We start from the raw sequence: 57,671 nt of genomic DNA, 5'->3' as shown, positions 1-57,671 counted from the left end.
ATACGCAAAAAAAGAATGTCACCTCAATGGCAGACCTTAAAGGGCTTAAAATAAGATCCACCGGTTCCATTGCCGGGATGATAAAGGCCCTGGGGGCCATTCCGGTGTCCATGCCCATGCCAGAAGTATATCAAGCTCTTCAAAAGGGCGTTGTTCAGGGAGCCATCTATCCTGAAGAAACCAATAAGGGCTGGAAAATGGGAGAGGTCATTGATTACTCAGTGGTTTCCTATCCCACTGCATATTCTGTGGGATTTTTTGCAGTGATGAACAAAGATAAATGGAATGCTCTTTCCCAGGAAGCCAGGGATGCCATTGATGCAATTAACATGGAGTGGGCCATAAAACATGGTGATGCCTGGGATACCAGTGATTATGAAGGCATTCGATTCTCCCTGGCCCAGGGTAACTCCATGACCGGCATTGATCCTGATGAAGCTGCCAAGTGGAAAGCAGCTCTTGAGCCTGTGTTTGATGATTATATTGAAAAAACAGAAAAAAGAGCTGTTCCGGGTAAAGATGCCCTGGATTTTTTAAACAAACAATTAAAATTGTATCATAATGGAGAGTTCCAGAGCCAATATTATTGATATATGATGATACCGGCTGTTTAGCTCGTTGAGCATGGAGGCGTGTGAACTGCTGTGGATGGGTTGATTTTGTCGTAATTTACGACTTGACAACCCATCTTTTTTCTTTAAAATTCCGGGAATTTTTTGGAGAATGCATGATAAAACAGCGGTTGCAGAGCTTTTAAACCACTCCATTAAAGTTTGGGTTTAAATGGAACCTGAAAAATGCGTTTTTTGGGTGGAATTAGATAAGGAACAAGACTGACAATGAACAAGGTGGCTGTTTTCATGAAGAAAGTTTCCGGTGTGATGCTGGTGGCCATGATGCTGGTGACATGCCTGGATGTGGGGGGAAATATTTTTGGGCATCCACTTTTGGGCTCAGAAGAGATTGTCTCTTTGCTTGCCGCTCTTTTGATTGCCTTTACCCTTCCGGCGGCACATCAGGAAAGGGCACATATTGGTGTTGACATGCTCTATTTGAGATTTTCTCCCAGAACTAAAAAAATCAATGATAGTATTTTATGTGTCATCACCGCCATTTTTTTTAGTCTGGTTTCATGGGAATGTTTTAAATATGCCGGAGACCTGAAACGCATCGGACAGGTGACTGCGGTTCTGGAACTACCCATATACTATATTCTTTATGCTGTTTCCGCAGGTTGCGGGTTTCTTTCACTGGTGGTTGTGTCGCAATTGCTAAAAATAATTAGAGAAGGTTCCCATGAATGAGTTCGTCATGGCTGGATTTGTCGGCATTACAGTACTGATTCTTTTTTTCTTCACACGGATTGCCGTGGCCTATGCCATGGCAATTGTCGGTTTTTTGGGGTATTGGTACCTGACAAATTTGACAGCAGCACTTGCGTTGCTTTCCAGAGATATGTTTGATGTATTTTCCTCCTATGGCCTTGCCCTGGTTCCACTTTTTGTTTTCATGGGGTTTATTGCCTTTTATTCCGGAATCAGTGCCAAACTTTATGATATGGCCTATAAATTCATGGGCAGGGTCCGGGGAGGGCTTGCCATGGCCACGGTGGCCGCTTGCACTGCCTTTGGTGCCATTTGCGGTTCAACCACTGCCACTGCTGCCACCATGGGAACCATTGGGTTGCCTGAAATGAGGCGATACAAATACGGTAATCGTCTGGCAGCAGGATGTGTGGCTTCGGGGGGAGGTATTGGTGCTTTGATGCCCCCCAGTGTTATTTTAATTATCTACGGTATCTTAACCCAGATATCCATTGGTAAATTGTTTATGGCCGGTATTGTTCCTGCTTTTCTCATTGCCGGGCTTTTTATTGTGGCCATTTTTATCTATTGCACCATCTACCCGGAACAGGGTGCCAGGGGGGAAGAGTTTTCAGTCATGGAACGGTTGAAGGCCCTGGCTGATATTTGGGAAACGATTCTGGTCTTTATGGTGGTCATGGGGGGGATGTTCTTTGGTGTTTTTACCCCCACAAAAGCTGGTGCAGTGGGGGCTTTTGCCCTGCTGGTCATTGCCGTGATCCAGAAAAAAATTTCCTGGGAAAATTTTCAACGGGCTGTTTTTGACACCCTTAAGACCTCCTGCATGGTGATCATGCTGGTGGCAGGGGCCACCATTTTTGGCCATTTTCTGGCTTTGACACGTATCCCCATGGAGGGGGCCAATCTTGTTGCAACCCTGGACTGGCCCAGCTGGGCCGTTATTTTTATCATCTGCTTTATCTATCTGGTGGGTGGATGTTTCATTGATGCCCTGGCCCTGATTACATTGACCATTCCCATTTTTTACCCCATTGTTTCTTCGTTGGGATATGACTTGGTCTGGTTTGGGGTTATCATCGTTCTGATCACGCAATTGGGGATTATCACACCCCCTGTGGGGGTGAATGTTTACATTGTTAAAGGTATTGAGCCGGATATTCCCCTGGAAGAGATTTTCATCGGCGTTATTCCCTTTGTCATCGCTTTGATAGTCGGCATTATGATAATGGTGGCGTTCCCTTCAATTGCCACATTTTTGCCCGATTTGGTACGATGATCCTTCTGTGATCATGCCGTGTGTTGTCTATGTCGTGTACGGTCAAAGTTTAAGCTTATAATTGGTGATTCCAAAAGATGCCATGGTGAAATATACTTGGTCATTTATCCCTTTGAATCTCAGCTTTGACCATGCAATCGTATGAAAGTAAAGGATAAAAACAAACCATGAATGATAATAAAGATGAACGCTGGAGCGTTCGGTTAAAGATATGGTTGGAAATTGACGGGCTGCCCCTCATGGGTGAGGGGCGCATGGCCATGTTAAATGCCATTGATGAGAACGGCTCCATCATTGAGGCCGCCAGGAGCCTGGGAATCCCTTATCGTAAAATCCGCGGGGCCATATCTGCCATGGAAAAGTCCGTGGGAAAAGCCCTGGTTAAAACCCATCGGGGCGGCGGACATGGCGGTGGTGCTCATTTAACTGCCAAGGCCCATGAGCTTGTAAAAGAGTATCTTGAAGTGACAAGAAGCTTTCATCAAGAGGCCTCTGTGCCGCTGCAATCCATGGGAGTAAAAAATTTACCACCGAATGGCAGAATTTGTCATTCGGTGAAAATGGGAGAACAATAGGGTAATATGAAATCTTTTAAATCCTTATTAGACGCATCTGTCATTGCCCATGGCCATTTGTGTGCCGGCCAGGTGATCGGGGTGCGCATGGCCATGCTGGGGTGTCGTCTTGTGGGCATTGATGACCCCACCTCACCCCAATTTAAGAAAAAGTTGATTGTGTATGTGGAGATGGATCGATGCGCCAGCGATGCCATTGGCAGTGTCACGGGTTGTCGGCTGGGAAAACGCACTTTGAAATTTAAAGATTACGGTATTAATGCAGCCACCTTTGTTAATCTGGAAACCCGGAAAGCGGTGCGTATTGTTTCAACCGAGGCATCAAGGGAACTTGTAAAACGCTATGCCCCTGAAGAGGAGTTTCATTATCAGCAGCAGATCAAGGGGTATCGCATAATGCCGGAAAATGAGCTGTTTGAGGCCCAGTGGGTGAGTGTGGATCTGCCGGGGCAGGAAATGCCCGGCCCCCCACGGACTCATACCACGTGCACCCAATGCGGTCAGGTGGTCAGGGATGCCAGAGAAGTCATTGTGGAGGGAAAACCCCTGTGTCGCATTTGTGCCGGTGAAGGCTATTTTAAACCTGAAGACCCGGTGATACTTTGATGTTTTATTGTGAATGTTTTTGAAATCAGGGGGGAAGAATATTGTTCAAGATATTTGATTTCATCCAATTTTATAATGGATAATTTTGAATCATCTCCCGGAAGCATGGAGATCCGGTTTAAATAGGCATCAATTGCCACTGAAAAGATTGCCGCTGAAGGGGGAACAATCATTCTGCCACAAGGAGGAAAAAGATGATTAAGGTTGTTAACATAGAAGATGCCGTGGGGCAGCCCTTGGCCCATGACATTACGGAAATCAGGGCAGGAGAATTCAAAGGGCCGGCATTTCAACGGGGAGATATATTGACCTGTCGAGATTTAGATCATTTGAGACGTTTGGGAAAGGATCACCTTTATGTCATCAAGCCGGAAGCAAGTGAAATGCATGAGGATGATGCTGCCATGGCCATGGCAGACGCCCTTTGCGGGGATGGTGTCTCCTGGGATGAAGCCCCCCGGGAGGGTAAGATTGCATTAAGGGCCACCCGGGACGGATTGCTCAAAGTAAATGTGGAGGTACTGGAGCAGTTCAATGAAATGGGCATTGTCATGTGTGCCACACGCCATACCAATACTGTGGTTAGAAAAAAAGATCAAGTGGCAGCAACCCGGGCCATTCCCCTTTTAATTGCCAAAGAGTATGTGGACGGTGCCGTTGCCATTGCAAAGAGTGCACCGGATTCTATTTTACAGGTACGGCCCATGATGACCGCCAATGCCGGTGTGATGATCACAGGCAGTGAGGTGTATAATGGCCGCATAGAAGATAAATTTGAGTCCATTATCCGTAAAAAAGTGGCCGCCTTTGGGGGAGGTGTGCTGGATGTTGTTTTTCTTCCTGATGATGATAAGATGATTGCGTCTGCCGCACGGGAGTTGCTGGCAAAAGGGGCAAATATTTTGATTACCACAGGGGGGATGTCCGTGGACCCCGATGATAGAACCCGATTTGCCTTAAAAGAGGCCGGGGCCCGTAATATGGTTTACGGCACCCCGGTGCTGCCCGGTGCCATGTTTATGGTGGCATATATTAATGAAATTCCTGTGTTGGGGATACCGGCCTGTGGCTTGTTTTCTGCCACCACCATGTTTGATCTCATTTATCCCCGGGTCCTGGCAGGGGATAAGATCTCACGGTCGGATATTGCTGCAAAAGGCCATGGCGGACTGTGCCTTGGGTGTAAAACCTGCACCTATCCCCGGTGTGCATTTGGAAAATAGCTGCCCGGACAGACCGGAATCACAATGCGGTCTTTATAAAAAGGAGATTTAAATGATTTCATGGCTGCCCATGGGGTTTGAAGAGGCCTTGCATATCACCCTTGATACCATTGCACCGCTGGGAACGGAAAATATCGATTTATCAGAAGCCACAGGTAGAATTCTGGCACAAACCTTGATTTCAACCATTGATTCACCATCCATTGATGCATCCCTTAAAGATGGGTATGCTGTTTTGTCACAAGACCTGGCTGCTGTCTCCGGTGAAACACCTGTCCACTTAACCGTCACAGGGGATGTGGCAGCTGCCGGGGGGGATAAAGTTGGGGAATTGATTTCAGGCACCGCCATGCGAATTCTAACAGGGGCTGAAATCCCCCGGGGTGCAGATGCTGTGCTGGCCGAGGAATTTGCTGAAATTAGAGGCACGACCCTTGTGGCCGGAAACAGTGCCGGACCGGGGCGTAACATTATGCCAAGGGGAACCGATGTTAAGAAGGGGCAGACCATTGCCCGGAAAGGGGATCGTATTATTCCCGGGCTTGCCGGTATCATTGCTGCATCAGGGTTCAGTGGGATTTCTGTTTTTAAGCAACCCCGGGTGGCCATCATTGCCACAGGGGATGAGGTGGTGGCACCGGGGAGACCCCTTCCCCGGGGAAAACTCTATGCCAGTAACATGGTGACTTTGAATGCCTTTTGCCGACAATGGGGTATGGAGACTGTTCTGCTCATTGCCGGGGATGATCCCCGGGAGATACGTAATGTGCTGGAAAAGGCCATGGCAGATGCTGATGCCGTCATCACCAGTGGAGGGGCCTGGACCGGGGACCGGGATCTTGTTGCAAAGATACTTCTGGAATTGGGATGGAAAAAATCCTTTCACCGTATCCGCATGGGGCCCGGTAAGGCTGTGGGGTTTGGTATGCTGGATCAGATGCCGGTTTTTATTTTACCCGGTGGCCCACCGTCCAATCTCATGGGGTTTCTTCAAATTGCCTTTCCGGGCATCAGGGCCCTGGCCGGATATAAACATCCTTGTCTGCCCACCATGCGGGCAGCTTTGACATCTGATTTGCAGGGCCGTGACAGGGAATGGACTCAATTTGTTTTTGGAACCATTAACCTGCAAGGTGATACCCCGCAATTTCATTCCTTGGGACAAAAGGGAAGACTCCAATCCATGGCCAGGGCCACGGCCATTGCTGCAATCCCCGAAGGGGTGACAGATGTTTCCCAGGGAGCGATGGTGGATGTGCAGATTTTATCTTTTTAAACCGGGCATAGGTCATTGTTGCTTTGTGTTTTCCAGAGTAATTGTCCCATTTTGGGGATACGCTTTCAAAAAAGTGTAAACTACTTTTGGGGTCAGATGATGGATGTCTTAAATCGGCTTTAAAGGGTAAATCGGCAATGAAAGATGCCAAAAAATAATTAAAAATAGATATCTACCTTGACAGGTATTCATTTAAACACGTACAATTCCGTCCTACAAATTAGACTGTGAATCCATACTGATTCTAATAATTTTTTCAGCGGCTGTGATCTGTGTGGAGCTATATGCCGTGACCGTCTTATTGGGTGTGTTGTGGATCAATGATCTGTTTCATGATGGGGTGGGGGGATTGGATATTTATTGTTTTCGAAAATCAAAGCGAATTACCCGGGAAATATTGTGCCGAAGGTGTTTGTTTCGCCGTAGATGCAGGCCTTTTCAATTGTGGCTGCAACCGGAATTACCCTTTGTATTTAAATCCAATGGAGACGTTAATGCCATTTTTGATTTGCAAAACAATGTCCAAAATACCTTGGATGCCCTTTTCCCTTCAGAGTATCGGCTGTTGGAAAAAAAGGCTCTAAAAGCCCTGACCTGTGATGGAGAGACAAGTCAGACACTGATTCGATTGAAAATGTTTGAGTTATTCAACAATATCGGCAGCTAAGTGTGCACATTATGCTGATCCTGATACAATTGATTTTTGTATGATGTGTGTATTTCAAGCTTTTTTGTGGTCAGGTCTGCCCGTGCAGTTTTTATATACAATGCAGCCTCCAAGGCAAGCTAAGGCAGAGCTGCCTCCCGATGGGTAATAGGAACCGGACAATTGAGCTGTCTACAGTTCCGGTCCGGGCACATTGCCCATCGGGGGGCGGCGGTATAATACCATTTTCCATATTCGTTTTGTCCGGCAGGACATGTGGGTTATTGGAATAATTTCAGGGAGGAGTTAATATGGCGTCAAAGGGATATATCCATGTATACACCGGAGATGGAAAGGGTAAAACCACAGCCGCTCTGGGGCTTGCACTGAGAAGTGCCGGACATGGCATGGGGGTTTTCATCGGGCAGTTCATGAAGGGAATTCGTTATGGGGAGCTTAACGCCCTTGAGCTTATCCCTTCCATAGAAGTGGCCCAGTTCGGAGATGAGGTGTGCATTCGAAAAGAAGAGGTCACAGATCTCCATAGAGCCCATGCCCGGGAAGGCCTTGCCGTCATTAAAGAGGTGATGCGCAGAGGAGATCATCCGGTGGTCATCATGGACGAGATTTGTGTTACCCTGTGGTTTGAGATTCTTTCCCTGGAGGAAGTAATGGCGCTGGTCAAGGCAAAGCCTGCCGGTATTGAATTGATTTTAACGGGTAGAAAAGCCCCACAGGAACTCATTGAGATTGCAGATTTGGTAACAGAGATGAAAGAGATAAAACATTATTATACCCAGGGCGTTCTGGCCCGGGACGGTGTTGAGCGATAGCTTTCCCATGGTATGCAAATCTTATCTTGATAGCCCGGAATCAGAATGTGTTTTTGATTTTCTGACTCAAAAGCGCAAAACTCAAACATAAGAATTAAAACAATATATAACCGGGGCGGACCGTATTTTGATCCCGCTTCGCCCACAACAAAATTTGAAATACACTCCTGATTTGCGGAGTATTTCATATAAAAAGGGCAGATGCGGTTTCGCATCTGCCCTTTGTTGTTTATGGGTGATATTAATTGAGGAAGAACTTATTGCTTGACAACATTTCTGGCAGCAGGACCTCTGTCACTGTCTTCGATGTCAAAGGTAACCCGTTCTCCTTCGGAAAGAGTTTTAAATCCGGGCATATCGATGGCCGTATGGTGTACGAATACATCACTTCCCTCATCCTGCTCAATGAATCCAAACCCCTTTTTGTCGCTAAACCACTTTACTGTTCCTTGTGCCAAACCGTCTTCCTCCTTAAAAAATATCAAATGTGGCAGTTACGCCGCTTGCTCTGTGAATTTTAACGCCAGAGCGCTTCCTGTGGATTTTTCATCTTTGTGCCATTAACCTGGGCGATTTTAATTCATTCCATGGGTAATGTGACCGATGATTATAAAATCCTCTTACGATAGAATTATCCATAGTAGCAAAAAAAATCAAGTAAAAAAAAAGGTCTGCTTTAAATAAAAGCAGACCTTTCTAAAATTTACATTGTACTATTTGTACACTGCTGAAATCAATTACTTACGGTTACCGTATTCAGCATAGGACATGGCTGTAAATCGGTAAACCAGATGGGCCATTTTAGAAAACGGCAGAAAGGCAAACAGATTGAAAATGGCAATGAGATGCAGGTAGTAAATGAAGTAGGAAATGTACTCGGAACCGGCCAGACGGCTCATCTCCGTGAGAAGACCTGTAACACCCAGGGCCAGAACCAGACCCAGAATGTACCAGTCTTTGTAAGAGGAAACCTGATCTTTTTTATCCATGCGGTTTTTGATCATGAGCACGCTGCCGATGACCAGGGCCGCACCACTGATATTGGCCAGCCATTTAACCGGATTGAGCTGGGAATAGGGTCCGGGCAGATGGAACACATAAAGCACCACAAAAAAGATGTTGGTGACAACGAACAGGCCGATAAAGGAGTAAAGCACCATCATATGCGGGGTGGCACGATCCTGGTTGGTGGTACATTCATTAAATTTGTCATGTTTTAGAACCGTGGGCAGCACCTTGATAATGGCTTGGAAAAAGCCTTTTAAATCCAGTGTTTTTTTATCTGTTTTTCCCTCTGCCACGGCATTGGCGTGGATATCTGCCACAAAACGTTTCAGACCCAGGCCAAAGACAATGACCACAAATGCGGCCAGGGGCACAAAGGTGAGATCCACAAACCAGGTGGAGATAAAATTGGCATGGGCAATGACGTCATGTCCGCCATGGGACCATTCCAGGCCAAAATTGTGAAACAGTTTGGTCATTGCATCACCACCGGTCATGGTGATGTAGGCCAGGATGGCAAACCAGATGGCAGGAATACCCAGGAGGAAAGGCAGTTTTTTCGGATCTTTTACGGCATTGGCCAGAAATTTGGGCTGGGCATATTCGTTGATGGCAGCATATCGAACCGCAGCCAGTACATCACCCGGTTTAGCATCCCTTGGACATAGATCTGAACAGTCACCACACTGGTGGCACAGCCAGATATCGCCATTGGAGATCAATTTGTCTTTAAGACCCCAGGAAGCAGCAATCATCTCTTTTCTGGGGAAAGGGCTGTTATCTGGTGCAATGGGGCATGCCACGGAACAAGTGGCGCATTGATAGCATTTTTTCAGATCCTCTGCGCCAAAACCCACAACCTCGTCGATGAACGCAAGATCTGGTTGGGCAAGGTATTTTTCACTCATGCTGCGATACCTCCTAAATTTTCGGTATATGGTGGAAATTCTTCTTAAAAACCGTGGAGGCGTATAACCTGCCGGGGCCGGATGAAAATATCTCCGGCCCATGGCTTTTTAGAAAAACGTCCTTTGTTGTATGAATAATGAACGTCGACGCCGTATGGTGGGAGGTTCCTTCAAGCTTTTTAAAAATAGTAGGCAGGCTTTATAAGGCAGACTCCCCGGCGTTTGTTATAAATTTAAAACAAATTTCCGGGTGCCCGCCATTATAAACAGTGACGGGCAGTGACCATTGAAAATTAGAATCCCTTGAAGGGGTTTGGACCCAGGTCTTCAATTTCTTCCACAAAATCACTCAGGAGTCCGGGCAGTTTGTCATATTCATCAATGGCAATCTCTTCAAATCTCACCCGCTCTTCTTCCAGGGCCAGACTTGAAAGGGCATCACCAATCTTTTTAACCCGGACTTCGGCAAGCTCGCTGCCTTTCACAAAGTGACATTGATAGTCATCACCGTGCTTACAACCGATGAGGATAACACCGTCCATACCCTGGGCCAGGGCATCTTTGATCCAGATGGTATTCACAGATCCCAGACACCGCACAGGAATTACCCGGACATCAGGGGAGTAATCCACCCGGTTCATGCCCACCATGTCAAGGGCGGGATAGGCATCGTTTTCACACACCAAGGCAAGGATACGGAAGGGAGGTTCATCATAATCATCTTCAGAGGGAACACCGATGGCCTTGATCTGGGAACCGATACTGTCAATGGTGTAATCTGCAAAGCTGATGATTCGTTCCGGACATGCACCCATGCAGGTACCGCATCGTCTACAACGGGTGGGATTGATTTTGGGGGTACCCTTTTCATCATCATCCAAAGCACCAAAGGGACATTCCACAGTACAGCGTTTACATTGGGTACATCTCTGGAAAAAGAACTCCGGATAGGTCTGATCACCGGATCTTGGATGAACGGCAACACCGCGATCGGCCGATGAGATACACTGAATAGCCTTAAGGGCTGCACCGGTGGCATCTTCCATGGACTCTTCAATGGTCATGCTGCGACGGATGGCACCGGCAGCATAAATACCGGTTCTCTGGGTTTCATAGGGGAAGCAGATATAGTTTGAGTCTGCATAGCCGCCAAAGATATCATTGTCACGGAAGCCGGGACCCTGACGATAGGCCAGGTTGACAACGGGATCATCCACTGTGACCGGCACCATACCAGAGGCCAGAACCACCAGATCTGCCTTGAGGTTCAAGTTGTCCCCCAGCAGGGTGTTGGTGGCTTCCACAATGAGATTATCGCCGCTTTTGCTCACCTCAGTGACAGCGCCTTTACTCATGAAAATACCACGGTCCTGCTGGATGCCTTTGTAAAAGTTTTCCTGAAGACCCGGGGTTCTCATGTGCTGGTAGATAATGTATGCCTTGCCGTCGGGATAGTCGTCACGTACATATTTGGCCTGTTTCAGGGCCACCTGGCTTGTGACTGCACCACAATAGGGAAAGTCTGCATCATCCTCGTCTTTTCCTGGGGACTGGATAAAGACAACGGACTTTGCCTCTTTGCCGTCTGACGGTCTTACAATTTTACCCTTGGCTGCAATTTTTTCAAATTCATCATTGGTGATGACATCGGGAAGATCAATGCCAAGGTGGGCATAGGCATCTCCCTCAATTTTGTCCGGACGCCATCCGGCAGCCAGAATAACAGCGCCATAAAGTTCGCCATCGGGGTCCAGCTGAAGAATGTCTTCACGGCCTTCATTGTACTCAAGATACTTGGCATGCTGGGTTTCTGCATCCAGTTCATTGCCCTTTTCATCCAGGGTCATCTCTTCGGGCAGCGGGAAGGGAACGTCAAAGGGAATTTTTTCACCGGGTTTTTTAAAGGTTACGGTGAATTCACCGGGCTGTCCGGCAATACGGGCAACTTCAGTTCCGGTTTTTACTTCAATATTGGGATATTGTTCCAACTCAGCCAGTTTATCCTGGATTACAGTGGGGATAAGGGCATCAAAGGGTTCCACCACAGGCATCTGGCTGCGCATCCGGGCGGCATATCCACCCAGTGCATTGGTTTTTTCCACAATGGTGACCTCATAACCTGCCTTGGCAGCATCCAGAGCTGAGGAGATACCGGTGATTCCGCCACCCAGTACAAGAATTTTTTTGGAGAAAGTCTCTGTTTTAAAAGGTTCAGGTAATTTAACCTTTTCAACACGGATCATACCCATTTTGATATGATCTTCGGCTTTCATCTGGATTTGATCAAAGTGCTCTTCATCATCCTTTTGATCTTCGGTGAGGGCTGGATATTTTTCCCGGGAGTGGGGCCATACAACACCCTCCCTGAGATTTACACGCTCCACAATGCAGTTGTCAAAATCAAATACATCAAAATTGACCCGCCGTGAACACGCCCCGATGACCATGGCGTTTACCTTGCCGTCATCCACATCCTTCTGGATCATGGCAACGCCTTCTTTGCTGCACAGAAACGGGTGGGTTGTACAGTTGACGCCCTCTTCATCGGGAACATCAACCAGGTCTTCCATGTCAAGGACATCGCCAATGCTGCAACCTGTGCAGATATATACTCCGTATTTCTTATCCATGGTTATCCCTTACCTCCTCACCAGCGTCTGAATGGCTTTTAAAGCCATGCCGGTTGCATTCTGATTGGATGTTACAACATCAGCGGGTTTATTGGCACACCCGGCACCGAACATGCCGCCTTTTTTGAAGTCATTTACGATAAAACCGTCTGCATTGAATTGCAGGTCTGCATTGGGTTTATCCACAGATGTGTTGGGCTGCATACCCGTGGCAAGCACAAGCATGTCCACGGTCTGGTGGATTTTTTCACCGGAAATGGTGTCTTCGGCAATAAGAGTTACATTGCCTGTGGCACTTTCTTCACCCACTTCGGCAACTTTTCCCTTTACAAAGAAAATGTTCTCATCTTCTTTAAGTTTCTTGTAGAAATTTTCGTATTTTCTGCCCGGGGTTCTCAGATCAATGTAGTAGATGTAGATCTTGGCATCGGGGTACTGGGCCCTCAGGTAAGTAGCATGCTTTAAGGAGGCCATGCAGCAGATGTAAGAACAGTAGGGAAGGTGATTTTCATCCCTGGAACCGGCACATTGAACAAAGCCGATGGTCTCAGGGGCTTTGTCATCTGATGGACGGAGAATTTTTCCCTGGGTGGGACCGTTGGTGGATGCAAGACGTTCCAGCATCATGTTGGTGATGACGTTCTGATATCTGCCAAATCCCAGGTTGTCAATGCGGGCGGCATCATAGGGTTTCCAGCCGGTGGCCCAGACAATGGCACCTACTTTGAAATCCAGTGTTTTTTCCTGCATGTCAAAGTCAATGGCATCAAATTTACAGGCTTCTTTACATTTCTCACGGTCATCTGCGCTCATGGAGGGTGCCATCACATAGCGTGACGGAAAGGCCATGTTATGGGGAAGATAGGCAGCTTTACGACGATCCATGCCAAAGTTGAACTCATTGGAGATCTCAGACTCGCACACCTTGGCACATTCACCACAGGCGGTGCAGTTCTCATTGACATATCTTGGGCTGATTTTTACCTTTACGGTGTAGTCTCCGGGGGCACCATCCACCTTTTCAACCTCGGCCATGGTGATGACCTTGATTCTGGGGTTGTCTTTAATTCTCCGGTAGTTGATTTCAAGTCCGCAGGTGGGGGGGCAGAGTTTGGGAAAGTACTGTTTCAGCTGTGAAACCCTGCCGCCCAGGGAAGGTTCCTTTTCAACCAGAAATACCTCATACCCCACTTCCGCAGCTTCCAGAGCCGTTGTCAGGCCACTGATACCGCCGCCAACAACCATGATGCTTCCGCCGGCCGGGGCTGATTTGTCTGTTGTCATGCTATTCCTCCGTGCATATGTAAAAATAATATGATTTGACTGGGAATTCCGGAAATCAAGGCAGATTCTCCGGAATCCTGTGCCCTTTGGAAATTAAATCGTAAAAAGGAGCCCGCCGTTGCCGGTTCCCTTTCACCAGTTCTTTTCACAAAAGGACACAGGGGTGAAATTCCCTTGTATCAAAATCTGAAAAAACCCCCAGGCACATACAGAATGCACCTGGAGGTTATGGTGTTACTTAAAGAAACTTACTACAACAAGCATCCTGGATTAATCAGCGATGATTTTGTGGTAGGGTTCTTTTTTCAGAGTCCATTCATTGGTCTCTTTATTATATGTAGAGTTGACAAAGCAGAACCACTCTTCATCATTCTGACCCATGAAGTCGCCTCTGTAGTAGAAACCGGGGAAGCGGGTTTCTTCACGGAACTGGATGTGACGGGTATGTGCCTGTACTGTGAACAGACGATGGTAAATTTCCCATGCTCTGAGCAGTTCATGCAGATCACCGGCAGCGATCTTCTCAAGGTCTTCACGGAACATTTCAAAAAGATCCATGAGAACTTCAAGGCTCTTGCCGGAAGTCATGTAGAAAGTACCTGTACCTGCGCCGTACTCACTGGTCATCTTCATCAGACGCATGGCCATACCGGCAGGTTTGCAGTAATTGGGGTTAACTGTCTCATCTGTGGAGTATTCACAGTGATCAAGGTAATTTCTTACAGGTTTGTAAACAAGGTCTACCAACTCTTCATCAGTTTCTTTGAAACCAGTTACCTTGTCACCTTCTTTGGCCAGGTACTGCAGCATGGACTTGGCAATAATACGACCTTCTGCATGGGAACCTGAAGAAAATTTATGACCGGAACAACCAACACCGTCACCGGCAGTAAACAGACCGTTGACTGTGGTCATTCTGTTGTAGCCCCATTTGTAGCTTTCAGGGACCCAGTCTTCTTCAGGACCTGAACACCAGATACCGCAGCAACCGGAATGGGAACCAAGCAGGTATGGTTCGGTGGGCATAACCTCAGAGTCTTTTTTCTCAGGCTCTGTGTTAGTTGCGCACCAGAGACCGGCCTGGCCAACAGACATGTCAAGGAAATCTTCCCATGCTTCTGACTCAAGATGCTTAAGTTCTTTTTTGCTCATGGTTTCACCAAGAGCAGCCAGAGCTTTAGAAGTTTCCATGATGATGGGACCACGGCCTTCTTTGTACTCTTTCATCATCAGATGGTTACGCAGACAAGTCGGTGTAACAGCAGCAGTTCCATAGGGAGCATATTTTTCAAGCTCAGCCTTGGCATCATCACTGGCAGCATAGTTTTCGCCCAGACCATTCACGGTTTTAGCCTTGAACAGGAGGAACCATGCACCAACAGGACCGTATCCGTCTTTAAAACGGGCAGGGGTGAAACGGTTTTCCATCATGGAAAGCTCAGCACCGGCACGAAGGGCCATGGTGTAAGTGGAACCAGCATTCCATACGGGGTACCATGCACGACCTTTACCCTCACCAACTGAACGGGGTTGATAAATATTTACCGCGCCACCGCAGGCAACCATCATTACCTTGGCATTGATGATGTATACTTTATTTTCACGCAGGGAGAAACCAACAGCACCGGCAACTCTCTTGGGATCATCTTTATCATTGAGAATTTCAACGATGAAGCATCTTTCAATGATGTTGTCTTCGCCCAGAGCCAGCTTGCCAGCTTCTGCAACGATTCTCTTGTAGGACTCACCATTGATCATGATCTGCCATTTACCGGTACGTACAGGAGTAGCTCCGCCTTTCAGAGTTCCGGCTTTCTGGCCTTTTTTACCGTCAAGGTTTTTTCCGTCATCGGTTTTTTTCCAGATGGGAAGTCCCCATTCTTCAAACAGATGAACAGAATCATCAACATGACGACCCAGGTCGTAGATCAAGTCTTCTCGGACAATACCCATAAGGTCATTTCTGACCATGCGGACATAATCTTCAACTTTATTTTCGCCAATGTAAGTGTTGATTGCGGAAAGACCCTGGGCCACAGCACCACTTCTTTCCAGAGCTGCTTTGTCACACAACAGGATGGATGTGTCATCGCTGGCCCATTTTTTAATCTCAAATGCCGTTCCACATGCAGCCATACCGCCGCCGATAATCAGAACGTCAACATCTCTTTTGTCAACTTCCGGATCCCTTACTGCCTTGAGCTCTCCAACAGGCTTATTAGGTAATGCCATTTATATATTCCTCCGAATTAATCTTGAAATGAAATAAAAATCAAATAAGTGCCTGATGATTATGCCAGCTCCTGGGGAGTGGTAAGAACATAACCGTCAGCTTCCTGAGTAGAAAGAAGACCGCTGTTGAGGTCTTTACCCTTGAGATCAAGGTAGGCATTGGCCTCGCCTTCCGGAGTAGTTCTGATGGGGAATTTGAAACGTTTTACAACGCCGTTTCTGAACTTGCAGGTCCACATGATGTCTTCTGTACCCATCATGGGAACTACGCTTGCTCCCATGGGTACGAAGTCAGAGTAACCTCTTACTTCGATGGCCTGGGAAGGACAAATTTTAACGCAGGAATAACATTCCCAGCACTGATCGGGCTCCTGGTTGTAAGCTTTCATTGCGTTGGGATCAAGAACCATCAGGTCATTGGGGCAGATGTACATACATGCTGTTTTATCCCCGCCCTTGCAGCCGTCGCATTTCTCAGCGATTACAAAAGATGGCATTAAAAATACCTCCGTCACACTTTGGTGCAGCGCCCATATAGGGCCCATGCACTGCTGTTAATCATATTGCGACAATCAAACACGTTGTGTCGCTCTTCAATATAAAAGTAGGTCTCACTTGTCAGGACCTATTCATCCAGATTTGAAAAAGTATATAACGGCGTGTTGAATAAGAGGTTAAAATATCTTATTCCATCAAAACGATTGAAAACGTAGCACCAGCCAATATCCTTGTCAAGGATTTTTGGAAGGTGGCAGTTAAATTCATTGGAAGCCTGATTGCTTGATTGTCAGAGTAGATATATCTCATGGAAGATGGTGGGTTCTTTAATTTTAAAAGATGTGATAATGTGACTGGGTCAGTGCTGAAAATTAGAATTGTAGATTAACGTGTTCATGTTCCCGGCCGGGCATCCCAATGGCAGGAGTCGGGGAATTGATTTTTAAAAAAGGTAGAGATAGAAATGAGTGATGAGATGGTGCCGGTTTCCCTGGAAGATGATTTTTCCTTTGTGTGTTCCCCTGATGTGTCTTGCTTTAATCAATGCTGCCGAGACCTGAATCAGTTTTTAACTCCCTATGATGTGCTTCGTTTGAAAAACGCTTTGGGGATCTCTTCCCATGAGTTCTTAAAAAAATATACCCTGCGCCATAACGGGCCGGAATCGGGGCTGCCTGTGGTAACCTTTAAAATGGACCCCGCCAACGGGTATGCCTGTCCCTTTGTGACTCCGGAGGGCTGCAGTGTCTACAATGACCGACCTGCTTCCTGTAGAATGTATCCCCTTGCAAGGGCCGTTGTGAGGTCCCGGGAGACTGGGAAGACGGAGGAATATTTTGCTTTGATTGAGGAACCCCATTGCCACGGTTTCGGCGGGAAGTCAGGGCAGACAGTGGCCCAGTGGCTGGCCGGTCAGGACGTGGTAGAGCACAATGCCATGAATGATAAGCTGGTGGAGGTCATCGGTCTTAAAAACCGCATTATGCCGGGACCCCTGGACGGCGTTGACGGGGATCGTTTTTACATGGCCAGTTATGATCTTGATACCTTTCGGGAACAAATTTGTGATAAGGGGCTTTTGTCCGGTTTGCCCGTGTCTGCCGGTGATATAAAACGGGCACAGGGTGATGATGTGGCATTGCTGGAGCTGGGTCTGGTATGGATTAAATACGTTTTGTTCGGGGTTCCCATTAAAGCGGAATAAGGCAGGGGGTGAAAGTGAAGCTGCAAGGAAAAGTGGCCCTTGTGCTTGGTGCTGTAAAGGGTATCGGACGCGGTATCGGTCTGGCCCTGGCCCATGAAGGCGTCTCTCTGGCATTGACCCGGCACGACTGGTCTGAAAGTTTTGGGCAGATGGAAATCGCCTTTGGGCACACCGGGGCGGATCATGAAATTTTTGATGTCAATCTTTTGGAAATCGATGCCATTGAAAGGTTGATTGTCCGTGTCAAAGAACGTTTCGGCCGATTGGATATATTGATTAACAATATTGAACGGGGAGGGTGGCCCGTGGTTCACGGTGCCTACGTTCAAGATCAGTGGGATCTTGAGATGGCAACCACTTTAAGGGCTAAGCGGTGGGTGTTTGATCTGGCTTTGCCCTTGTTGCAATCCTCCGGGGACGGGGCTGTTATTAATTTTTCTTCCATTGCCGGTGTGTGTGGACGTTCCGGACCTGCCGCAGCACTGTTTAATGACGGCTACGCCGCTGCCAGTCGGGGGATTTCCATGCTCACAGAGACCTGGGCACGCATGGGAGCGCCCCATGTCAGGGTAAATGAAATTATGCTGGGTGTAATGGAGACCCGTCACGCACAGGGCACCCGGGGATGGGAAACGGTGTTGACCGGGAAAGAGAAGGCCGCCATTGTGGATCATACCCTTCTGGGAAGAACCGGCACTGTTGAGGATGTGGTGAAAGCTGTGCTGTTCATGCTCAGGGATGCGCCATACATGACCGGATCTGTACTTCGGCTGGATGGTGGATATACCCTGGGGGGGGAAGGTGTGCCACCCATGCCCCCCGGTATTCTATGATATGGTTCAGGTCTCGGGTTGATCTATGATGCTTTTGGGACTCTGAAATCACTAAATGAGCATCTGTGCTATGGTTTGCTTGATTCGTGCGGTCTTTCCATGTGCATTGCAGTATTGCATTTCAAGAAGGCTCATTTCCCGGTAAAATGGGGTGCGGTCAAAGGGGTGATACCGGCCGCTGAATCTGGACTCTCCGGCAAGGCACCCCGGACCTTTTGTGACCTGTCCACCCGGGCGTTTTAATTCATGGGGGATGCCGTGGAGTCGGCATATCATGGGCCGGAATCCATAAAGGGTGCATCGGCCTTTTTCGTTGGCCGGGCACATGATGCGCAACGCTTCTTTTTTTTCTTCTGCCCCTGCCATGGTCTGGATGACGTGTCGTGCTTTTTTTTTCATCTCTTTTCTTCTGGATAGCGGCAGACGTTTAAAACCCTGGCGCAGGTAAGCCTTTTCCAGGTGGGTGTGGTGGAAAAAAAGGGTTTCACAGCAATTGTCGCTACAGCCATTGCATGTAAATCCGTATTTTTCTGCGGTTTCGTTCCAGGCTGCATCCATTTTTTCATATAAAAGGATCAGGCTGGAAAACGGAGACGGCTTTTTCATTGATATCTCGCTTGTTGGTTTTTTGGGTATGATACCATTTTTTATATTTGTTGTGTCCCACAGGAAATGCCCATTTATATGAAATATTCCGTAAACCGGGGCGTATTTTAAGTTTTGGTATGGGTGGACCGAGGTCAGAAAGCGGTTCGCCCATGGCGGTTGTTTGGAATTTATTTCTAAACATGGGGCTGGGGGAAAAACAGCTTGGAATAAAGCTCCAGGGCATATCGGTCGGTCATGCTGGCAATAATATCACAGGCTGTGCGCTCCAGGGTGGTGTTTTGGCCGTCCCAAGCCGCCATTTCCATTTTTTCCAGCTCCTTTTGCATGGAATCAAGATTTTCGATGAAGTGCTGATACAATTCCTTAAGGACCTTTTTGGCTTTGATGAACTCCTTGTGAACCGAGGGGGATCGGTATACCTCTTCATAGAGGAAGCGTCTCAGCGTGGTCATGGCTGTGTAAACTTTTTCCCCCATGCACAATTGAAATTCATTGTCATGGGGGACACTGCAATATACAAGGGACTGAATCATGGATCTTGCCCTTTGGGGATGATTTTCTCCCAGCTCTCTGGTGCAAATGGCAGGAATCTCGCTTCTTTTGATGACTCCGCTTCTTAATGCGTCATCAAGGTCGTGGTTTAAATAAGCAATGATATCAGCGATGCGAACAATTTTGCCTTCAAGTGTGGTGGCTGTGGCACCGGGGGTGGACGGCATGATATCCCCAAATCCCTTGGAGTGTTTGAGGATGCCGTCTTTAACCTCCGGAGTGAGATTCAGACCTGCGCCCTTGTTTTCAAGAACCTCCACCACCCGGAGACTTTGCTCGTTGTGGGAGAATCCGGGGTGGTAAATTTCTTTTAATGCGGTTTCTCCGCCATGGCCAAAGGGGGTGTGTCCCAGGTCGTGACCCAGGGCAATGGCTTCTGCCAGGTCTTCGTTAAGTCGCATGGCTCTGGCAATGTTTCTTGCTGTTTCTGACACTTCCAGGGTGTGGGTCATTCGGGTTCTATAGTGGTCCCCAAGCGGGGAGAGGAAAACCTGGGTTTTATACTTCAGTCTCCGGAATGCATTGGAGTATACAATTCTGTCTCGATCCAGCTGGAACGGGGTGCGTATGCTACAGGGTGTTTCCGGTCTGGACCGCTCTCCGGCCAGGGCGCTGGGGCACCCAAAGGGGGAGATGAATTTGTTTTCCCTTGTCTGATATATTTCCCTTATGGACAGTCCCGGGGGAGGTTCGTTCCCGTGGTTGTTTTTTATGGGGGACGGTCTTTGATCAATGAGTTGTTTTTTTAGTTTTTTCATGTTTGTTTCTGGTCAATACCGGTGTCGTTGTTTATGGGTGCCCACTATCTGTCATCAAGCGGTGGCTTTTTTTGACAAGATATTTTAAGAGTTGCACATATTGTGAGTGGTTTGTAAAGGGAAAAGTTGTCATTTGATATTGGCGGGCAGAAAAACAAAATATATGAAAAAATATTTAAAAGATCCGGGGTATGTCCCGGAGCAGGGAGTATCTATGGATGAACAGTGCATGTCCCTGGCGCTGGAAGCGGCTGAGGCGGCTCTGGCCCGGGGGGACTTTCCCGTGGGATGCGTTATTATGCGGGGGGCTGATGTGGTGGCCACCGGTGCCAGGCAAGGTACTGCTGATGATAAAAAAAGAGCCAGCGAGCTTGATCACGCTGAAATTTTGGCGTTGCGCCACCTGGAGTCGCTGGATGTTGACCGGGAGGGCCTGGTCCTGTACTGCACCATGGAACCCTGTCTTATGTGTTTTGCCGCCATTATGCTGTCTGGTATAAAAAAGGTGGTGTTTGCCTATGAGGATGTCATGGGAGGAGGGACCGGTTGTGATCGCAACGGGTTGTCCCCCCTGTATCGGGATTGCGGCATCCGGGTGATCCCCGGTGTGCTGCGCAGGGAGAGCCTGTCTCTTTTTTATCGTTTTTTTCGTTCCCCCCAGAATGTGTACTGGAAGGACAGTTTGCTGGAAAAGTATACCCTGGAGCAGGGTGAAAATTCCTTGGGTATAGGAATATAAATAAATAGTGCTTGCAATTTTCAATAAAGTTTATATAATTACCCGTTGATTAATATAGAGTTTTGTGATGTTCTGGATACGACAAAAAAACACAAGGAGGTGTGGGATAGCTAGGCAGAGCAACCGGGACAGGATAAATATAAACAGGGGTATCAGGGCTGAAGAGGTGCGGGTTATCGGCGCTGATGGAGAGCAGATAGGTGTTATGCCCATACGGAATGCCCTTGAAAAGGCTGCTGAGCATTCACTGGATCTCGTGGAAGTTTCACCCAATGCAAAGCCGCCTGTCTGCAAGATAATGGATTATGGTCGGTATAAGTATGAATTGACCAAAAAGCTGCAGGAGGCCAGGAAAAAGCAGAAAACATCTCAGATCAAAGAGATTAAAGTCCGGCCCAAGACAGATACCCATGACCTTGAGACAAAGGTTAAACATATTGCAAAGTTCATAGGCAATAATGATAAGGTTAAAGTGACCCTGGTATTCAGGGGACGGGAAATTACCCTTGCCAAGCAAGCCAGGCTTGTTCTTGAAAAGGTGGCCCAGATGACCGAAGAATTTGCCCAGATTGAACAGCATGCAAAGTTTGAAGGTCGGACCATGACCATGATTCTGTCACCCAAATGATTTGATATCAGCGGGAATTACTCTGATTTTCTATTTTTGTCGGGATATCCAGGATATCTGCAGAAAGAAATAAAATCCTTTCTGAAGCCTCGATGGGCTTTTTTGCGTCATCGACCTGGCTTTCAGTGCGGGATCAAAATGTGTTTGAATCCGTATGGTGGCGCGGTGTGCCCGGAGGGCATCCTTTGCTGCCATATCTTTTTTTGAGTTAAATGAGTACCAGGGAGATATGAAATGCCTAAGATAAAAACCAACAGGGCGGCTGCAAAGCGGTTTAAAAAGACAGGATCCGGAAAATATAAGTTCAGGAAATCACATGCCAGCCATATCCTGACCAAAAAAACAACAAAGCGGAAACGGTCCCTTCGATTGGACCAGATTATTGGCAAAAGTGACATGAAAGAGGTTAAACGCCTGTTGCCCAATGGCTGATCAGGATATAAGGAGCATATGACATGAGAGTAAAAAGAGGATTTAAGGCAAGAAGGCGCAGGAATAAGGTTTTAAAACTTGCAAAGGGATTTCGGGGCGGTCGCAGTAAATTGTACCGCACCGCGGCAGATGCTGTTGATAAGGCGTTGATGTATTCCTACCGTGACCGCAGAGCCCGCAAAAGAGATTATCGAAAACTGTGGATTGTAAGAATTAATGCTGCGGCACGAATGAATGATCTTTCCTACAGCAAATTCATGCATGGGCTTCAGCTGGCAGGAATCGAGCTGGATCGAAAAGTTCTGGCTGAACTTGCCGTATGTGATCCCAAGGGATTTACGCAGGTTGCTGCAGCAGCTGCGGCTCAACTTTAGTCTGCCTCTGGCCGGCCTCTATTAAAAGGTGGAGATTGCTGTGGAAAAAAATTTGCAAACAATTGAGCAGGATGCCCTGGCTGAACTTGAGAAGGCCGTGTCCCGGGATGATGTTGACGCCCTTGTGACAAGGTATCTGGGTAGAAAGGGCGCTCTGACCGCATTTTTGAGGAATATTTCAAAGCTCCCTGTTGGGGATCGACCCGGTGCGGGTAAAGATGCAAATGCCTTGAAAATCAAACTTGAAGAGGCCTTTGAAGAAGCCGGCACGCGATTTCAGGATCAGGATACCGGCGGGGGAATTGATGTTACTTTGCCCGGCCGGCCTGTGGTAAGGGGTGCACTTCATCCTGTGACAAAAATTTCCAGGGAAATTGTCGCTATCTTTTCCCGGCTGGGATTTGATGTGGTGGAAGGTCCCGAAATTGAGACAGATTATTATAATTTCGAAGCACTGAATATCCCCAAATACCATCCTGCCAGGGATATGCAGGATACCTTTTATGTGTCTGAAAATATCGTGTTGAGGACCCATACTTCCCCCACCCAGCCAAGGGTGATGGAAAAAACCGATCCCCCTGTGAGAATTCTTGCACCGGGCAAGGTGTATCGATGTGATTCAGATCTCACCCATACGCCCATGTTTCATCAGGCAGAGGGGTTGGTGGTGGATAAGGATGTCTCCTTTGGGGATCTTAAGGGGATCATTACAACCTTTATCCATCAATTATTTGATCCTGATATCAGTGTGCGGTTCCGCCCCAGTTTTTTCCCTTTTACCGAGCCCAGCGCTGAAGTGGATATTCAGTGTGTCATGTGCCGGGGGAAGGGGTGTAGAATCTGTTCCAGAACAGGATGGCTTGAAGTTCTGGGAAGCGGCATGGTGCATCCGGCTGTGTTTGAAAATGTGGGCTATGACACGGAAAAATATTCCGGTTTTGCCTTTGGCATGGGGATTGAGCGCCTTGCGATGCTCAAATATGGGATCGATGATCTCAGGAAATTTTTTGAAAATGATATGCGCTTTTTAAGGCAGTTTTAATATGAAAGTCAGTTTAAGCTGGTTAAAAGAATATACTTCGGTAACAGGTGATCCGGCAGAAATTGCAGCACAACTCACCATGGCTGGGCTTGAAGTTGAAGCTGTGGAAGATCGCTATGCCTTTTTAGACAAGGTGGTGGTGGGCAGGGTTGAAACTGCTGAAAAGCATCCCGATGCGGACAGGTTGAGCTGTTGCCGGGTGGATGTCGGTGAAGAGGTGTTAAGCATTGTTTGTGGCGCGCCCAATGTCAAAGCGGGTCTCATGGTGGCCTGTGCCTGTGTGGGGGCCGAGCTCCCCGGTGGTTTTGAAATTAAAAAAAGCAAGCTCCGGGGTGCCACATCCCAGGGAATGCTTTGCAGCAGCACAGAGTTAAGACTGGGCATTGACGGTTCAGGTATCATGGAATTGTCCCCGGACTTGATTCCGGGAACACCCCTGGCTAATGCTCTGGATTTATCTGATGTGATGTTTGACATAGATCTGACACCCAATCGTCCAGACTGTCTCAGCATCATTGGGGTGGCAAGGGAAGTTGCTGCAGTGCAGTGTATTGACTTTAACCCCAGACTTCCCATCCCGCTTGCGGCAAGTTCGGAAAAAGAAAATGTTTCTGAGCTGATTGATGTGGAGATCCATGATCCCAATCTATGCCCACGATACATGGCGGGCATGGTAATGGATGTTAAAGTGGGTCCCTCACCGTACTGGCTCCGGGATCGTCTGGAATCCGTGGGCTTGACCCCCATTAACAATATTGTGGATGTGACCAATTTTGTGATGATGGAAACAGGTCAGCCGCTCCATGCCTTTGATTATGACTTTTTAACCCAAAAACGCATTGAGGTGCGGCGGGCCGGTACAAAACAGGATTTTGTCACCCTGGACGGCAAGACCCATACCCTTGACCCGGACATGCTGGTGATTTGTGATGGAAAGCGCCCTGTGGCCCTTGCCGGGGTTATGGGGGGGGAGAATTCTGAGATTATACCGGAAACCACCCGTGTCCTTGTTGAAAGCGCTTATTTTGATCCTGTTTCCGTTCGTCGAACGGCAAAGCTGTGCGGTATTAACAGCGACGCTTCCCACCGGTTCGAACGGGGTGTGGATCCTGAAGGATGTGCCAGGGCCTTGAGTCGGGCCGTTTCTTTGATGGTCGAGGTCTCCGGTGCCACATTGGTTCCCGGTGTTGTGGATGCCCATCCCACACGGTTTGATCCTGTTGTGATTGAGTTGAATACCGGTGCCTTGAATCGACGCCTGGGTACAGATCTTGATGATGGAAAGATCGCTGGGATACTTGAATCTGTCGGGTTTGTTGCAAAATCATCTGCAAAGGGGATGTTGACAGTGGATGTGCCGTCCTTCCGCGTGGATGTTGCCCGTCCGGAAGACTTGTCCGAAGAAGTGGCTCGCCTCTGGGGATATGATAACATTAAAACCAGTTTTCCCATGGTGCCTTCCCTGAGACAACATCCTGTTCCGGCCATTGAGTTCCGGGAATCTGTGAAAGACATGATGAACGGATTTGGTTTTTTTGAAGCTGTGAACTACAGCTTCACCGATGCGGGTATGTGCGGGAAACTACAGCTGGCACCGGAAGACCAACGCTGGGCCATGGAGAAAATCCTTAATCCCATTTCAGAAGAGATGTCCGTGCTTCGTTCGTCCCTTTTGCCGGGATTACTGGAGACCATGGGACGCAATGTGGCAAAGCAGACAGATACCCTCAGGATATTTGAGGTGGGTAAAATGTTTCTGGCCACAAGCCCGGGAACCCAACCCCGGGAACAAGAGATGCTGGCAGCTCTCTGGACAGGAAATCGTTTTCCTTCTGTTTCCTGGCATGGAAAGGCCCAGCCCTGTGATTTCTTTGACCTCAAAGGGATTGTTCAAGGGCTTTTGGATGCCTTGGATATTCCTGCATCGGATCTGGCTTTTACACCGGCTTCTGAAAATGCATATCCCTATTTTAAAAAGGGGTGTGGCGCTGTTGTGAAAAAGGGCGAAGCTTGTCTGGGTGCCCTGGGTGAAGTGGCTCCGACTGTATGTTCCGCCTTTGGTCTTAAACAGAGCGCGTTTGTCTTTGAGCTGGATATGACTGCCCTGCTTCTGGCAACACCCCAGGCCATTGTGGCACAGCCGTTACCCCGATTCCCCTCCGTGGAGAGGGATATTACCATGATTGTGGATGAAGGTGTGGCTGCCGGGGATGTGTGTGATGATCTTCTGGGATACACCCGGAATAATTCCCTGGTGGAAGATCTGTTTTTGTTTGATGTGTACCAGGGTGCTCCCTTGGCTGAAGGGCAAAAATCACTTTCTTTTCGCATTGTGTATCGATCGGCTGAAAAAACCTTGAAAGAGAAAAAAATCAAGGGGCTCCACGCCAATATTTCCGGTTGGCTCATTAAAAGATATGATGCAGCTCTGCCTGCATAAGGGCATCAGCCATTTTCAATTTGCTGTTTATTTGAGACCCCCATCCATGTAAAATAATAACCTGAGATTGTTAAATGGTAAATCAGTTAAGATTTGGGCACCCAATGCCTTGTTGGAAGGACGCGTTGGGCTGACCTCCCAACGAGAAGTTGTAACAGACAGACTTTGTATGCTGATGAACTTTTGGTCCTCGGTATCACTGTCATGGGCAGATTTTAATTGTGATTTCGATCGGCTCACAACGAACAATGAAAAAGTAGTTGCTTTGAACACCCAGTATCTGCTTTTTCATATAACTGCCATGGGTAGACCTTATTTTGATCCGGTTCTGCCCACAACAAAGTTAGAAATACTCCACAGATTTGCGGAGTATTTCTTATAAAAAAAGGATCGAAAACGGTTTTTGCGCAAACTGCATTTGCTTTTTTCCGAGGTGTGGGCCGAAATTAGACTGTGCGTTGCCGCAGTTCTGGTTGACAGTCTCGTTTTTTTGCTTTATAGTTGCACATCGTTAGCGGGCATAGCTCAGTTGGTAGAGTACAAGCTTCCCAAGCTTGGTGTCGCGAGTTCGAATCTCGTTGCCCGCTCCAGATTATAAATGTCTTGATTTTTTGAGATGTTTGAACGCCATGGATCATGACCTTGCTTTGGGTCATAAAAATCCAGATTTATGAGCTTGAAATAAGAGTATGCTTCAGCATTTTTTTACTTGGCTGAATTGCCTTGGCCGGCACGGTGTTGTAATGGTGGAGAAACTTTTTTTCTCCTGTTGAACGGATGGCATTATTAATGTCATGGACATTTTGTCCCCTTCAATGAAGCAGAAATATCAATTGCGATATCCTTAAGGATAGTTCACAATGGATGCTTTGTAAAAATACAGGGTACCAGGGAACGGGCGTTTGCCCGTTTTTTTTTTGGCTGAGGTTGGGCAGAATGTGTCCGGGGTGGATGGCGTAATATTTTTCAGGTGAACGTGGGCCCTGCCGGGGAGTATGTCTGCAAAACAGCAGGTGTTCATGTCCATCAGCGGTGTCATAATCAAAGGCAGTCTATAGGGTGTGGGTTTGAAAAAAGAACAGAAAATACAATCTGTTGCCGGAAGGATTGAGGCGTTGCTGGATCCTCTGTGCACAGCGGAAAACTTTGAGTTTGTCAGCGTGGAATTTTTGTCCGACAGGGGGGGCGCCATTGTGAGGATATGCATTGACAAACCCGGTGGTGTAAATATTGATGATTGTGCCCATATGAACAGACAGATCGGAGACTTGATGGATGTGCATTTTGATGAAATGGGTGCCTATCGTCTTGAAGTCTCTTCCCCCGGGCCCAACAGAATTTTAAGCAAATCGGCTGACTATGACCGGTTTTCAGGAAATCGGATTAAGCTTGAAGTCAGGGTGCCCATTCAGGGCAGGCGGAAATTCACAGGACTGCTCCAGGGTATCAGTGATGATGTTGTCACTATTTTGGTAGATCAGGAAGCGGTGAAGATTCCATATGAACAGATCGGCAAGGCAAGACTGGCTGGTTCACACGGAGAGTCATAATGTTAATTACAGATATTAAGCGTGTCATAGATCAGGTTAGCCGGGAAAAGGGCATCAGCAGGGAAGTGCTTGTTGCCACCCTGAAGGAAGCCATTGAATCCGCTGCCAGAAAAAAACTGGGTCCCCGGGTTGATGTTGAAGTGCATTACGATGAAAAAACTGGTGAAGTGGATGTGTTTCAGTTCAAAGAGGTGGTGGAAGAGGTTCAGGATCCTGAAATTGAGCTGACATATGAAGAAGGCCTTGGGTATGATGCCGAGTGTGAACTGGGGGACAGCCTGGGGATCAAGGTGGATACGTCTTCCTTTGGACGCATTGCGGCCCAGTCAGCCAAACAGGTGATTATTCAAAAAATGAAAGAGGCTGAAAAAAGCGCTGTGTATGAAAATTTTATCCATAAAAAGGGTGAAATTATCAATGGCATTGTTCAACGGGTGGACCGGGGTAACATCATTGTAAACCTTGGCCAGGCCGAAGCCATACTGACATCAAGGGAGCAGATTCCCAGGGAAAACTATCGACGGGGAGACCGCATCCGGGCCTATGTTCTGGATGTGCTGGAGGACGCCAGGGGCTCCCAGATTATTTTGTCCCGGACCCATCCTGAGTTTCTGGTGAAATTGTTTGCCACTGAAGTTCCTGAGATAACCGAGGGCATTGTCTCCATCCGGGGCGCTGCCAGAGAAGCCGGGGTTCGTTCTAAAATTGCGGTGAGCTCTTCGGATTCCGATGTGGATCCCGTGGGCGCATGTGTGGGAATGAAGGGCAATCGTGTACAGAGCATTGTCCAGGAACTCCGGGGGGAAAAAATTGATATTGTTCAATGGAACCCGGATGTGGCTAAATTTGTGTGCAACGCCTTGGCCCCGGCTGAAATTGCCCGGGTAATCATTGATGAAGACAATAAGAACATGGAGATCATTGTTGTGGATGATTTCCTTTCCATTGCCATTGGAAAAAATGGCCAAAATGTCCGTCTTGCCTGTCGTCTCACCGGCTGGCATCTTGAAGTGATGAGTGAGGATGAATACAGTCGTAGCCTTAAGAAAGGATATGATTCTTTGATGGATATTCCCCACGTCACCCTGGCCATGGCTGAGGCATTGTATAAAAATGGTTTTTGCGCGTCTGCGGATGTTGCATCAGCTCAAAAAGAGGCGCTGCTGTCGGTTACTGACATGACTGAAGAAGAAGTGGCGTTGCTGATTGAGAATGCACAAAAGATTGTTGCTCAAAGCAAGGAATCTGTTCAGGAACCGCCTTTGACGGATGACGGTGAATCTGCTGCCCATCCGGAAGAGATTTTACCGGATGAGGGCAACCGGGAACAGATAGTGGAGGATGAAGTTCCTTCCCCGCTGTCCGATGCACAAGAAGATGATGATGCAGATGGCGTGGAATAACTCAACTTTTCGGATTGACATAAACGGGGTCGGGTCAGGCTTGTACCATGGTGCTTTTTACGCATCAGGCATTTGCTGCCGGCAAAAAGAATCATTGTACAAGCCTGACCCCGTGGTCTCAACCACTTGAAGGTAAACCCGAAAGTTGCGTTGTATCAAGACCTTATAAACAGAATTAAAAGAGATAATATTTGGGGGAACGGATGGCAAAAATCAGGGTATATGAGCTGGCCAAAAAGCTTAATTTGACGAATAGGGCCCTCCTTACAAAGCTCAAGGCATTGGATATTGAAGTAAAAAGCCATATGAGTTCTCTGGAAGATGAGGACGTCAACAAAGTAAAGAAAAGTATGTTCGGGCAAAAGAACAAACGGGCAGAGACAAGGGTGAAACCATCTGTCATTAGAAGACGTAAGCCAGTTAAACAAAAAAAACCGGCAGAATCACCTTCCAAAAAACAGGATTTAGACCCTGTTCCCTCCAGGAAACCGTCTTCCCAGAAAGATGATGATCAAAAATCTGCGGCTGCCAAGGATTCATCTCTGGAGAAAAACACCGTGGGTACCGGTGTGGATGACATTGCAGCTGACAATGGATCCCCAAAGGATCTTCCCGGAGAAACCGTGGCGCCTGTGGATGAAAAAAAGGACGAAAAAACTGATAACCATGCCCAGGAATCGATGAAAACGGATGTATCCCCCAAAAAAGCCGATGCTTTGTTAAAACCGGCTAAACCAAAGAAGAAAGGCAATGCTGCCAGGATTATTTCCATCCCTACCAAGGAAAAACCTGCCAAGATAGTAGAGCCCGTTGCTCCAGAAAAAGAGACACCTTCAGAACCTCCGGTTCCAGAAAAAGAGATTGCCCCTGAATCTCCTGTTTCTGAAACCGTTGCGGATGCATCTGCCAAAGGGGAGGAACCTGTACAAACCGATTCAAAGGAGGCTTCCTTGACCAAGGATACTCCCCCCGTTCCAAAAGATGCATCGTCTGTGAAAAAAGAGATGGACGATGAAAATGAGAAATTAAAAAATGATATTAAAGAGGAGGACGGTGCCCTGGATAAAGTTGACACCGACAATGACACCGTGGGGGAGGCACCGGTGGATGATTCCGATGCAGCCGGTAAAAAAAGACCTCGGAAGAAAAAAGTAAAAAAGTCAGAACCTGCAAAAATAATCAAACTTGCCGTGCCGCCGGTGATTCCCCCTGCCAGGAAAAAAGCGGGGACCCCGTCAGGTGCGGATCTGCCCAGGCATCGCAGAAAACCCGGTAAGCCTTCAGCCCCAAGACCTTCTGCACCCCCCAGAAATGTAAAAGTTCAGGCACCCCCTGTGAGCCCGAGAGAAATGCCGGGGGGGGATCTTTCCGGAAAGGCCAGATCCAAAAAAGATAAACGGAAAAAATGGGAACAGACCGATGGGAGCCCTGGAACTCCAGGCAAAGGGAACACGCGGAAAAAACGCTCTGTGGTTGAGGGCAAAGACCTCTATGACGGAAGACGCGGTGGTAAAAAAGGACGTCGAAAAGACAATCGAAACAAGCAGAGGGGGAAAGTCCAGAAGACCCAGATCACCACACCCAAAGCCATTAAGCGTCGTGTTAAAATTGATGATACCATTGAATTGGCGGAACTTGCCAAACGAATGGGTATCAAAGCCAATGAGATGATTGTCAAGCTCATGGGCATGGGGGTCATGGCAACGGTGAATCAGACCATTGACTATGATACCGCAACCCTGGTGGCTGCAGAGTTTGATTATGAGGTTGAAAAGGCATCCTTTGAAGAGGACCTGCTCATGGATACCCATGTGGAAGAAAATCCTGAGGATCTCATCAGCCGTTCACCGGTGGTGACCATCATGGGGCATGTGGATCATGGTAAAACCTCATTACTGGATGTCATCCGAAAATCCAAAATCACCACGGGTGAGGCCGGTGGCATCACCCAGCACATCGGTGCTTACAGTGTGGAAACCCCCAAGGGCGTGATTACTTTTCTGGATACTCCGGGTCATGCTGCTTTTACAGCCATGCGATCCAGGGGTGCCCAGGTAACTGACCTTGTTGTTCTGGTGGTGGCGGCAGATGATGGGGTGATGCCCCAAACCATAGAAGCCATTAACCATTCCAAGGCAGCCAATGTGCCGGTGATTGTGGCCGTTAACAAGATGGATAAACCCGATGCCGATCCTGACCGGGTCATGCGGGAATTGTCCGAACACGGACTGGTGTCCGAGGACTGGGGTGGAGATGTGATTTTTGCCAGGGTGTCTGCCAAGGCAGAAACAGGCATTGATGAACTTCTGGAAATGATATTGCTCCAGGCCGAGGTGCTTGAATTAAAAGCCAATCCCACAAGGCATGCCATGGGCCATGTGGTGGAAGCCAGGCTGGATGCCGGTCGGGGACCTGTGGCCACTGTACTGGTGGAACAGGGAACCCTTAGGGCGGGAGAACCCCTGGTGTGTGGTCTCCATTCCGGAAAGATTCGTATCATGATCGGAGACATCGGCCAGACCGTGACCGAGGCCGGCCCCAGTACTCCGGTGGAGATTGTGGGTCTAAGCGGGGTCCCCGAAGCCGGTGATGAGTTTGTGGCATTGTCATCAGAAAAGGATGCCAAGCAGATCAGTGAACACCGCATGCAAAAAGAGCGGGCCAAGGAGCTTGCTAAGAAGAGCCGGGCAAATCTTGAAAAACTTTTTGCCAACATGGGTTCCGATGAGATCAAGGAACTCAAGCTCATCATTAAGGCTGATGTTCATGGATCTCTGGAAGCCTTGAACGATTCAGTGATGAAGCTTGCCCAGGAAGAAGTGGATATCAAAATCGTTCACTCCGGCACAGGTGCCATCAATGAATCTGATGTTTCCCTGGCAGCGGTTTCCGATGCCATCATCATCGGGTTTAATGTACGGCCCACCCCCAAGGTGAGAGAGCTTGCCAAGGAAGAGAACATTGATATGCGGTTCTATGATATTATTTACAATGTTATTAATGATATCAAAGCCGCCCTCACAGGACTGATGCCCTCCACTTTCCATGAAAATATTCTGGGTCGTGCCGAGGTTCGGGATACTTTTGTCATTCCCAACAAAGGCACTGTTGCCGGTTCCTTTGTACTGGACGGCAAGGTCAGCCGGGGGGATAAGATCAGACTGCTGCGGGATGGGGTTGTGAAGTGCAAGTCCACTGTGGCCTCCCTGCGACGGTTTAAGGATGACGTAAAAGAAGTGGCCCAGGGCTATGAATGCGGTATCGGCCTTGAAAAATTCAATGATATCAAAACGGGTGACATCTTTGAATGTTATGACATTGAAGAGCGCAAGGCCACCCTGGAGCAGATTAAATAATGAAGCCATATCCAAGGGGAGACCGGGTGGGAATAAAAATCCAGGCCTCCCTCACCGAGCTCATGACCAAAAAAATACAGGATCCCAGAATTGAGATGGCCACCATCAGCGGGGTCAAGATGACACCGGATCTGCGCATAGCCTATGTTTACTTTTCTGTGTTTGGCGATGAAAAGCGGGTCCAGGAAGCCCAGGAGGGATTTAAAAGCTCTCTGGGTTTCATTAAAAAAAGCATTGCCCCCAAGCTGGGCCTTCGTTATATGCCGGATTTAAAATTTATCCATGACACCTCCTTTGACCGGGGCAGTCGCATTGACAGCCTGCTCAAAGATACTTTTTCCGAAGGTGACCATTGACACCTCTGACAGATGGCATCATTGCCGTTGATAAACCTGCCGGAATTTCCTCTGCCAGGGTGGTTGCCAGGCTGAAAAGACGACTGGGTGTTAAAAAAGTGGGACACACAGGCACCCTGGACCCATTTGCCACCGGGGTGCTTTTATGCGGCATCAATAAAGGCACCCGCATTTCCCGTTTTTTAATCGGTGGAGAAAAATCCTACGTTGCCGGGGTGCACCTTGGGGTGGACACCGACACCCTTGATGCCGAGGGAGAAATCACAGCATCGGCCGGGAACGACTTTTTAAATGATCTTACAGAAGAGCAGGTGGCCACGGCTGTGGCGCAATTTAAGGGTCCCCAGAAACAGATTCCCCCGGTGTACTCTGCCTTGAAACACAATGGTGTCCCCTTGTATCGTCTGGCCCGTCAGGGCACCCCTGTGGAAAAGCCTCCCAGGGACATTGAAATCTATGACATCCATGTGACATCCATGGAACTTCCCTTGGTGGAGATGGATGTTCGCTGTTCATCCGGTACCTATATCCGAAGCCTTGCCCGGGACATCGGTTCCCGGCTGGGGTGCGGGGCGCATCTGGCCTCTTTGTGTCGAACCGCCTGCTGCGGCATATCTCTTAAAGAGACCGTTCCTCTTTCCAATCTTGAGCAAATGGATGACTCCCAATTCAATGGACAGATTATTCCCATGGCCCGGGCACTTTCCTTTCTGCCCGCTGTTTCTGCGGATGAATCGATGTTGGGGAAAATACGTTTTGGCCAGCCCCTGGGTGCGCTTTTGCCCCCCGCTTCTTTCTGGCTGGATGCCGGACAGAATACATTTCTTCGTATTCTTGATCCCCGGGGCAGCCTTGCTGCGGTGGTTGAATATGATGAAACCGTTCAAACCTATAATTATTGTTGTGTTTTTGTTGATTAATCGTTAATATACCTTGTTTTTGTCCCTGGGAAATCATTCTGGGGCCAGAATTAAATGGCAGGGGCATTCCAGTGGTGTCTTTAAACCTGTTTTTCTGAATGGAATATTGGATGACAGGCAGATAAAAGGCATTGTATTGGATTTTGAAATGCCCCGTATTAATTTATTCCAAATTAAGGAGTTGTAAAGTGGTTTTACTGGCAGAAAATAAAGAAGAGATGATAGAAAAATTTAAGCTCCATGAATCCGATACCGGTTCTCCAGAGGTGCAGGTGGCCCTTTTGACACACCGCATCAGCTATTTGACGGAGCATCTTAAAATGCACAAAAAAGATCATCACTCAAGAAGGGGCCTGCTGATTCTGGTAGGTCGCAGACGTCGTCTTTTGGACTATGTCAAGCATAAAGACATTGCAAGATATCGAAGTCTCATCGAAAGACTGGGACTGAGAAGATAAAAAGAAAGATACCGACATCTAATCTTAGATGTCGGTATTGTTATTTTTAATTTTAATTTATTTAATGAATTAAAATTGAGTTTTTAAATGAACGGGCGGTAATTCTTTGGCAGATGCCTGAATAAGTTCGCACATGCACCATGCAGGAATTATCCTGATGGTGGATGTGCGGGTTTATTCTGTATAAAGATGCTTTTAGAACCGCCCTTTTTTACAGGAGAAATTATGGAACACGTTTTTACAACCCAGTTAAATGGTCAGGATTTCAGTATCCGTTCCGGTAAAATTGCCAAGCAGGCTTCCGGGGCTGTGCTGGTTCAACATGGCGAAACCATGGTGCTGGTGACAGCTGTGAGTGCCAAAAACCCAAAACCGGATATCAGTTTCTTGCCCCTCACCGTGGAATATCAGGAAAAAATTTATGCTGCCGGCAGAATTCCGGGCAATTATTTTCGCCGGGAGATCGGTCGACCCAGTGAGAAAGAGACCTTGACCTGTCGTCTCATTGATCGGCCCATTCGGCCTTTGTTTGAAAAAGGGTATAATTTTGAAACCCAGGTGATTGCAACGGTGTTGTCCATGGACCAGGAGCATGAGCCGGACACCCTGGCCCTGGTGGGAGCTTCTGCTGCCCTGGGACTTTCTGATATCCCCTTTGCAGGACCCATTGCCGGTATTCGCGTGGGGCGCATTAACGGTGAATTTGTGGCCAATCCCACTGTGGAACAACTGGAACAAAGCGACATTGAGCTGGTGGTCGCCGGTTCCAGAACCGGTGTGATCATGGTGGAGGGTGGCGCAGATGTGGTATCTGAAGAAGAGATGCTGGATGCCATCTTTTTTGGCCACCAGGCCATGCAGCCCCTGATTGATATCCAGGAATCCCTGAAAGAGGCCATGGGTAAAGAAAAGCGTATTTTTGAGCCCCCCCAGACAGATGAAGACCTTTTTGACAAAGTAAAGGCCCTTGCAGCGGACAAGATCCATGCTGCGGTTCAGACCCAGGGAAAGATGGCGCGCAACAAAGCGCTGGATGTGGTTAAAAATGATGTCATTGAAAGCCTTGGAGAGGAGTATGCCGACAGGGTGGGAGATATCAAGGATCTGTTTTCCGGGCTGGTGAAAAACACCTGCCGGGACATTGTCCTTAATGAAGATAAACGCATTGACGGTCGTCCCTTTGATGAAGTCAGACAGATTACCTGTGAGGTGGGAAATCTTCCCCGACCCCATGGAAGTGCCCTGTTCACCCGGGGGGAAACCCAGGTGCTGGGAACCTTGACTCTGGGTTCCGGCAGGGATGAGCAGCGGGTGGAAACACTGGGGGGCGAAGAGACCCGAACTTTTATGCTTCATTATAACTTTCCTCCCTTTTCCGTGGGTGAGTGCAAACGCCCGGGCGGTCCCAGCAGACGGGATGTGGGACATGGTAATCTTGCCACCCGGGCCCTGGAGCGTGTGCTGCCCGATGCCGAAGATTTTGAATATACCATTCGTCTTGTGGGTGAAGTCATGGAGTCCAACGGAAGCTCTTCCATGGGAACCGTATGTGCAGGAACTCTGGCGCTTATGGATGGCGGTGTTCCCATTAAAGAACCTGTCTCCGGTATTGCCATGGGACTTGTTAAAGAAGGTGATAAAACAGTGGTGCTGTCAGATATTCTTGGGGACGAGGATCATTTTGGCGACATGGATTTTAAGGTGGCCGGTACCCGCACCGGTATCACAGCCCTTCAGATGGATATTAAAATACGGGAATTGTCACGGGATGTGCTCATCAAGGCATTGACCCAGGCAAAGGAGGGCAGAATACACATCCTTGACCGGATGTTGACCACCCTTGACGCGGCCCGGACAGAAATGTCCCCCCATGCCCCCAAAATCATCACGGTTAAGATCAATCCGGATAAAATCCGTGAGATCATCGGCCCGGGTGGTAAAATGATTCGTTCCATCCAGGCAGATACCAACACGGTGATTGAGGTGGATGACACCGGCCTTGTTAAGATTGCAGCGGCAAATCTGGCTGATGGCGAGGCTGCGTGCAAAATTGTCAATGATATTGGCATGGACCCTGAAATTGGCGGCATCTATGAAGGCGAGGTTGTTAAAACCATGGATTTTGGTGCCTTTGTGCGCATTAAGACCGGTACCGACGGGCTGGTGCATATTTCCGAGCTGGCCGATCATCGGGTTAAAAAGGTCACCGATGTGGTGAAGGAAGGGGATGTTATCAAGGTTAAGGTATTGGATATCACCCGGGACGGCAAGATTCGATTGAGCCATAAAGCCGTTGCAGCCAAAGAATAATGACTGTTTCGGGTCTTAACGTCTGTGCCCTTGCCAGTGGCAGCAAGGGCAACGCCGTTTTTGTCTCCGGCGGAGACAGTGCTGTTCTGGTGGATGCCGGCCTTTCCGGCATTGAACTGGAACGACGCATGGCCGCCAGGGGGCTTTCCCCGGAAATGCTGTCCGCCGTGGTCATCACCCACGAGCACACCGATCATATCAAAGGGGCGGGTATTTTAAGCCGCCGCTTTGATATTCCACTATACCTTAATAAGAAGACCATGCAGGCTGCTTCAAGTAAGCTTGGCACTGTTCATGGTGCCCGTAATTTCAAGTGCGGGGTTCCTTTTTGCATTGGTGATCTCAAGATTGATCCCTTTTCCATTTCCCATGATGCCGCAGACCCTTCGGGATTCACCTTGGAACATGGCGGGGTGAAAATGGGCATTGCCACGGATCTTGGGGTGGCCACCCACCTGGTTAAAACCCATCTTAAAGGGTGCTCCCTTCTCTATATTGAGGCCAACCATGATCCTGACATGCTCAACAACGGCCCTTACCCATGGTATTTAAAACAGCGAGTGAAAAGCCGGCTGGGTCATCTTTCCAATGCCGATGCCGGTGAACTTGTCAATGATATTTGCGATAATGGCCTTTCCCATGTGATTCTGGCCCACCTGAGCCATGAAAATAATACCCCGGAATGCGCCCTTCAAACCTTTCAGGAACGTTTGAACACCCCCTCTGTCCAGGTGGATGTGGCCATGCCGCATATCCCTGGAACGCTTGTTTCCCTTTGAAAAACGGTACACTTCAGTTGTTTGATGATATAGCTTTAAAGCACTTGGCTACATTTCCACCCCATTGAGCGTTTCTTTGATGCCGTGCTTTATTGTCTGTTTTACACTTCCATGATTTTCCATTGACAGGCTCTTTTAAAAAGCTGTGTAAGCTGCTTTTGGGATAGTATAATAGGCTGCCAAAGGCTTTAATCATTTTTGAATCCATGGGAATGCCTGCAAAAGAAGTATGTTTTTCTATTTTTTCCACGCCAAAGTTTCCATTCGTTTCAAGGTGTAGTCCCGGCATCCCAGTCCAATTTTTTCACCATAGGCCAGTTGAAGTTCCCAGGGAACCTTGGGGTAAAGTCCCTTGAACTTGTCCTCCCCGGGCAGTGTGTTGCAGGTCAGGCAGCAACCGGGAAGGGCGGCTTCTGCATTGACAAGATCTGCCGAGGCCTGGTCCAGTGCCACAGGGTCGGTGGAAACGGCAATGCCGATGTCTCTTACAATGGGGGCATCATTGTATGGCAGACAGTCACAGGCCGGGGAAATATCTGAAATAAAATTCACAAAAAGGGCCTTGTCCTGTTTGTTTTTCAGCACCCCCAATGTGTATTCCATCATTTTCTCCAGAAAAACCGGTATGGTCTGATTCCAGCGGATATTCACCGATGCTGTGGGGCAGCGGATGATGCATTCTCCACACCCGATGCAGGTGCTGGCATCAATGGTTGCTTTTTTTTCCTCAACGGCAATGGCATTTGCCGGACAATGGGCTGCGCACTGGCCGCATCCAATGCAGGTTTTTCGTTTTACCTTGGGGCTCACAGTGGAGTGCTGATCCAGCTTTCCCCGCCGGGAAGCACACCCCATGCCAAGATTTTTCAAGGTACCGCCAAATCCTGACAGTTCATGACCTTTAAAATGGGCCACTGATATCAAGGCGTCGGCCGATATAATTTCACTTCCAATGTACACCTCTTTGCAATGTTGCTGCTTAACTTCAACAGAAGTTTCGCTCTTTCCCCTGAGCCCGTCGGCAATGATAACAGGGGCGCCGTCCATGCTGGAAAAGGAAAATCCGTTTTCCACTGCGGTTTTGATATGGGTGGGCGTATCACTGCGGGCACCGGCATAAAGTGTGTTGGCATCGGTGAGAAAGGGAATGGCGCCTCTTTTTCTGATGGCTTTCACGATGCTTCTGATGTATGGGGGGCGGATAAAGGCGGTGTTGCCCTTTTCCCCAAAGTGGAGTTTAATGGCGGTGAGATCTTCTTTTGTCAATATAGCATCCATACCGGCTTTTTCTAATAATCTTGCCAGTTTTTCAGGAAGATTTTCCCTGGAAGTGGCTTTAAAATCTGTGATATATACGGTGCTTGTCATGGTGGTTCTCCTCTAAAGTATGGTGAAAACAGCGATGTTCAATTGCTCCGGCACTATTCCCTGAATAGCAATAGGAATCGGCCAATTGGCCTGTTGAACAAAATACCTCATGGGTCTGAAGGTCTCATTTCTCGTACCACAAGGAATATGTTCAGTCGTAAAGAAACAGATTATGTGGTGTCAAACTGGAGAAGTTATGACCGACGAGAGAATACAGATCCGTTGACCCACAGAACATGTGGATTGTAAAATGGGAATGTTACTTTGTGCCCATTTTTTACTGAGGGGTTGTAAATGGTGAATCAATAAGATCCAAAGGAAGCATGCCAAAAACAAATAAAAAGTCAACCAATGAAAGGAAATAACATGGAAAAAAAATGTGATGCCCTGGCCCGGGTGTATTCACTCCATGATGAATACACCCGTGGGCATGGAGCGGTGTGTGAACAGGGTTGTGCCTCGTGCTGTACCTGTAACGTCACCATGACCTCCCTGGAGTACGCCTTTATGGTGGATGGAATGGATGAACGAGAAAGAGCCGGACTTGAACAAAGGGTTACCCAAGGGCGTACTGCTCCACGCTTTCAACCGATGCATACCATTAATAATATGGCATTACTCTGCATTGAAGGAAAAGAGATCCCCGAAGAAGAAAATGATCCTTCCTGGGGACAGTGCCCTTTGCTTGATCAAGGCTCCTGCACCATTTATGAGAAAAGACCCCTGGGCTGTCGCATGCTTTTTTCCCAAGTGAAATGCCGGGACGCGGGATATGCCCGGATGCCTCCCTATGTGCTCACTCTGAATAATTTATTCCAGCAGGTGGTTGAGCATATGGATGCCCGGGGAACTTCCGGAAATCTCACCGATATGATTTTATGGCAGGCAAAGTCTGAAATGGCAGATTCATTGCCCAATCCTCCTGCATATATATTGAAAAATTACCGTGCACCGGTTTTCATGGTGCCCCCGGAACATCAGGATCAGATTCGACCTTTGATGGTGAAGCTATCCCGTCTTATGGAAGATGTCTGTGCTCATTTTCCTTGAAAGTGTAAGGAAAAATAAAGGTTACCCCGATTTTTTATATGAAAAGGCAGCCTCCGAGGCAAGCTAAGGCAGAGCCGCCCCCCGATGGGCAATAAGAACCGGACAATTGAGCTGTCTACAGTTCCGGTCCGGGCCCATTGCCCATCGGGGGGGGCGGTATAATACCGTTTGGCTCCGCGTCTACGACCCTATATTTGTTGTGTCCGCCAGGAGATGCCCGTTTTATATGAAACTCCACCCAAAGCATTGCAATGATTAGAGTTTCAAATTTCGTTGTGGGCAGGTCAAATCCCAATATGATCTGCCCATGGCAGTTTATATGAAATACTCCACAATCCAAAGGCGTATTTCAAGCTTTGTTGTGGGCAGAACCGGATCAGAATACGGTCCGCCCGTGGCGGTTTATGAAAAAAGATGCAGGTTCGGGCGCAGGGCCGATTCCGGTTTCTGGGCGGCAAGTGAGGTGATGATATCCTGGATTTCCCGTATCTCATCTCCCTTGAGCAGTTCCTTGCATATGGCATGGCCGAATTTAAACCCAGCTGCAAAATAGGGGACATACTTTTTAAATGATTTTACGGCAGTTCTTTCATCGTGGTATTTCACTAATAGCTGTGTCATCCTCAGTGCTGCATTAAAGGCCGTATGTTCATCTGGAACAAATCCCCGGGTCCACTGGGCAAACAGCCATGGCCGGGCCACAGCCATGCGGCCCATGGAAAAGCCGTCACACCCGGTCTGTTTATACATTTTTTTACAGTCTGACAGTTCAAAGAGATTGCCGTTGCCAAATACCGGAATGGATACAGCCTGTTTCACATGGGTGATGTGGTCCCACACCGGGGGTCTGGATCGTCGATCCGGTGCAATCCTGGGGTGGAACACCAGGGCATGGGCACCGGCATCTTCAAATCGCCGGGCCATGTCCACGGCCGGGGTGACATTGTTCTCCCACCCTGTCCGGAATTTTACAAAAACAGGAATTTCCACGGCCTGTCGTACTGCTTTAACAATGGCCACGGCAAGGTCGGGGGATTTAAGGAGGATGGCACCGCTGCCCTTTTTGCAAATGGCGGACACAGAACATCCAAAATTGAGATCCACCCCAAAAAAACCTTCTTTTTCAATGCGCCGGGCGGCCCGGGCCATGCTTTCAGGGTCGGGACCGAAAATCTGGCACACCAGGTGGGGAAGCTCTTCTGTGCGCCATTTAAACACAGGAGATACCGCTGGATTTTCATGGGGAACGGCTTTGGCACTGCACATGCCTGTGAAAAGCAATCCATATCCCCCAAACTCAGATACAAGTTCCCTGAAGGCAATGTGACCAAGCCCTGCCATGGGTGCCAGTAAAAGGCGGTTGGAAATGGTGCTGTTTTTGATGGTAAGGGGGGTATTTATAAAATTCATAAAAGAGGATGCAGTCATCTCGGTTTTCTTTCCATTGGGTTCATGTTGACATCTTTCCGTGCCTGTAATAATTTATAAAGCTATTTTAGGGTATTGTTTTGGGGTATGGAGAATTTTTTTAAAAAAATTAACTTTTTAAAATTAAATATGAAATGCGAAAGATTAGGATCCCATAGTTACAGTATTTTGTATGAAATTAACAGCTAAAATCCAAAGTGGCTGAAATTACGTTTCAAGGCTGGATAGCCGCCATGGACAGACCGTATTCCGATCCGGCTCTGCCCACAACAAAGGTAGAAATACTCCACAGATTTACGGAGTATTTCATATAAAAAGAACAACGGGACCATGTGTATGAATACCAGACATGAACAGGAAAAAAAACAGTTTAAGCAGTTGTTTCAAGAAGAAGGCGTGGACGCCTTTGAGAAACGTTTCAAAATATTGGACTGTTTTTTAAAGACAGAAAAACATGTCACCTGCCGGGAAATCATGGATCAGCTCAAAATCGACGGCATGCCCATGGACGATGATTTTGTGGAAGAGACCATGGCGCTTTTGTGTCGTTTTGGGTTTGCTCACATGGTGCAGTTTGAAGATGGACCCCGGCGGTATGAACACCGCCATCTGGGGATGCACCATGATCACATGGTTTGTGTTAAATGTGGTGATATCCTCGAATTCAAGGATGAAGTTCTGGAAAAAAAGCAGGCCCATGTGGCTGCGGCCTATGGTTTTCATATGCTCCAGCATCGCATGGAAATTTATGGTATCTGTTCAAAATGTCTCAAAACCCGGGAATTGATGATGCCCCTGTGCCGGGCCCGGCAGGGGGAGACCTGTATTATTAAATCCCTTGGGGGGGGGCGACGGGCCCAGATGCGTCTGGCTTCCATGGGACTCAGATACGGGGATACAGTTGAGGTGGTATCCTCCCAGGGTGGCGGACAGATGGTGGTGGCCACAGGGGAAAGTCGTTTTGCCATTTGTCATGGACTTGCTGAAAAAATCCTGGTGCAGCATGCTCCCCGGGAAATGGACGCAGATGCCTCCCTTCCCCAGGGACGTTGCGCAGGACCGGGGCGGCTGCCGGGAAGGAAAATTGCCCTGAGCCACATGAAACAAGGCCAGGAGGGTGTGATTGTCAGGGTGGGGGGAGAGGGCACCTTGCGCAGACGTCTTCTGGAGATGGGCATTAACCGGGGAACCCATATTTATGTGGAAAAATACGCCCCACTGAAAGATCCCCTGGAAATCATTGTGAAAGGATATCATGTGTCCCTCCGGGTGGAAGAGGCTGACAATATAATGGTGGAGGATGTTAAGACGGTGAAGCACCCATGAAAAATGTAACCGTGGCCCTGGCCGGGAATCCCAATTCCGGTAAAACCACCATTTTCAACAATCTCACCGGTGCCCGCCAGAAGGTGGGGAACTGGCCCGGTGTTACTGTGGAAAAAAAAGAAGGTACCTTGAAACGCAACGGCTATGAGCTGAAAATTGTGGATCTGCCGGGTACCTACAGTTTGACGCCTTTTTCCATTGAAGAAATTGCTGCCAGGGATTTTATTCTGGATGAGAAGCCCGATGTGGTGGTGAACATCATTGATGCAGCCAATCTTGAAAGAAGCCTTTATCTTGCCATGCAGATCATGGAGCTGGACCGACCGGTGGTCTTTGCTCTGAACATGGCAGATCTTGCCCGCTCCAAGGGAATCTCCATTGATGCCCAACGCTTGTCCATTCTCCTTGATGTTCCGGTTATTTTCACCGTTGGAAACCGTGATGAAGGCATGGATGAGCTGGTGGAAACAGCCGTCCGGGCGGCTGAGTCCTTTCCCCGGGGAACATCCGGGCGCAAGGTGAAATACAACAGGGAAATCGAGTCCTTGATTTCCGAGCTGAAAAAACAGCTTGAGCAACATTTTCCCGGGGATCAGCCCCATCCGGTGCGTTGGACAGCCATTAAGCTTTTGGAGTCGGACCAGGTGGTGGCAGAAAGTCTGGCAGAGCGCTCCCCGGACCTGGCACAAAAAATGACCCGGCTGGCTGCCAAAAGCCGTTTTCGTCTGGAAACCCTTTTCCATGATGATCCGGAAATCGTTCTCACCGATGATCGCTATGGGTTCATTGCCGGTATTGTCAAAGAGGTGGTGACCCTCTCACCCCGGAAAAGAGCAGATATGTCCAGAAACATTGATCTGCTGTTGACCAATCGTTTTTTAGGCTTCCCCATATTTATCTTTTTCATCTGGGCCATGTTTCAGCTCACCTTTTCCCTGGGAGCATACCCCATGGAGTGGATTGAATCCGGGGTCTCTCTTTTGTCTGGACAGCTTGATATTTTATTGCCCCACGGGTTGCTTAAAGATCTTCTGGTGGATGGCATTGTGGCAGGTATTGGCAGTGTGATTGTCTTTTTGCCCAATATTTTAATTCTTTTTTTCTGCATTGCCCTGTTTGAAGATACCGGTTACATGGCCCGGACGGCATTTCTCATGGATCGGGTGATGCATATGGTGGGCCTGCATGGCAAGTCTTTCATTCCCATGCTCATGGGGTTTGGCTGCAATGTGCCGGCCATCATGGCCACACGTTCCCTGGAAAACCGAAAGGATAGGATACTTACCATTCTCATTACTCCTTTTATGTCCTGCTCTGCCCGGCTTCCGGTGTATATTATTCTGGCCGGCACTTTTTTTGGCACCCGGGCAGGATCTGTTATTTTTGGGCTTTATTTCACCGGCATTGTGGTGGCCATTGTGTCTGGACGACTTTTTCGATCCACACTTTTACGGGGAGAGGATGCCCCCTTTGTCATGGAGTTGCCTCCCTACCGGGTGCCCATGCTCAAAAGCCTTGTGATTCACATGTGGGATCGCAGTAAAATGTTTCTTAAAAAAATGGGTGGGGTGATCCTGGTGGGTTCCATTGTTATCTGGGCCTTGTCCACCTTTCCCCGTGTGGAAACTTATTCCAGGGACTACAGTGGGGAAATTGAAAAATTAAACCGCCAGGGCCACATTGCCATGGCCGCACAAGGAGAGCATGGCAATGCACAGATGCCAGGGCAAATGGTTGCAGGAATTTTAGAACTGGAAAAATTGAGAAACCAGGAACAGGTGGAACGCTCTTTTATCGGAGGACTTGGCAAGGCCATGGAGCCCTTGTTTTCCCCCCTGGGGATTGACTGGCGGTCGGGGGTGGCGCTGGTGACCGGACTGGTGGCCAAGGAGGTGGTGGTGAGCACCATGGGGGTGTTGTACGGCATTGGTGACAGCGAGCCCGATGCATTAAAGGCGGCATTGAAAAAATCAGGCATGACACCTTTGTCAGCGCTTTCCATGATGGTTTTTGTGCTTTTATATGTGCCCTGCCTTGCCACCATTTTTGCCATCTGGAAAGAAACATCGGCTGGCTGGGCCTGCTTTAATCTTTTATACACCACCTCCATGGCATGGATGGCGTCATTTTTGCTTTACCAGGGAGGAAAGGTTCTGGGATTTTAATTAAATTTTTACGGGCAGCCCAGGCTGCCATGGCAATGGGGGGATAATAATGAGCAGTGTTAAGTTGATATTTGAAAGGTTGGCAGATAAAGGGGAAAATCGTTTTTTGTTTTTTGCCATGGTGTTTCTGGTGTTGACGGTTTTACCGCCGGGGGCTTTTGCCCAGGAACGGCTGGCTGTTAACTCTAAAATTTCCAATGTAAGGTCAGGGCCGGGTACTAATTACGATATCCTGTGGCGGGTGGAAAAATATTATCCTTTGATTGTCCTGGAGAAAAAGGGGGGATGGATCCATTTTAAAGATTTTGAAGGTGACAAGGCCTGGATACACAACTCCCTTGTGAAAAAAATAAAATCTGTTATCAGCACTAAAGATAATTGCAACGTCAGATCTGGGCCCGGCACCAATACCGATATTGTTTTCACTGTGGAAAAAGGGGTTCCCTTTAAAGTGATTGAAACCCGGGGGGACTGGCTCAAGGTTGAGCATCGCGATGGAGATCAGGGGTGGATCTTTAAACGTCTTGTGTGGTAGATAGTGGGGTATCCCCATCTTTGCAAACAGATCTTTTGACTGAAATATGGAACTGTTGAAAATTAAGAATAAATTTATTTTAAAGGGGTAAGAATGTCAGAAAAAATTTCCAATGCACGTAAAAAAGAACTTGAGCAACCCGACCCAATCCTGGAGGCCCTTTATAAAGGGGTGGCGCTTGCCAGGGCATATCAAAAACAACTTATCTGGACATCCTGTGCCATTTTTGCCGTCATTATCATTGTTTCTGGAACTATTTACAGTATCAACGCCTCCGATGAAAAAGCCTCTGTTCTGTTGAGCCAGGCCCTTGAAACCTACAGCACCATGGCGCCCGCTGAAGGCTATGAGGCGGTTCATAAAGATTTAAATAAACTCATGGAAGAGTATCCCAACACCGGTGCCGGTAAAATGGGCCGGGTTCGATTTGCAGAAATCTGTTATGATGCAGGGAAGTTTGACAAAGCATTGACTCTCTATCAAGGGGTTCTGGCCGATTTTTCCCATGATCCCATCATGGAGAACCTTATTCAGGTTGCCCTGGGACACACCTGTCAAATGCTTGAGAATGATGACAGAGCCACTGAAATATTTAAAGCGGTACTCCAGGGTAAAAGTGCTTTTTTAAAAGATGAAGCCCTGTTTAACCTGGGGCTTCTGGCAGAAAAAGCGGGTAAAGATGATCAGAGCAGTGGGTACTTTAACCAGATTCTGTCTGACCACCCCCAGTCTATATATGCCACTGTTGCCAGATCCCGGGTTGGTAAAAATAATTCTTGATTTTTAAGTCCCGCCCGATGGAGAATTAACAAAGCTCTTTTTTGCGGGGCTTCATCATAGGATTGTCAGCCCGTTCCATCATTGAAGGGCGTGAATTAAAAAAGGCCATCACAATAAATTGTGACGGCCTTTTTTAAAGGAGGAAAAAGATGAAAAACCAACTTTTATTTGGTTAGTTTTGATTTTTAATAATGCATATGGTGTGCCATGTTTGTTTTTTAAAAAAAATATTTAATATAGATGTGATGTGGTTTTTTTAAAAAAATATTTAAAATCAAATAGTTATCTTGGTTTTTTGTGTGACCTTTTTAAGTTTTATTTTCATGGTAAAAAATGGAGAAAATTAAAAAGTCATTTTTTAAAGTTCAATATCTTGAACTTTAAAAAAATTGTGTTTTGTGCTTTTTGAAGTTAAGTGCTTGAAAAATAATTAAATTTAGTTGGTTTTATCCTGCGTTCATAATTTTGAACTCTTGCTGCCTCTGTTCATAATATTAAACCTTGCATGGGATAAACAATGGCTTTTTTGTAAGTTTTTGTTTTCAAAGGCCATATTTTTTTATTTTTTGATTTAATCCACTTTTCCCGATTCCCAGAATTTTAGCGGCTTTGGTCTGGACATTGCCTGAAAGCGCCATGGCTCTTTTTATCATGCGTTTTTCCACCGCCGCCAGGGTTTCTGTGAGTCCTGCGTTTTCCGGTATCCCCTCCAGCGGCATTGATGGCCGGGAAGATGCAGATGACTGTAGTTTCATGGGCAGATCCTCCACGGAGATGGTGGTGCCGGTGGCAAGTATGACAGCCCTTTCAATGACATTTTCAAGCTCCCTTACATTACCGGGCCATGAATATTCAAATATCACTCTTGCCGCCCGGGGATCCACTCCGTTCAGTGGCTGCTGAATTTTTCTTTCATGGGCATATTTATGGATAAAATGGTTTACCAGCAACGGGATGTCTCCATCCCGTTCCCTCAGGGGGGGCATCACCGCTTTGACAACATTAAGACGATAATAAAGATCTTCTCGAAAATGACCTTTTTCCACCTCTTTTTCCAGATTTTTATTGGTGGCGGCAATGAGGCGAAAATCGACCTTGAAGGACTGGGTTCCCCCCACCCGTTCAATGGTTTTTTCCTGGAGTACCCGTAAAAGTTTTACCTGGATAGCGCTGGGTAGCTCTCCAATTTCATCCAGGAATATGGTTCCCTTATGTGCCAGCTCAAATCGTCCTTTTTTCATATTGGCAGCACCTGTAAAGGCTCCTTTTTCATGGCCGAACAATTCACTTTCCAAAAGGGATTCTGCAAAGGCGGAACAGTTCACCGCCACCAGGGGATGGTCCTTTCTCGGGCTGTTGTAATGGATGGATCTGGCAGCCAGCTCCTTGCCGGTACCGCTTTCACCTTCAATGAGGATGCTTGCACCGGTGGGGGCCACCTTTCGGATGACATTGTAAAGATCTTCCATGGGTTTACTTTTGCCAATGATATTGTCAAAATTATAGAGAATGGATATCTCTTCTTTTAGCCGGGAATTTTCTTTAACAATTTCATGGATGGCAATGGCCTTTTGCATGTGGGCCACCAGGGTTTCATTGTCAAAGGGTTTTAATATATAAGTGAATGCCCCTTTTTGCATGGCTTCCACGGCCCGCTCCACACTGCCGTGGGCAGTCATCACCATAACCGGCAGCCCAGGATTCAGTTCTTTTATCCGGGCCAGAAGTTCGATGCCGTCCATACCCGGCATCATCACATCGGTTAAAACAAGGTCAATGGGTTCACTGCGCAAAATATCAAGGGCAATTAAGCCGCTGGAGGCTGTAACAGGTTCAAACCCCTCTTCTTTAATGACTTCTCCAAGGATGGTGGGATAATTTTTTTCATCATCCACAATAAGAACTTTATCCATGCGTTATGCCTCCGTGATGGGCAGGGAAATATCCACCCGGGTGCCTGTGGGCTGGACATTGGAGATGTGAATATTTCCCTTGTGGGATTCAATGATATTTTTCACAATACCAAGGCCAAGGCCGGTGCCAAGCTCCTTGGTTGTGAAGAAAGGTGTCCATATTTTCTTTAGATCTTCAGGATCAATTCCATGTCCTTCATCCTGTATGGTGAGGTGTACATGGGTTTTATGGGCACCAAGGGTGATTAAAACAGATTTCTCCGGGGGGGTTGCCTGCAGGGCATTGAGCAAAATATTTAAAAATGCCTGATAAAGACGATTGGTGTCTCCCATGATCAAGGGAATATCACCATGGACTAATTTATTAAAGCTGATCTGTTTTTCCCGGGCCTGCTGATTTATAAAATGAAGATTTTTTTCAATGAGCTCTTCAATGGAGCAAGGTTTCAGATCGGGTGTCATGGGACGGGCAAAATCAAGAAAATCGTGTATGATATTGTTCAAACGGATGGATTCTTCCAGTATGATATCCACAATGGTGGTGGATTCCTTGAGCTTTGTCATCTTTTTTTTCAAAAGTTCGGCTGAACTTTTGATGATGCCCAGGGGATTTCGGATTTCATGGGACACCCCGGCGGTCATCTCTCCAATGGCGGAAAGATGCTCTGCCCTTTGTAGTTTTTCTTCCAGTTTCAGGCGCTCCTCTGCTCTTTTTTCAATGATGATCTCCCCTTGTTTCACCACAAAACGAAGCACAAAAAAAAGTGAGCCCATGATAAAGGCACACGATATGACAATGAGCAGTTGCAATTTAAATGTTTTTGCATAATCCTGGGATACATCTTGGACGATTTCCATGACACCAAGCACAGGCCCTGAGATGGATGACAACGGTTTTTCCGCCCGCAGGGGCGCAAATGTTACAATTTTTGTGGTGTTGGGAATACCCAGAAGTAATTGAAAAAAATTTCCACTGCGCACCAGATTTGAAGTGAATTTATTTTTAACAGCCTTATCATAGGGGGTTCCAACGGGTTGTTTTTTTCCTATTCTGTCCTTATCAAGACTGTAAGATATGATGTTTTTAAGATCATATATATTCACTGTTTCCACATTAAAGCTGTGTATTGTGGAGCGGATCACTCTGTCCATGCGGGTGTACTGATCCTTTTCCCGGAGCTGGACTTTGCCGTATTTTAACACAACAGGGATGATAAATTGTAAAAAAACCTGATGGTTGAGGTTTTCCACCAGAAGATGGGCATATTCTTTGTTTTTTTGTTGAAGTATCTGCTTTACCCAGTGGGTGTTGATGGCAGAAAGGGCAATGGTTGCCGTGAACATCACCACCAGGCTGGAAAATGTGAAAAATTTTACCAGCCGAAAAGGTTTTTTTTCAGTTGTGCCTGTTTGAATCATTAAAAAAAATGTCTCCAGCGACAATTGTGCTTGACTTAAAGTGGATATTCGATAATGTTATTCTGACGGTCAAGTATAGTTACAATAGAATGGCTTATCAATAGAAAACATTCATATTGAGCCTTATCCTGCTGTGTTTTTTCATATGAAATACTCCGCAAAGCAGGGGTGTATTTCAAGCGTTGTTGTGGGTGAAATCGGATCAGAATACGGCTTGTCTGTGGCAGTTTCATATACAAACTAATGTTCAATTGTCCCCAGTAAAGTCTGGTGGGAATGGGGCAGAATAATTGGGTTGTCTATGGTCCAGGACCGGTTGTATTACCCGTCGGAGGCGGCATAATATCATTATTAAATATCTTTTGTGTCCGTCAGGATTATGATCAGATCAGTACCTTGACCTTATTGCTGCATATTGCTTTATTTTTACTCCATCCCACATCTTTGAGAAATTAAACTTTATGATGTGAATTAATTCTTTAGGGCAAAGTCGGGGTTTATGTTTTTAGGAAAAAAAGATCAACTGGTGGGTCTTGATATCGGCTCTTCACAGATCAAAGTGGCTGTCCTCAAGTCAACCTCCAAGGGGCTGGTGCTCCAGAAGCTGGGGATGACATCCGTTCCTCCCGGCCTCATTGATGAGGGGCGAATCATGGATGCTGATGCTGTGGCTGATATTATTCGTACACTCTTTAAAACCCATGGCATAAAGCAAAAAAATGTCGCCATCTCCACCGGCGGTTACTCTGTGGTGATTAAAACCATCGTACTTCCCACGGTGTCGGAAAAAGAGCTGGTAAAGTCCATCCGCACCGAGGCAGAACAGTATATCCCCTATGACATTGATGATGTCAATCTTGATTTTCAAATACTGGGACCCAGTGAATTTTCCGATGATCAAATGAATGTTCTTCTGGTTGCCGTGAAAAAAGATCTGGTGGCCGAATATATTGATCTTATCAATCAGGCCGGATTAAATCCCTGCATCATTGATGTGGACAGCTTTGCTCTGCAAAATATTTATGAAGCCATTTATAAACCGGCAGAAGATAAGATGTCGCTGCTGGTTGATGTGGGGTGCTCCAAAACCTCCTTGAATATTCTCAGTGGCACAAATTCTTTGATGATGCGGGACAGCGCCTCTGGAACTGCCCAGATCCGGGAAAGCATCATGGCAGAAATTGATTGTTCTCCAGACAGGGCCGATGACATTCTGGTCGGGACATCCGAATCTGAAATCCCCCGGGCAAGGCTGGAGGAAATTTGTTTTGACTTCATTCAAACATGGTGTTCTGACATTGAAGCTGTTGTTAAGGGCCATTTAAATAAAACCAATGACACCAGTCTTGATAAGGTCATTATTTCTGGAGGAGGGGTTTTGATGGATGGTTTTGCAGACCTTTTGGCTGTGGAACTCTCCACAGAGGTTTCCATCATTGACCCGTTTCAGGGCATTCTTGTTGATCCTAAAAAATTTCCACCTTCGTTTCTCCATGGTGTGCGAGCCCAGGCTCCCATTGCCATGGGACTTTCCCTGAGAAAAATGGATGATAAATGATACGTATCAATCTCCTGCCCTTTCGGGCTGCACGGAAAAAAGAAAATATAAGGCGACAGGTTTCCATTTTTTGTCTTATGGTAATCTTGGTGGTTCTCAGCTTGATTTATTATACCACATGGGTGGATCGTAAAATTGACCTTTTGAATAATAATATTGCCCAGATAAAAAAAGAAATAACGCTTTATAAAGATAAAGCAGATGAAGTGACAAAGATTAAGAAAAAATTGAAAAATCTTGAGCTGAAACTTGGTATTGTGGGATCTCTGGAAGCAAAGCGAAGAGAGCCTGTCAGACTTATTGATGCCCTTACACAGCTAATGGTTCCTGAACGAATGTGGATCACCAGCTTGAAAACCGATGCAAAAAGTGTGGTGCTCAAGGGACTTGCATTTGATAATAAAACCGTTGCGGACTTCATGACCCGTATTGAAAAGTCTCCTCTATTTTCCGGGGTTGATTTGAAAACCCTTCAGATGAAACAGATAAAAGGAGCCGCCCGGATTAAATCCTTTGAAGTGTTTTGCTGGAAGAAAAAGGAAAATAAAAATGCAGTTGATACTAAAAAAGGAAAGCCTGCAAAAAAATGAAGGTGAAAGAAAAAAATAGAATTAGTAATTTCATCCATCAGCGCAGCGCACCGCTTTTTACAAAGGTGGGAACTTTGTCCCGCGTGCACAGAATTTTGATATGCATCTTAACCTTTGCGGTGGTGATGGGGGGGTTTTATTATTTTTTCTATATGCCACGCCATGAAGAAATGACAAGATTGGGAGATGAACACTTAAGGTTAAAGGGACAGCTGGATACTTATAAGCGTAAAGCCGCGCTTTTGAATAAATTTAAGAAGAAAATGGCAGAAGCTCAGATTCGATTTGATTCAGCCATGACAGCGTTGCCCGATAAAAAAGAGATCCCCAATCTGCTTACGGATATCTCAAATTCCGGTAAAGATGCAGGGTTGGAATTTATTTTGTTTCAACCCCGGGCTGAAGTAAAGACAGCATACTATGCAGAAATCCCGGTGGATATCAAGGTTCAGGGGGGATATCATCAGGTTGGAGAATTTTTTGATAAGGTATCAAGGCTTCATCGTATTGTGAATATGAAAAATATTACCATGATGCCAGCCAAACAAGAAGGCAACCTGTTGACCTCCTGTACGGCAGTGACCTATATGTTTGTTGAAAAAAAATCAAACAAAGGCAAAAAAAAGAAGAAATAGATGATGGACTTCGTCAAAAAAATAGTGAGCATTGTTGGCTTTTTTATACTGGTGAGTTGCTTTCCTGCATGTAAGGAAGAGAAAACAGGTTCAGTGGCGGACATGCCTATGGTCACAGTTGCGTTTAAAATGCCTGTTGATGGAGCCACCAGGAAAAAGGCGTCTGTGCCTGCTGAAAAAGAAAAGAAGGGCGTAGGCAATGAAGACGCAAAGAAGGCCCTTCCGGCTCATCCTGACCCTTCACCTGAAAAAAGTGAGGATGTCGCTGCATTATCCAAATACAGCGGTGAAGGAAAAGTGGATCCCTTCATCCCCCTTATTAAGAATGAAGCTGTCAAGATAGAGGAGCCTGTGAGACGACCCAGAACTCCCCTTGAAAAACTTGATTATAGCCAAATGAAACTGGTTGCCATTGTCGCCAGAGGTGACGATCTCGTGGCCATGGTTGAGGAAGCTGGTGGCAAAGGGCACATTGTGTTAGAGGGGACTTATATCGGTCGTAATGGTGGCGTGGTATCAGAGATTTGGGAAGATCGGATCATTGTTCTTGAGCGGGTAAAAGATTTTAAAGGTGATATTATTACACGTACCCAGGAAATAAAATTGAATAAAACGGAAGATGAGGGGATATGATGGTTAGGACTTCCGAAAGACCATGGGGTTGGTTCCTTAAAACAATAGGCTTGGTTCTCAGCCTGTTTTTTTTATGGGGATGTGTTGCTGGACAGCAACAGAGCAGTTCTGTTCTCAAAAACACAGGCGTGGGCAAGAGACTTTTGACGTCAATGGCCTATATGCAAGAGCCGTTAGGAATTCAACTCACTGCCAATGAAAATATTGTATACACTGCCATTAAGCAAGAGGTGCCCCGGGGGGTGATTCTATATCTTCCCGAAACTGCCATTGGTGGAGATGTGGTCGATATTGTGCCCCAAGCCGGACCACTTACTTTTGTGGCGGCACAGCCTGTGGGGCAAAATGCCGATACTGTAAAAATTGAGTGCCTTTTAAAACAGGCCTTTGAATATGAAGTCGTTGAGATGGAAAAGGGACTTCAAATTTTTTTTACACTTGACGCCGGGAACGCTCAAAATACTTCTTCCAATGCTCTGGCAGAAGCGCCTGCCCCAGGGGATGAAAATCTTTCTGTTGCCAAAGATCGTCATGGGAATACGGTGATTTTCACCCAGGAACCCCTTCCCATTGATCCTTCCGCTGGAATTTTAACAGATGTATCTTCCAATGTGACCCTTAACCAAGGAAGCTCCGGGCTGGAATCCTCTTTGACAACCGGCGGTATAACCGAATTGACAGATATAAAATTCAGCTCCACAGACGCTGGCACCTCAACGGTTTTCCTTGAAACTGGCGCTCCTGTGGAATATGACCTTCAGCGGAGCAAAGAAAATGAAATTAAGTTGATTCTAAAAAATACAAAAATTTCGAATTCTTATCAAAGACCTTTGATTACAAGCTATTTTAATTCTGCTGTGGAACGGGTGCTTCCCGTCCAGGGTTCTGGAGATGAAAACAACTCTTATATTTTGATTCAGTTACGCCAAAAGGGAACCTATCGCATTGATCGCAATGCAAATCAGTTGGTTCTTGTTTTTGATCCTGTCCCAGTGGCGGTTCCGGAATTTAATCAGTCAAAAATGGTCATGAGCAATGGCGCTCCAAAGGTAATACCCATTAGCACCGGTGCTCCCTCGCCCTCTTTGAATTTGCAGGGAATGAACAGACAGGATGTTATGCCTTCTACTCCTCCGGCATCTGTGGACACCACCACAGTCGCTGAACCTGAAGCAATGCCGGTTTCTCCTGAATTTTCTTCCATTGAGGACGCTGGCCCCAAATACATTGGCGAAAAGATCAGCCTTGATTTTTTTGAGACCGATATTAAAAATGTATTTCGTATTTTGCGGACAGTCAGTGGAGAAAATTTTGCCATTGATAAAGATGTCACCGGAAATGTCACCCTTGCCCTTGATCAGCCGGTGCCATGGGACCAGGTCCTTGATCTTATTTTAAAAATGAATGGACTTGGCAAGGTGGAGGAGGACAATATTATTCGCATTGCCACCCAGGCAACCTTGAAAAAAGAGTTGAAGCTTCAGGAGGAGGCCCTGGCTGCAAAGCAGCGGGCCACGGAACAAAAACAAAAGCTTGAACCCCTGATCACAGAGTATATTGCCATTAATTACTCCAATGCCGAGGCGGATATTAAACCCCATCTGGAAAAATTTTTGACTCCAGAAAGAGGGCAGCTGAGTGTTGATTCCCGAACTAATATGATTATTCTCACCGATGTTCGAGAAAAAATAATTCAGGCAAAGGATTTGATTCACCGTCTGGACACCGTCACACCCCAGATCATGATCGAAGCAAGGGTGGTTGAGGTCAGCAAAGATTTTTCCCGTGAAATTGGAATAGAATGGGGCATGTCCAGCCAGGATGTTTACCGGGATGATCTTGGCGGCACCTATGGTTTTGATGTGGCCATGAATTATCCGGCAGCAAGTGATTCCAGTCTGAGCTATACCTTTGACCGCATTGTTGGAACCCCCTTTTCAATCAATGCGAAGCTCACCGCTGCAGAGGCCAAAGGAGATGTTAAAATTGTTTCTTCTCCACGAATATTAACCCTGGACAATAAAAAAGCCACCATTACCCAAGGCCTTGAATATCCCTATCAGGTGGTGGAAGATGATGATGTAAGTACTGAATTTAAGGATATTGATCTAAAGCTGGAGGTCACTCCCCATGTTACTCCAGATCGACGGGTAAGCATGCAGTTGTTCATTGAAAAAAATGATATTACCGGTTTTGCCACTACCGGGGAGCCGGTTATTTCAAGTAATGAAGCCACAACTGAGCTTTTAGTTAATGATGGGAATACCATTGTCATAGGCGGGGTGCTCAAACGAACCACCACAGAAGACATTAACGGATTCCCTTTTTTATCTGATATTCCCATTCTGGGGCATCTTTTCCGATCAGATAAAAGCAGTGACAGTAAAAATGAGCTATTGATTTTTTTAACCCCCACCATTGTTCAGCTTGAACAAAAAATGAATAATTAAAATTTAAACTTACATGCGTTTTGAACAGCGGAATAAACAATATTACAATTGATAATGCTTGCCGGTTGAAAAGAGGTTGATCCAAATGAATATGAGATTGAAAAAAATGCGTTTTAAAATGGTATGTTCCTTTTGTTGTTTTCTGTTGGCTTTGGTCACGGCTGGCTGTGGCTCATCAGGCTCTCATGGGGATGATTCGGACCCCAATCATCTTAATTTCTCGGTACAACTCATAAATGAAGCAACCGGCAATCCAACGGATGCCATCAGTGATGGCAATCCCGGAATTCTTAAAATTACAGTCACCTTTGATTCCGGTGCTCCTGCAACGGGAAAACTGGTCACCGCCACCCCCACCAAGGGCAGTTTTTCAGTGTCAGCCGATGGCACCGACAGTACCGATGACAACGGGATTGCGGAAATAAAACTGGTTGCCGTCAATGAAGATGGAGAAAGTGTCACCGGGGCCGGTGAAATTTCCGTTCAGTCCGGTGAGTATAAGATGGAGATGCCCTTTGCATTCCAGATTGGCGTACCTGATTCAACCCGCCTGGGTGCCTTTATAGATGATTTATTCCAGGGGGGCGTGCTTGCTTCAAGTCTGGCACCCGGGGAAACCCTTTCCTATGGTGGCACAGCCTTAATTGTGGCGGACCTTGTGGATGGGGATGGCAACCCCTTTGATCAACCTGTAACGGTACAATTTGCCTCCCGGTGTAATGCCACCCTTACGGCATCTGTTGTGTCGGAAAATGGCAGGGCTGTGTGTGTTTATACCTCCAACGGTTGCAGTAATACCCACGACGTGGTCACTGCAACTGTGTTAAAGGGAGGAACAGATCTAACAGCAATGGTTTCTATTCCCCTGGCACAGGAAGCCACCGGTTCCATTGAAGCTGTGTCTGTGGAACCGCCCAACATTGCTGTTGCCGGTACTGCCACTTCCTCAAAACCGGAAAATGCCCTTGTCACCTTTCGCGTGAAGGATGATAAAGGCAATGTCATGGCCAGGGAGTTGGTCTTTTTCTCCTTAACCACCACAGAAGGAGGGATTACGGTCTCTCCTTTAAGTCGTGAAACAGATGAAAATGGAGAAGTGACGGCCCTTGTGAAGTCTGGTACTGTGGCCACATCCGTTAGGGTAAAGGCCCTTGCCAAAGACACCACAATTTCCACATTGTCTGGCAATATTTCCATTGAAGAAACGCCTCTGTCTGAATCCATTGGCTCCATTTCTCTTACCTCCGGTAGCGTCATTGTGCCAGCAGATGGTGAAAGCCAGGTGACCCTGCGGGCCACGGTGCTGGATAAATCCGGCACCCCCATGCCTGCGGTGGATGTTAACTTTTCCACCACACTTGGCACCTTATCAGCCACCACAGCATGGACCCGAAGCGATGGTATTGCAGAGGTTCAGCTGCGGAGTACCTCTTCTGGAACGGCTGTGATAACAGCCAATGCCCATGGGTTTCTTACAAATTTGAGTCTTAATTTTACCCCGGGTGCGTCGATGAACCTTTCCTTGGAACCGGCCGTCACCAATGACGGCACCATTGAAACCGGGGAAAGCATTGATTTTCGGGCCACATTGCGGGACAGCAGGGGAAATCCCATCCGCGGTGAGCAGATCAACTTTGCCTTTCTTGATGGTGGGAACAACAGTGGGGCAAGTTTGAGTCGCTCTTCTGGAATTACCGATGACAGTGGTACCGCCGTGGTGAATTATGCTGCCGGTGACACCCCCGGGGTGGACTGGTTGGGTGCCACATTAAACAGCAATCAAAGCATTTCCAACACCGCCCGCATGGAGGTGATTCGGAAAACAGTGACAGTGGGATCCATGGTTATCAATGCCGATCCCGAGGTGATTCAAGCCGATGGGGCCAGTTCTTCAGCCATCACTGTGAATATAAAGGATATTTCAGGGGTGGCGGTGCCCGCTGGAACCGAGGTTGTTTTTTCCACCACCATGGGGATTTTTGCCAATGGTGGAACCACCCTTACCATGGAAACCAATGATGATTCCGGTGCCCTGACAGCTTCTTTGATATCTGCCCTGATTCCAGGAGATGCCAAGGTAACAGCAGTTTCCGGAGGGGTTTCCCAGAGTGTGACGGTTACCTTTGCCACCACCATAGAGCCCGTTGTGGGAACCATTGCCCTCACCGCAGACCCCACCCTTATCCCGGCCGATGGCACCGGTTCCACCACCATTGATGCATTGATCAATGATACCACAGGCACTCCCATTCCCCAGGGCCAGTTGGTGGTTTTTACCACCACCCTTGGCACCTTTGCAGATGGAAGTACCCGTTATGAATTGAGTACAGCAGATGATACCGGTCGTATTATCACTTCCCTTAATGCTGGAATTGTACCGGGATTTGCCGTTGTAACGGCGTCGGCCGGTGGTATCTCCCAGAGCGTTGTGGTGACATTGGCAAGCATGGATGCTTCGGATGTGGGAAATATTCTCATTGATGCAGACCCCACGGTGATTCCGGCAAATGGAGGCAGTTCTTCAACGTTGAACATCACCATTAATGACACTGCAGGTAACCCGGTTGTGTCTGGTCACCCTGTGTATGTGTCCACAGATCTTGGTACCTTTGCCAATGGGAACACCAGTATTGAGCTTGCCACCACCGATGACAGCGGCAAACTGGTCACCTCGTTAAATGCCGGGACCACCCCTGGATTTGCACTGGTCACCGTCACTTCCGGTGGTATTTCCCAGAGCGTTGTGGTGACCATTTCTGAT

General features: G+C 47.4%; 49 protein-coding genes and 1 tRNA gene (2 of these 50 only partly in view). 37 read left to right on the top strand and 13 right to left on the bottom strand.

Annotation, left to right across the window (positions count from 1 at the left end; translation table 11 throughout):
* The 9 genes from B9A32_RS04615 to B9A32_RS04570 form a co-directional block, all read left to right on the top strand.
* Positions 1–590, top strand: the 3' portion of a protein-coding gene (locus tag B9A32_RS04615) for a TRAP transporter substrate-binding protein (protein ID WP_084067205.1). 460 nt of this gene lie to the left of the window's left edge; only the last 590 of its 1,050 coding nucleotides appear in the window; the start codon falls outside the window, past its left edge; it ends in the stop codon at positions 588–590.
* Between the two features lie 270 nt (positions 591–860).
* A complete protein-coding gene (locus B9A32_RS04610; protein WP_170923701.1) occupies positions 861–1,304 on the top strand; it encodes a TRAP transporter small permease in 444 nt (147 codons plus the stop codon).
* A 7-nt stretch (positions 1,305–1,311) separates the two neighbouring features.
* Positions 1,312–2,601: a TRAP transporter large permease gene (locus B9A32_RS04605; protein ID WP_232367040.1), complete on the top strand. Its 1,290-nt coding sequence runs from the start codon at positions 1,312–1,314 to the stop codon at positions 2,599–2,601.
* Between the two features lie 167 nt (positions 2,602–2,768).
* Positions 2,769–3,176 carry a winged helix-turn-helix domain-containing protein gene (locus B9A32_RS04600; RefSeq protein ID WP_084067202.1) on the top strand — a complete coding sequence of 136 codons (408 nt, stop codon included), beginning with the start codon at positions 2,769–2,771 and terminating at the stop codon, positions 3,174–3,176.
* Positions 3,177–3,182: 6 nt separating this feature from the next.
* On the top strand, positions 3,183–3,782 hold the full coding sequence (locus B9A32_RS04595; protein ID WP_084067201.1) for an FmdE family protein: 600 nt from the start codon (positions 3,183–3,185) through the stop codon (positions 3,780–3,782).
* 194 nt (positions 3,783–3,976) lie between these two features.
* A complete protein-coding gene (locus B9A32_RS04585; RefSeq protein ID WP_084067199.1) occupies positions 3,977–5,005 on the top strand; it encodes a molybdopterin-binding protein in 1,029 nt (342 codons plus the stop codon).
* 52 nt (positions 5,006–5,057) lie between these two features.
* Positions 5,058–6,281: a molybdopterin molybdotransferase MoeA gene (locus B9A32_RS04580; protein ID WP_084067198.1), complete on the top strand. Its 1,224-nt coding sequence runs from the start codon at positions 5,058–5,060 to the stop codon at positions 6,279–6,281.
* 289 nt (positions 6,282–6,570) lie between these two features.
* Positions 6,571–6,948 (top strand): hypothetical protein, encoded by a 378-nt coding sequence (locus tag B9A32_RS04575; protein WP_084067197.1) that lies wholly within the window; start codon positions 6,571–6,573, stop codon positions 6,946–6,948.
* A gap of 290 nt (positions 6,949–7,238) precedes the next feature.
* The gene (locus B9A32_RS04570) at positions 7,239–7,760 is read left to right on the top strand and encodes a cob(I)yrinic acid a,c-diamide adenosyltransferase (protein ID WP_084067196.1); all 522 of its coding nucleotides are present in this window, start codon (positions 7,239–7,241) and stop codon (positions 7,758–7,760) included.
* A gap of 257 nt (positions 7,761–8,017) precedes the next feature.
* Here the strand turns inward: B9A32_RS04570 and B9A32_RS04565 are convergent, their stop codons facing one another.
* The 6 genes from B9A32_RS04565 to aprB all read right to left on the bottom strand — a co-directional run bounded on the left by B9A32_RS04565 (position 8,018) and on the right by aprB (position 16,316).
* Entirely contained in the window at positions 8,018–8,218 is a 201-nt protein-coding gene (locus tag B9A32_RS04565; protein ID WP_084067195.1) for a cold-shock protein, read from the bottom strand.
* 279 nt (positions 8,219–8,497) lie between these two features.
* The gene (gene qmoC / locus B9A32_RS04560; protein ID WP_084067194.1) at positions 8,498–9,673 is read right to left on the bottom strand and encodes a quinone-interacting membrane-bound oxidoreductase complex subunit QmoC; all 1,176 of its coding nucleotides are present in this window, start codon (positions 9,671–9,673) and stop codon (positions 8,498–8,500) included.
* Between the two features lie 293 nt (positions 9,674–9,966).
* Positions 9,967–12,303, bottom strand: coding sequence for an FAD-dependent oxidoreductase (locus tag B9A32_RS04555; protein WP_084067193.1), 2,337 nt, complete (start codon positions 12,301–12,303; stop codon positions 9,967–9,969).
* A gap of 9 nt (positions 12,304–12,312) precedes the next feature.
* Positions 12,313–13,587 (bottom strand): CoB--CoM heterodisulfide reductase iron-sulfur subunit A family protein, encoded by a 1,275-nt coding sequence (locus tag B9A32_RS04550; RefSeq protein ID WP_084067192.1) that lies wholly within the window; start codon positions 13,585–13,587, stop codon positions 12,313–12,315.
* Positions 13,588–13,857: 270 nt separating this feature from the next.
* Positions 13,858–15,819 (bottom strand): adenylyl-sulfate reductase subunit alpha, encoded by a 1,962-nt coding sequence (gene aprA / locus B9A32_RS04545; protein WP_084067191.1) that lies wholly within the window; start codon positions 15,817–15,819, stop codon positions 13,858–13,860.
* Positions 15,820–15,878: 59 nt separating this feature from the next.
* Entirely contained in the window at positions 15,879–16,316 is a 438-nt protein-coding gene (gene aprB, locus B9A32_RS04540; RefSeq protein ID WP_084067190.1) for an adenylyl-sulfate reductase subunit beta, read from the bottom strand.
* A gap of 464 nt (positions 16,317–16,780) precedes the next feature.
* Between aprB and B9A32_RS04535 the strand changes: the two genes are divergently transcribed.
* Both B9A32_RS04535 and B9A32_RS04530 read left to right on the top strand, forming a co-directional pair.
* On the top strand, positions 16,781–17,521 hold the full coding sequence (locus tag B9A32_RS04535) for a YkgJ family cysteine cluster protein (RefSeq protein ID WP_084067189.1): 741 nt from the start codon (positions 16,781–16,783) through the stop codon (positions 17,519–17,521).
* Positions 17,522–17,535: 14 nt separating this feature from the next.
* Positions 17,536–18,354, top strand: coding sequence for an SDR family NAD(P)-dependent oxidoreductase (locus B9A32_RS04530; RefSeq protein WP_084067188.1), 819 nt, complete (start codon positions 17,536–17,538; stop codon positions 18,352–18,354).
* A gap of 51 nt (positions 18,355–18,405) precedes the next feature.
* Here B9A32_RS04530 and B9A32_RS04525 read toward each other — a convergent pair whose 3' ends face one another.
* Together B9A32_RS04525 and B9A32_RS04515 are read right to left on the bottom strand one after the other, a co-directional pair.
* Positions 18,406–18,960: a YkgJ family cysteine cluster protein gene (locus B9A32_RS04525; RefSeq protein WP_084067187.1), complete on the bottom strand. Its 555-nt coding sequence runs from the start codon at positions 18,958–18,960 to the stop codon at positions 18,406–18,408.
* Positions 18,961–19,136: 176 nt separating this feature from the next.
* Entirely contained in the window at positions 19,137–20,192 is a 1,056-nt protein-coding gene (locus tag B9A32_RS04515; RefSeq protein WP_232367043.1) for a deoxyguanosinetriphosphate triphosphohydrolase, read from the bottom strand.
* Between the two features lie 244 nt (positions 20,193–20,436).
* Here B9A32_RS04515 and B9A32_RS04510 point away from each other — a divergent pair, with 244 nt between their 5' ends.
* The 15 genes from B9A32_RS04510 to B9A32_RS04435 all read left to right on the top strand — a co-directional run bounded on the left by B9A32_RS04510 (position 20,437) and on the right by B9A32_RS04435 (position 37,060).
* Positions 20,437–21,012, top strand: a complete 576-nt coding sequence (locus tag B9A32_RS04510) for a nucleoside deaminase (protein ID WP_332308491.1) — start codon at positions 20,437–20,439, stop codon at positions 21,010–21,012.
* A gap of 76 nt (positions 21,013–21,088) precedes the next feature.
* Positions 21,089–21,640 (top strand): translation initiation factor IF-3, encoded by a 552-nt coding sequence (gene infC, locus B9A32_RS04505; RefSeq protein WP_332308492.1) that lies wholly within the window; start codon positions 21,089–21,091, stop codon positions 21,638–21,640.
* Positions 21,641–21,874: 234 nt separating this feature from the next.
* Complete coding sequence (gene rpmI / locus B9A32_RS04500) at positions 21,875–22,072, top strand: 50S ribosomal protein L35 (RefSeq protein ID WP_084067183.1); 198 nt, start codon at positions 21,875–21,877, stop codon at positions 22,070–22,072.
* Between the two features lie 23 nt (positions 22,073–22,095).
* Positions 22,096–22,446, top strand: coding sequence for a 50S ribosomal protein L20 (gene rplT / locus B9A32_RS04495; RefSeq protein WP_084067182.1), 351 nt, complete (start codon positions 22,096–22,098; stop codon positions 22,444–22,446).
* 40 nt (positions 22,447–22,486) lie between these two features.
* On the top strand, positions 22,487–23,488 hold the full coding sequence (pheS, locus tag B9A32_RS04490) for a phenylalanine--tRNA ligase subunit alpha (protein WP_084067181.1): 1,002 nt from the start codon (positions 22,487–22,489) through the stop codon (positions 23,486–23,488).
* A 1-nt stretch (position 23,489) separates the two neighbouring features.
* A complete protein-coding gene (gene pheT, locus B9A32_RS04485; protein WP_084067180.1) occupies positions 23,490–25,928 on the top strand; it encodes a phenylalanine--tRNA ligase subunit beta in 2,439 nt (812 codons plus the stop codon).
* A 514-nt stretch (positions 25,929–26,442) separates the two neighbouring features.
* Positions 26,443–26,518, top strand: a tRNA-Gly gene (locus tag B9A32_RS04480).
* A 477-nt stretch (positions 26,519–26,995) separates the two neighbouring features.
* Positions 26,996–27,478: a ribosome maturation factor RimP gene (locus tag B9A32_RS04470; protein WP_084067235.1), complete on the top strand. Its 483-nt coding sequence runs from the start codon at positions 26,996–26,998 to the stop codon at positions 27,476–27,478.
* Positions 27,478–28,881 (top strand): transcription termination factor NusA, encoded by a 1,404-nt coding sequence (nusA, locus tag B9A32_RS04465; protein ID WP_084067178.1) that lies wholly within the window; start codon positions 27,478–27,480, stop codon positions 28,879–28,881. The genes B9A32_RS04470 and nusA overlap by 1 nt, the downstream gene beginning before the upstream one ends.
* A gap of 203 nt (positions 28,882–29,084) precedes the next feature.
* On the top strand, positions 29,085–32,237 hold the full coding sequence (gene infB, locus B9A32_RS04460; protein ID WP_084067234.1) for a translation initiation factor IF-2: 3,153 nt from the start codon (positions 29,085–29,087) through the stop codon (positions 32,235–32,237).
* The gene (gene rbfA / locus B9A32_RS04455; protein ID WP_084067177.1) at positions 32,237–32,593 is read left to right on the top strand and encodes a 30S ribosome-binding factor RbfA; all 357 of its coding nucleotides are present in this window, start codon (positions 32,237–32,239) and stop codon (positions 32,591–32,593) included. The genes infB and rbfA overlap by 1 nt, the downstream gene beginning before the upstream one ends.
* A complete protein-coding gene (truB, locus tag B9A32_RS04450) occupies positions 32,590–33,513 on the top strand; it encodes a tRNA pseudouridine(55) synthase TruB (RefSeq protein ID WP_232367039.1) in 924 nt (307 codons plus the stop codon). Before rbfA ends, truB begins: the two co-directional genes overlap by 4 nt.
* A gap of 188 nt (positions 33,514–33,701) precedes the next feature.
* Positions 33,702–33,971: a 30S ribosomal protein S15 gene (gene rpsO / locus B9A32_RS04445; protein WP_084067176.1), complete on the top strand. Its 270-nt coding sequence runs from the start codon at positions 33,702–33,704 to the stop codon at positions 33,969–33,971.
* Between the two features lie 225 nt (positions 33,972–34,196).
* Positions 34,197–36,281 (top strand): polyribonucleotide nucleotidyltransferase, encoded by a 2,085-nt coding sequence (locus tag B9A32_RS04440; RefSeq protein ID WP_084067175.1) that lies wholly within the window; start codon positions 34,197–34,199, stop codon positions 36,279–36,281.
* Positions 36,281–37,060: an MBL fold metallo-hydrolase gene (locus tag B9A32_RS04435; RefSeq protein WP_084067174.1), complete on the top strand. Its 780-nt coding sequence runs from the start codon at positions 36,281–36,283 to the stop codon at positions 37,058–37,060. The genes B9A32_RS04440 and B9A32_RS04435 overlap by 1 nt, the downstream gene beginning before the upstream one ends.
* Positions 37,061–37,073: 13 nt before the next feature.
* Here B9A32_RS04435 and B9A32_RS04430 read toward each other — a convergent pair whose 3' ends face one another.
* Positions 37,074–37,310 carry a hypothetical protein gene (locus B9A32_RS04430; protein ID WP_084067173.1) on the bottom strand — a complete coding sequence of 79 codons (237 nt, stop codon included), beginning with the start codon at positions 37,308–37,310 and terminating at the stop codon, positions 37,074–37,076.
* On the bottom strand, positions 37,298–38,428 hold the full coding sequence (locus B9A32_RS04425) for a DUF362 domain-containing protein (protein ID WP_084067172.1): 1,131 nt from the start codon (positions 38,426–38,428) through the stop codon (positions 37,298–37,300). The genes B9A32_RS04430 and B9A32_RS04425 overlap by 13 nt, the downstream gene beginning before the upstream one ends.
* Before the next feature lie 366 nt (positions 38,429–38,794).
* Between B9A32_RS04425 and B9A32_RS04420 the strand changes: the two genes are divergently transcribed.
* Positions 38,795–39,478, top strand: coding sequence for a YkgJ family cysteine cluster protein (locus B9A32_RS04420; protein WP_170923700.1), 684 nt, complete (start codon positions 38,795–38,797; stop codon positions 39,476–39,478).
* A gap of 402 nt (positions 39,479–39,880) precedes the next feature.
* Here B9A32_RS04420 and B9A32_RS04415 read toward each other — a convergent pair whose 3' ends face one another.
* Positions 39,881–40,888, bottom strand: coding sequence for a tRNA dihydrouridine synthase (locus B9A32_RS04415; RefSeq protein WP_232367038.1), 1,008 nt, complete (start codon positions 40,886–40,888; stop codon positions 39,881–39,883).
* A gap of 354 nt (positions 40,889–41,242) precedes the next feature.
* Here B9A32_RS04415 and B9A32_RS04410 point away from each other — a divergent pair, with 354 nt between their 5' ends.
* From B9A32_RS04410 to B9A32_RS04395, 4 genes are all read left to right on the top strand, one after another.
* Entirely contained in the window at positions 41,243–42,232 is a 990-nt protein-coding gene (locus B9A32_RS04410; protein WP_084067169.1) for a FeoA domain-containing protein, read from the top strand.
* Positions 42,229–44,397 (top strand): ferrous iron transport protein B, encoded by a 2,169-nt coding sequence (feoB, locus tag B9A32_RS04405; protein WP_084067168.1) that lies wholly within the window; start codon positions 42,229–42,231, stop codon positions 44,395–44,397. Before B9A32_RS04410 ends, feoB begins: the two co-directional genes overlap by 4 nt.
* 49 nt (positions 44,398–44,446) lie before the next feature.
* Positions 44,447–44,932, top strand: coding sequence for an SH3 domain-containing protein (locus tag B9A32_RS04400; protein WP_232367037.1), 486 nt, complete (start codon positions 44,447–44,449; stop codon positions 44,930–44,932).
* 93 nt (positions 44,933–45,025) lie between these two features.
* Entirely contained in the window at positions 45,026–45,712 is a 687-nt protein-coding gene (locus B9A32_RS04395) for a tetratricopeptide repeat protein (RefSeq protein ID WP_084067167.1), read from the top strand.
* A 542-nt stretch (positions 45,713–46,254) separates the two neighbouring features.
* On the opposite strand, the gene B9A32_RS04390 is transcribed toward B9A32_RS04395, so the two are convergent.
* Together B9A32_RS04390 and B9A32_RS04385 are read right to left on the bottom strand one after the other, a co-directional pair.
* Positions 46,255–47,625: a sigma-54-dependent transcriptional regulator gene (locus tag B9A32_RS04390; RefSeq protein WP_084067166.1), complete on the bottom strand. Its 1,371-nt coding sequence runs from the start codon at positions 47,623–47,625 to the stop codon at positions 46,255–46,257.
* Between the two features lie 3 nt (positions 47,626–47,628).
* On the bottom strand, positions 47,629–49,044 hold the full coding sequence (locus B9A32_RS04385; protein ID WP_084067165.1) for a sensor histidine kinase: 1,416 nt from the start codon (positions 49,042–49,044) through the stop codon (positions 47,629–47,631).
* Between the two features lie 499 nt (positions 49,045–49,543).
* On the opposite strand from B9A32_RS04385, the gene pilM reads away from it, so the two are divergent.
* From pilM to B9A32_RS04355, 6 genes are all read left to right on the top strand, one after another.
* Positions 49,544–50,602 (top strand): type IV pilus assembly protein PilM, encoded by a 1,059-nt coding sequence (gene pilM, locus B9A32_RS04380; RefSeq protein ID WP_084067164.1) that lies wholly within the window; start codon positions 49,544–49,546, stop codon positions 50,600–50,602.
* Positions 50,599–51,192 carry a PilN domain-containing protein gene (locus B9A32_RS04375; protein WP_084067163.1) on the top strand — a complete coding sequence of 198 codons (594 nt, stop codon included), beginning with the start codon at positions 50,599–50,601 and terminating at the stop codon, positions 51,190–51,192. Before pilM ends, B9A32_RS04375 begins: the two co-directional genes overlap by 4 nt.
* A complete protein-coding gene (locus B9A32_RS04370) occupies positions 51,189–51,827 on the top strand; it encodes a type IV pilus inner membrane component PilO (RefSeq protein ID WP_084067162.1) in 639 nt (212 codons plus the stop codon). Before B9A32_RS04375 ends, B9A32_RS04370 begins: the two co-directional genes overlap by 4 nt.
* A complete protein-coding gene (locus tag B9A32_RS04365) occupies positions 51,828–52,460 on the top strand; it encodes a pilus assembly protein PilP (protein WP_084067161.1) in 633 nt (210 codons plus the stop codon). It begins immediately after the preceding gene.
* A gap of 161 nt (positions 52,461–52,621) precedes the next feature.
* Positions 52,622–54,910: a type IV pilus secretin PilQ gene (locus B9A32_RS04360; protein WP_212637729.1), complete on the top strand. Its 2,289-nt coding sequence runs from the start codon at positions 52,622–52,624 to the stop codon at positions 54,908–54,910.
* Between the two features lie 106 nt (positions 54,911–55,016).
* Positions 55,017–57,671, top strand: the beginning of a protein-coding gene (locus tag B9A32_RS04355) for an Ig-like domain-containing protein (RefSeq protein WP_212637720.1). 4,650 nt of this gene lie beyond the right edge of the window; only the first 2,655 of its 7,305 coding nucleotides appear in the window; it begins with the start codon at positions 55,017–55,019; its stop codon lies off the right edge, out of view.

The sequence above is a fragment of the Desulfocicer vacuolatum DSM 3385 genome, from assembly GCF_900176365.1.
In the GTDB taxonomy this organism is placed as follows: Bacteria; Desulfobacterota; Desulfobacteria; order Desulfobacterales; family Desulfobacteraceae; genus Desulfocicer; species Desulfocicer vacuolatum.
This window is presented reverse-complemented; position numbering and strand designations above follow the sequence as displayed.

Bases quoted from the DNA above. Each gene is read 5' to 3' on its own strand.
- rplT (WP_084067182.1), top strand. From the start codon at position 22,096: ATGAGAGTAAAAAGAGGATTTAAGGCAAGAAGGCGCAGGAATAAGGTT.
- B9A32_RS04440 (WP_084067175.1), top strand. From the start codon at position 34,197: ATGGAACACGTTTTTACAACCCAGTTAAATGGTCAGGATTTCAGTATC.
- B9A32_RS04375 (WP_084067163.1), top strand. From the start codon at position 50,599: ATGATACGTATCAATCTCCTGCCCTTTCGGGCTGCACGGAAAAAAGAA.
- B9A32_RS04610 (WP_170923701.1), top strand. From the start codon at position 861: ATGAAGAAAGTTTCCGGTGTGATGCTGGTGGCCATGATGCTGGTGACA.
- B9A32_RS04550 (WP_084067192.1), bottom strand. From the start codon at position 13,587: ATGACAACAGACAAATCAGCCCCGGCCGGCGGAAGCATCATGGTTGTT.
- B9A32_RS04535 (WP_084067189.1), top strand. From the start codon at position 16,781: ATGAGTGATGAGATGGTGCCGGTTTCCCTGGAAGATGATTTTTCCTTT.
- B9A32_RS04435 (WP_084067174.1), top strand. From the start codon at position 36,281: ATGACTGTTTCGGGTCTTAACGTCTGTGCCCTTGCCAGTGGCAGCAAG.
- nusA (WP_084067178.1), top strand. From the start codon at position 27,478: ATGTTAATTACAGATATTAAGCGTGTCATAGATCAGGTTAGCCGGGAA.
- rpmI (WP_084067183.1), top strand. From the start codon at position 21,875: ATGCCTAAGATAAAAACCAACAGGGCGGCTGCAAAGCGGTTTAAAAAG.
- B9A32_RS04525 (WP_084067187.1), bottom strand. From the start codon at position 18,960: ATGAAAAAGCCGTCTCCGTTTTCCAGCCTGATCCTTTTATATGAAAAA.
- B9A32_RS04385 (WP_084067165.1), bottom strand. From the start codon at position 49,044: ATGATTCAAACAGGCACAACTGAAAAAAAACCTTTTCGGCTGGTAAAA.
- B9A32_RS04360 (WP_212637729.1), top strand. From the start codon at position 52,622: ATGCAAGAGCCGTTAGGAATTCAACTCACTGCCAATGAAAATATTGTA.
- B9A32_RS04600 (WP_084067202.1), top strand. From the start codon at position 2,769: ATGAATGATAATAAAGATGAACGCTGGAGCGTTCGGTTAAAGATATGG.
- B9A32_RS04555 (WP_084067193.1), bottom strand. From the start codon at position 12,303: ATGGATAAGAAATACGGAGTATATATCTGCACAGGTTGCAGCATTGGC.
- rbfA (WP_084067177.1), top strand. From the start codon at position 32,237: ATGAAGCCATATCCAAGGGGAGACCGGGTGGGAATAAAAATCCAGGCC.
- B9A32_RS04415 (WP_232367038.1), bottom strand. From the start codon at position 40,888: ATGAATTTTATAAATACCCCCCTTACCATCAAAAACAGCACCATTTCC.
- B9A32_RS04400 (WP_232367037.1), top strand. From the start codon at position 44,447: ATGAGCAGTGTTAAGTTGATATTTGAAAGGTTGGCAGATAAAGGGGAA.
- feoB (WP_084067168.1), top strand. From the start codon at position 42,229: ATGAAAAATGTAACCGTGGCCCTGGCCGGGAATCCCAATTCCGGTAAA.
- infB (WP_084067234.1), top strand. From the start codon at position 29,085: ATGGCAAAAATCAGGGTATATGAGCTGGCCAAAAAGCTTAATTTGACG.
- B9A32_RS04510 (WP_332308491.1), top strand. From the start codon at position 20,437: ATGAAAAAATATTTAAAAGATCCGGGGTATGTCCCGGAGCAGGGAGTA.
- B9A32_RS04420 (WP_170923700.1), top strand. From the start codon at position 38,795: ATGGAAAAAAAATGTGATGCCCTGGCCCGGGTGTATTCACTCCATGAT.
- B9A32_RS04580 (WP_084067198.1), top strand. From the start codon at position 5,058: ATGATTTCATGGCTGCCCATGGGGTTTGAAGAGGCCTTGCATATCACC.
- B9A32_RS04595 (WP_084067201.1), top strand. From the start codon at position 3,183: ATGAAATCTTTTAAATCCTTATTAGACGCATCTGTCATTGCCCATGGC.
- B9A32_RS04390 (WP_084067166.1), bottom strand. From the start codon at position 47,625: ATGGATAAAGTTCTTATTGTGGATGATGAAAAAAATTATCCCACCATC.
- B9A32_RS04370 (WP_084067162.1), top strand. From the start codon at position 51,189: ATGAAGGTGAAAGAAAAAAATAGAATTAGTAATTTCATCCATCAGCGC.
- aprB (WP_084067190.1), bottom strand. From the start codon at position 16,316: ATGCCATCTTTTGTAATCGCTGAGAAATGCGACGGCTGCAAGGGCGGG.
- B9A32_RS04585 (WP_084067199.1), top strand. From the start codon at position 3,977: ATGATTAAGGTTGTTAACATAGAAGATGCCGTGGGGCAGCCCTTGGCC.
- aprA (WP_084067191.1), bottom strand. From the start codon at position 15,819: ATGGCATTACCTAATAAGCCTGTTGGAGAGCTCAAGGCAGTAAGGGAT.
- B9A32_RS04570 (WP_084067196.1), top strand. From the start codon at position 7,239: ATGGCGTCAAAGGGATATATCCATGTATACACCGGAGATGGAAAGGGT.
- qmoC (WP_084067194.1), bottom strand. From the start codon at position 9,673: ATGAGTGAAAAATACCTTGCCCAACCAGATCTTGCGTTCATCGACGAG.
- B9A32_RS04395 (WP_084067167.1), top strand. From the start codon at position 45,026: ATGTCAGAAAAAATTTCCAATGCACGTAAAAAAGAACTTGAGCAACCC.
- B9A32_RS04410 (WP_084067169.1), top strand. From the start codon at position 41,243: ATGAATACCAGACATGAACAGGAAAAAAAACAGTTTAAGCAGTTGTTT.
- B9A32_RS04605 (WP_232367040.1), top strand. From the start codon at position 1,312: ATGGCTGGATTTGTCGGCATTACAGTACTGATTCTTTTTTTCTTCACA.
- pilM (WP_084067164.1), top strand. From the start codon at position 49,544: ATGTTTTTAGGAAAAAAAGATCAACTGGTGGGTCTTGATATCGGCTCT.
- B9A32_RS04425 (WP_084067172.1), bottom strand. From the start codon at position 38,428: ATGACAAGCACCGTATATATCACAGATTTTAAAGCCACTTCCAGGGAA.
- pheT (WP_084067180.1), top strand. From the start codon at position 23,490: ATGAAAGTCAGTTTAAGCTGGTTAAAAGAATATACTTCGGTAACAGGT.
- B9A32_RS04365 (WP_084067161.1), top strand. From the start codon at position 51,828: ATGATGGACTTCGTCAAAAAAATAGTGAGCATTGTTGGCTTTTTTATA.